At 27.7% G+C, this 45,934-nt stretch carries 49 protein-coding genes; 34 read left to right on the top strand and 15 right to left on the bottom strand.

Annotated elements, in window-relative coordinates:
- Nucleotides 1-114: 114 nt before the first annotated feature.
- Nucleotides 115-951 carry a patatin family protein gene (locus tag HCG70_RS12650; RefSeq protein ID WP_042395099.1) on the bottom strand — a complete coding sequence of 279 codons (837 nt, stop codon included), beginning with the start codon at nucleotides 949-951 and terminating at the stop codon, nucleotides 115-117.
- A gap of 192 nt (nucleotides 952-1,143) precedes the next feature.
- Here HCG70_RS12650 and HCG70_RS12655 point away from each other — a divergent pair, with 192 nt between their 5' ends.
- From HCG70_RS12655 to HCG70_RS12690, 8 genes are all read left to right on the top strand, one after another.
- Nucleotides 1,144-1,524 carry a zinc-ribbon domain-containing protein gene (locus HCG70_RS12655; RefSeq protein ID WP_221697843.1) on the top strand — a complete coding sequence of 127 codons (381 nt, stop codon included), beginning with the start codon at nucleotides 1,144-1,146 and terminating at the stop codon, nucleotides 1,522-1,524.
- Nucleotides 1,525-1,691: 167 nt separating this feature from the next.
- Nucleotides 1,692-2,822 carry an iron-containing alcohol dehydrogenase gene (locus HCG70_RS12660; protein WP_195951099.1) on the top strand — a complete coding sequence of 377 codons (1,131 nt, stop codon included), beginning with the start codon at nucleotides 1,692-1,694 and terminating at the stop codon, nucleotides 2,820-2,822.
- A gap of 51 nt (nucleotides 2,823-2,873) precedes the next feature.
- The gene (locus tag HCG70_RS12665) at nucleotides 2,874-3,146 is read left to right on the top strand and encodes a TIGR04076 family protein (protein WP_221697844.1); all 273 of its coding nucleotides are present in this window, start codon (nucleotides 2,874-2,876) and stop codon (nucleotides 3,144-3,146) included.
- A gap of 69 nt (nucleotides 3,147-3,215) precedes the next feature.
- Entirely contained in the window at nucleotides 3,216-4,448 is a 1,233-nt protein-coding gene (locus HCG70_RS12670) for a PucR family transcriptional regulator ligand-binding domain-containing protein (RefSeq protein WP_221697845.1), read from the top strand.
- A 278-nt stretch (nucleotides 4,449-4,726) separates the two neighbouring features.
- On the top strand, nucleotides 4,727-6,157 hold the full coding sequence (locus tag HCG70_RS12675; RefSeq protein WP_221697846.1) for an APC family permease: 1,431 nt from the start codon (nucleotides 4,727-4,729) through the stop codon (nucleotides 6,155-6,157).
- A 68-nt stretch (nucleotides 6,158-6,225) separates the two neighbouring features.
- Nucleotides 6,226-7,569 (top strand): 4-aminobutyrate--2-oxoglutarate transaminase, encoded by a 1,344-nt coding sequence (gene gabT / locus HCG70_RS12680; protein WP_221697847.1) that lies wholly within the window; start codon nucleotides 6,226-6,228, stop codon nucleotides 7,567-7,569.
- A 135-nt stretch (nucleotides 7,570-7,704) separates the two neighbouring features.
- Nucleotides 7,705-8,721, top strand: coding sequence for a D-alanyl-D-alanine carboxypeptidase family protein (locus tag HCG70_RS12685; protein WP_052330588.1), 1,017 nt, complete (start codon nucleotides 7,705-7,707; stop codon nucleotides 8,719-8,721).
- Between the two features lie 142 nt (nucleotides 8,722-8,863).
- Nucleotides 8,864-9,283, top strand: a complete 420-nt coding sequence (locus HCG70_RS12690) for a TM2 domain-containing protein (protein WP_042395077.1) — start codon at nucleotides 8,864-8,866, stop codon at nucleotides 9,281-9,283.
- A 110-nt stretch (nucleotides 9,284-9,393) separates the two neighbouring features.
- Here HCG70_RS12690 and HCG70_RS12695 read toward each other — a convergent pair whose 3' ends face one another.
- Entirely contained in the window at nucleotides 9,394-11,274 is a 1,881-nt protein-coding gene (locus tag HCG70_RS12695) for a carbohydrate-binding domain-containing protein (protein WP_154820565.1), read from the bottom strand.
- 365 nt (nucleotides 11,275-11,639) lie between these two features.
- Here HCG70_RS12695 and HCG70_RS12700 point away from each other — a divergent pair, with 365 nt between their 5' ends.
- Both HCG70_RS12700 and HCG70_RS12705 read left to right on the top strand, forming a co-directional pair.
- Entirely contained in the window at nucleotides 11,640-12,392 is a 753-nt protein-coding gene (locus tag HCG70_RS12700; RefSeq protein ID WP_042395071.1) for a polyphosphate polymerase domain-containing protein, read from the top strand.
- On the top strand, nucleotides 12,386-13,075 hold the full coding sequence (locus tag HCG70_RS12705; protein ID WP_042395069.1) for a DUF4956 domain-containing protein: 690 nt from the start codon (nucleotides 12,386-12,388) through the stop codon (nucleotides 13,073-13,075). Before HCG70_RS12700 ends, HCG70_RS12705 begins: the two co-directional genes overlap by 7 nt.
- A gap of 39 nt (nucleotides 13,076-13,114) precedes the next feature.
- On the opposite strand, the gene HCG70_RS12710 is transcribed toward HCG70_RS12705, so the two are convergent.
- The 3 genes from HCG70_RS12710 to HCG70_RS12720 form a co-directional block, all read right to left on the bottom strand.
- Nucleotides 13,115-13,324 (bottom strand): cold-shock protein, encoded by a 210-nt coding sequence (locus HCG70_RS12710; RefSeq protein WP_042395066.1) that lies wholly within the window; start codon nucleotides 13,322-13,324, stop codon nucleotides 13,115-13,117.
- Between the two features lie 56 nt (nucleotides 13,325-13,380).
- Entirely contained in the window at nucleotides 13,381-14,118 is a 738-nt protein-coding gene (locus tag HCG70_RS12715; protein ID WP_042395217.1) for an ATP-binding protein, read from the bottom strand.
- A 150-nt stretch (nucleotides 14,119-14,268) separates the two neighbouring features.
- On the bottom strand, nucleotides 14,269-14,961 hold the full coding sequence (locus HCG70_RS12720; protein WP_042395063.1) for a Crp/Fnr family transcriptional regulator: 693 nt from the start codon (nucleotides 14,959-14,961) through the stop codon (nucleotides 14,269-14,271).
- Between the two features lie 154 nt (nucleotides 14,962-15,115).
- Between HCG70_RS12720 and HCG70_RS12725 the strand changes: the two genes are divergently transcribed.
- Together HCG70_RS12725 and HCG70_RS12730 are read left to right on the top strand one after the other, a co-directional pair.
- The gene (locus HCG70_RS12725; RefSeq protein WP_042395061.1) at nucleotides 15,116-15,538 is read left to right on the top strand and encodes a DMT family transporter; all 423 of its coding nucleotides are present in this window, start codon (nucleotides 15,116-15,118) and stop codon (nucleotides 15,536-15,538) included.
- Nucleotides 15,539-15,553: 15 nt separating this feature from the next.
- Nucleotides 15,554-16,030, top strand: a complete 477-nt coding sequence (locus HCG70_RS12730; protein ID WP_042395055.1) for a DMT family transporter — start codon at nucleotides 15,554-15,556, stop codon at nucleotides 16,028-16,030.
- A gap of 202 nt (nucleotides 16,031-16,232) precedes the next feature.
- Here HCG70_RS12730 and HCG70_RS12735 read toward each other — a convergent pair whose 3' ends face one another.
- The 3 genes from HCG70_RS12735 to HCG70_RS12745 are packed head-to-tail and all read right to left on the bottom strand — an operon-like array spanning nucleotide 16,233 to nucleotide 19,058.
- On the bottom strand, nucleotides 16,233-17,378 hold the full coding sequence (locus tag HCG70_RS12735; protein ID WP_042395054.1) for a VanZ family protein: 1,146 nt from the start codon (nucleotides 17,376-17,378) through the stop codon (nucleotides 16,233-16,235).
- A 43-nt stretch (nucleotides 17,379-17,421) separates the two neighbouring features.
- Nucleotides 17,422-18,726 carry an FtsW/RodA/SpoVE family cell cycle protein gene (locus HCG70_RS12740; RefSeq protein ID WP_221697848.1) on the bottom strand — a complete coding sequence of 435 codons (1,305 nt, stop codon included), beginning with the start codon at nucleotides 18,724-18,726 and terminating at the stop codon, nucleotides 17,422-17,424.
- A complete protein-coding gene (locus HCG70_RS12745) occupies nucleotides 18,714-19,058 on the bottom strand; it encodes a PadR family transcriptional regulator (RefSeq protein ID WP_042395048.1) in 345 nt (114 codons plus the stop codon). Before HCG70_RS12745 ends, HCG70_RS12740 begins: the two co-directional genes overlap by 13 nt.
- A gap of 199 nt (nucleotides 19,059-19,257) precedes the next feature.
- Between HCG70_RS12745 and HCG70_RS12750 the strand changes: the two genes are divergently transcribed.
- Nucleotides 19,258-20,022 carry a DeoR/GlpR family DNA-binding transcription regulator gene (locus HCG70_RS12750; RefSeq protein WP_221697849.1) on the top strand — a complete coding sequence of 255 codons (765 nt, stop codon included), beginning with the start codon at nucleotides 19,258-19,260 and terminating at the stop codon, nucleotides 20,020-20,022.
- Between the two features lie 24 nt (nucleotides 20,023-20,046).
- Nucleotides 20,047-20,829 carry an HAD family hydrolase gene (locus tag HCG70_RS12755; protein WP_042395044.1) on the top strand — a complete coding sequence of 261 codons (783 nt, stop codon included), beginning with the start codon at nucleotides 20,047-20,049 and terminating at the stop codon, nucleotides 20,827-20,829.
- A 63-nt stretch (nucleotides 20,830-20,892) separates the two neighbouring features.
- Here HCG70_RS12755 and HCG70_RS12760 read toward each other — a convergent pair whose 3' ends face one another.
- The 4 genes from HCG70_RS12760 to HCG70_RS12775 form a co-directional block, all read right to left on the bottom strand.
- The gene (locus HCG70_RS12760; RefSeq protein WP_042395041.1) at nucleotides 20,893-21,471 is read right to left on the bottom strand and encodes a manganese catalase family protein; all 579 of its coding nucleotides are present in this window, start codon (nucleotides 21,469-21,471) and stop codon (nucleotides 20,893-20,895) included.
- Nucleotides 21,472-21,475: 4 nt separating this feature from the next.
- The gene (locus HCG70_RS12765; protein ID WP_042395039.1) at nucleotides 21,476-21,739 is read right to left on the bottom strand and encodes a spore coat protein CotJB; all 264 of its coding nucleotides are present in this window, start codon (nucleotides 21,737-21,739) and stop codon (nucleotides 21,476-21,478) included.
- Nucleotides 21,732-22,010, bottom strand: a complete 279-nt coding sequence (locus HCG70_RS12770) for a spore coat associated protein CotJA (protein WP_042395037.1) — start codon at nucleotides 22,008-22,010, stop codon at nucleotides 21,732-21,734. The genes HCG70_RS12765 and HCG70_RS12770 overlap by 8 nt, the downstream gene beginning before the upstream one ends.
- 79 nt (nucleotides 22,011-22,089) lie before the next feature.
- Nucleotides 22,090-22,245, bottom strand: a complete 156-nt coding sequence (locus HCG70_RS12775) for a hypothetical protein (protein ID WP_172676182.1) — start codon at nucleotides 22,243-22,245, stop codon at nucleotides 22,090-22,092.
- Nucleotides 22,246-22,491: 246 nt separating this feature from the next.
- On the opposite strand from HCG70_RS12775, the gene gltS reads away from it, so the two are divergent.
- The 8 genes from gltS (at nucleotide 22,492) to HCG70_RS12815 (ending at nucleotide 30,350) form a co-directional block, all read left to right on the top strand.
- Nucleotides 22,492-23,688, top strand: a complete 1,197-nt coding sequence (gene gltS, locus HCG70_RS12780; RefSeq protein ID WP_042395033.1) for a sodium/glutamate symporter — start codon at nucleotides 22,492-22,494, stop codon at nucleotides 23,686-23,688.
- A 78-nt stretch (nucleotides 23,689-23,766) separates the two neighbouring features.
- Nucleotides 23,767-25,170 carry a dipeptidase PepV gene (gene pepV / locus HCG70_RS12785; RefSeq protein WP_082423915.1) on the top strand — a complete coding sequence of 468 codons (1,404 nt, stop codon included), beginning with the start codon at nucleotides 23,767-23,769 and terminating at the stop codon, nucleotides 25,168-25,170.
- A gap of 31 nt (nucleotides 25,171-25,201) precedes the next feature.
- Nucleotides 25,202-26,416 (top strand): peptidase T, encoded by a 1,215-nt coding sequence (pepT, locus tag HCG70_RS12790; RefSeq protein ID WP_154820564.1) that lies wholly within the window; start codon nucleotides 25,202-25,204, stop codon nucleotides 26,414-26,416.
- A gap of 166 nt (nucleotides 26,417-26,582) precedes the next feature.
- Nucleotides 26,583-27,080, top strand: a complete 498-nt coding sequence (locus HCG70_RS12795; protein WP_055291834.1) for a DNA topology modulation protein — start codon at nucleotides 26,583-26,585, stop codon at nucleotides 27,078-27,080.
- Nucleotides 27,081-27,349: 269 nt separating this feature from the next.
- Nucleotides 27,350-27,733, top strand: coding sequence for a helix-turn-helix transcriptional regulator (locus tag HCG70_RS12800; RefSeq protein WP_042395022.1), 384 nt, complete (start codon nucleotides 27,350-27,352; stop codon nucleotides 27,731-27,733).
- Between the two features lie 2 nt (nucleotides 27,734-27,735).
- Entirely contained in the window at nucleotides 27,736-28,116 is a 381-nt protein-coding gene (locus HCG70_RS12805; RefSeq protein ID WP_042395020.1) for a NifB/NifX family molybdenum-iron cluster-binding protein, read from the top strand.
- 159 nt (nucleotides 28,117-28,275) lie between these two features.
- A complete protein-coding gene (locus HCG70_RS12810; protein WP_042395017.1) occupies nucleotides 28,276-28,830 on the top strand; it encodes a metal-dependent hydrolase in 555 nt (184 codons plus the stop codon).
- 122 nt (nucleotides 28,831-28,952) lie between these two features.
- Nucleotides 28,953-30,350: an FAD-binding oxidoreductase gene (locus HCG70_RS12815; protein WP_042395014.1), complete on the top strand. Its 1,398-nt coding sequence runs from the start codon at nucleotides 28,953-28,955 to the stop codon at nucleotides 30,348-30,350.
- Between the two features lie 118 nt (nucleotides 30,351-30,468).
- Here the strand turns inward: HCG70_RS12815 and HCG70_RS12820 are convergent, their stop codons facing one another.
- Together HCG70_RS12820 and HCG70_RS12825 are read right to left on the bottom strand one after the other, a co-directional pair.
- Entirely contained in the window at nucleotides 30,469-30,861 is a 393-nt protein-coding gene (locus HCG70_RS12820; RefSeq protein ID WP_042395012.1) for a YmaF family protein, read from the bottom strand.
- Between the two features lie 83 nt (nucleotides 30,862-30,944).
- A complete protein-coding gene (locus HCG70_RS12825) occupies nucleotides 30,945-32,072 on the bottom strand; it encodes a hypothetical protein (protein ID WP_052330587.1) in 1,128 nt (375 codons plus the stop codon).
- Nucleotides 32,073-32,275: 203 nt separating this feature from the next.
- Here HCG70_RS12825 and HCG70_RS12830 point away from each other — a divergent pair, with 203 nt between their 5' ends.
- From HCG70_RS12830 to HCG70_RS12860, 7 genes are all read left to right on the top strand, one after another.
- Nucleotides 32,276-32,860, top strand: coding sequence for a BRCT domain-containing protein (locus tag HCG70_RS12830; RefSeq protein WP_221697850.1), 585 nt, complete (start codon nucleotides 32,276-32,278; stop codon nucleotides 32,858-32,860).
- Nucleotides 32,861-32,887: 27 nt separating this feature from the next.
- Nucleotides 32,888-33,682 carry a histidinol-phosphatase HisJ gene (hisJ, locus tag HCG70_RS12835; protein ID WP_042395006.1) on the top strand — a complete coding sequence of 265 codons (795 nt, stop codon included), beginning with the start codon at nucleotides 32,888-32,890 and terminating at the stop codon, nucleotides 33,680-33,682.
- Nucleotides 33,683-33,701: 19 nt separating this feature from the next.
- Nucleotides 33,702-34,379: a hypothetical protein gene (locus tag HCG70_RS12840; RefSeq protein ID WP_221697851.1), complete on the top strand. Its 678-nt coding sequence runs from the start codon at nucleotides 33,702-33,704 to the stop codon at nucleotides 34,377-34,379.
- A gap of 155 nt (nucleotides 34,380-34,534) precedes the next feature.
- Nucleotides 34,535-35,404, top strand: a complete 870-nt coding sequence (locus HCG70_RS12845) for an ATP-binding protein (protein WP_042395003.1) — start codon at nucleotides 34,535-34,537, stop codon at nucleotides 35,402-35,404.
- Nucleotides 35,405-35,737: 333 nt separating this feature from the next.
- Nucleotides 35,738-35,926, top strand: coding sequence for a DUF4250 domain-containing protein (locus tag HCG70_RS12850; RefSeq protein WP_042395001.1), 189 nt, complete (start codon nucleotides 35,738-35,740; stop codon nucleotides 35,924-35,926).
- Between the two features lie 205 nt (nucleotides 35,927-36,131).
- On the top strand, nucleotides 36,132-37,820 hold the full coding sequence (locus HCG70_RS12855; RefSeq protein ID WP_221697852.1) for a bifunctional diguanylate cyclase/phosphodiesterase: 1,689 nt from the start codon (nucleotides 36,132-36,134) through the stop codon (nucleotides 37,818-37,820).
- 88 nt (nucleotides 37,821-37,908) lie between these two features.
- Entirely contained in the window at nucleotides 37,909-39,273 is a 1,365-nt protein-coding gene (locus HCG70_RS12860) for an MATE family efflux transporter (protein ID WP_055277876.1), read from the top strand.
- A 55-nt stretch (nucleotides 39,274-39,328) separates the two neighbouring features.
- On the opposite strand, the gene HCG70_RS12865 is transcribed toward HCG70_RS12860, so the two are convergent.
- Nucleotides 39,329-40,048 (bottom strand): polysaccharide deacetylase family protein, encoded by a 720-nt coding sequence (locus HCG70_RS12865; protein WP_055291838.1) that lies wholly within the window; start codon nucleotides 40,046-40,048, stop codon nucleotides 39,329-39,331.
- Nucleotides 40,049-40,359: 311 nt separating this feature from the next.
- On the opposite strand from HCG70_RS12865, the gene HCG70_RS12870 reads away from it, so the two are divergent.
- The 5 genes from HCG70_RS12870 to HCG70_RS12890 all read left to right on the top strand — a co-directional run bounded on the left by HCG70_RS12870 (nucleotide 40,360) and on the right by HCG70_RS12890 (nucleotide 45,829).
- On the top strand, nucleotides 40,360-41,646 hold the full coding sequence (locus tag HCG70_RS12870) for a uracil-xanthine permease family protein (protein WP_055277874.1): 1,287 nt from the start codon (nucleotides 40,360-40,362) through the stop codon (nucleotides 41,644-41,646).
- A 158-nt stretch (nucleotides 41,647-41,804) separates the two neighbouring features.
- Nucleotides 41,805-43,664 (top strand): EAL domain-containing protein, encoded by a 1,860-nt coding sequence (locus HCG70_RS12875; RefSeq protein WP_078061279.1) that lies wholly within the window; start codon nucleotides 41,805-41,807, stop codon nucleotides 43,662-43,664.
- A 72-nt stretch (nucleotides 43,665-43,736) separates the two neighbouring features.
- Nucleotides 43,737-44,498 carry a prealbumin-like fold domain-containing protein gene (locus tag HCG70_RS12880; RefSeq protein WP_078061278.1) on the top strand — a complete coding sequence of 254 codons (762 nt, stop codon included), beginning with the start codon at nucleotides 43,737-43,739 and terminating at the stop codon, nucleotides 44,496-44,498.
- A 116-nt stretch (nucleotides 44,499-44,614) separates the two neighbouring features.
- On the top strand, nucleotides 44,615-45,055 hold the full coding sequence (locus HCG70_RS12885; protein WP_042394990.1) for a dUTP diphosphatase: 441 nt from the start codon (nucleotides 44,615-44,617) through the stop codon (nucleotides 45,053-45,055).
- Nucleotides 45,056-45,205: 150 nt separating this feature from the next.
- Nucleotides 45,206-45,829, top strand: coding sequence for a cyclase family protein (locus HCG70_RS12890; RefSeq protein ID WP_055277873.1), 624 nt, complete (start codon nucleotides 45,206-45,208; stop codon nucleotides 45,827-45,829).
- The last annotated feature ends 105 nt before the right edge of the window (nucleotides 45,830-45,934 follow it).

The following is a 45,934-nucleotide window of genomic DNA, read 5'->3' on the forward strand; positions in this document are numbered from 1 at the left end:
AAAATATAACTGGAAATAAAATTTCCAGTTATACATTTTATTATATTTATATTTTACACAAATTTTTAGATATCCTCGGCTATACTTTATTTTTTATAAAGCATAGCCTTATTTTTAAGTAAATAATTTTTTTATGTCATTAATTCTTTTAGTAGCTAAGTCATAACCATGATTATAGTTAGCCTTAAGTTTATCAACATCTTTTTCAAAGCTTTCTAATGAGAATTCAGGTCTTAAAATAAGTGCCTTTCCTTGTTTTTCAAGCTCTTCACAAAATCTTACTGTTTCATTATAACTATCATGACGGTTTAATAAAGCATCTTTTAAGTTTGGATATTTATTATTAAGCAATTTTGCTACAAGAACATTCTTTTTGCTTAATTCTTTTTTATAACCTTTAGGTTGAGTTAAAATTATTAAATGTTTATCATTACCATCTTCGATTGCCTTTTTTATCGGAATTGGATCACAAATTCCTCCATCATAATATTCATTACCATTAAGCTTAATTACTGGGAAAAATATAGGTAAAGCGCATGTTGCTCTTAACATAGTAGCTTTATCATCTAAATTTTTACCATCTAAGTATTCAGTTTTACCTGTTTTAGCATTAGTAACTCCCACTAAAACCTTACCTGGATATTTCTTATATGTATCCATATCAAAAGGAATTAATTTATTTGGTATTTCATCAAAAACAAAATCAAGTCCAAATAAACTTTTACATTTCAAGAAATTCCTATAACCTAAATAACGTTTATCATTTCTATATTTAGTAACTACTTCAAGGTTACGTCCTCTTTGTTGAGAGATATAAGAGATTCCGTTAGTTATTCCAGCAGATACACCTATGCAATAAGGAAATGTAATATTATTGTCAAGTAATGCATCCATAACTCCAGCACTAAAAATTGGTCTAAGAGTTCCACCTTCTAAAATTAAACTAGGCATAAAGTAGCTCCTTTCAATAAGTTCTTATTTAGTAATTATAAAACAAAATAAATTGCAATACAAATATTAGTATATAATAATTAATATTTGTATTTAATATAAATTAAAATTAGGTTATAATGTAAAGAAAAGTATAGTAATAAAATTCAATTAATAATTGTTAGGAGTAGAAAATTAAAGAAGGGGTATTTTATGTTTTTTATAGGCATATTTGGCATAGATAATAAGTTTAAGGAGATTAAAGTATTAAATAGTTTCAGCTGTAAAAATTGCAATATTTCTAATGGAGCAAGTCTAGTAAAATATTATACTTTCTTTCATTTTTTCTTTATACCAATATTTAAATGGAATGAAGAGTATTATGTGATTTGTAATGGATGTAACTCTTCTTTTAGTATTCCAAAAGAAAAAGGAAAGGCTATTGAAAGAGGGGAAGATATAGAAATTTCATATTGGGATTTAAAAGATAATAATATAAATAATAATTATTTAAAAAAACGATGTCAAAAATGTAATAGGGAATTAGAAAAAGATTTTGAATATTGTCCATATTGTGGAGAAAAAATCAAATAATTTTTTTGTCAGCGTGGACAAAAAGATTGTTCTAGATAGTTATATAATAAAATATTATATATTGATATAATTTAAGTTAGACAAAGATGTCTTTATTTCATAATAAAGGCATCTTTTTTTGTTTTATAGAAGTTTAATATTTTTAATAAATATAAGGGGATGGGAAGATGAATTTTAATTATAATTTGCCTGTAAATTTAATGTTTGGAAGAGGAAGAAGCAGTGAAATAGGAAAAGAAGTAAAAAAGTATGGTAATAAAGTACTTATAGTGACAGGTAGAAATAGTACTAAAAAAAGTGGATTACTTTATAAGGTTATAGACGTTTTAAATGGTGAAAATATTGAATATGAAATTTTTGATAAAGTTACTCAAAATCCTTTAAGTACAACCATATATGAAGGAGTATCAGCAATACATGAAACTAATTGTAATGTTGTTTTAGGCTTAGGAGGGGGTAGCATAATGGATGCTGCTAAAAGTATAGCATTTTGTGCTAAAAATCCAGGAAATATTGAAGATTATATTTATGGTATTAAAAAAGGTGAGAATTCCCTTCCGATATTGTTAGTACCTACTACTTGTGGAACAGGTAGTGAAGGAAATGCTTTTTCAGTAATAACTAATGTTGATACAAAAGATAAAAAATCTTTAAGAGATAATTTAATAATTGCAAAGGCTTCTATTATAGATCCTGAGCTTATGACAACAATGCCAAAGTCAGTACTTGCAAGTGTTGGATTTGATGCTTTAGCTCATAATATGGAGGCGTATCTTTCTAAAATTACGAATCCTTTAGTTGAGATACAAGCTTTATATGCAATGAAGTTAATAGCAGAAAATTTACCAAAAGTTTATGTGGATTATAACGATTTTGATGCTTGGGAAGCTGTTACTTTGGGAAGTACTTTGGGTGGAATGGTTATTGGAGTTGCAGGTGTAACTGCAGCACATGGAATGGAACATCCCGCTAGTGGACTTAGAGATATTGTACATGGAAAGGGGTTAGCAGCATTAACTCCTATAATAACAGAAAAATCATGGAGAAGTGATGTATATAAGTATGGGGAGATTTCTAAGATATTAGGTGGAAGTTCAGCAGAAGACTGTAGACAAGCTATTGAAAACTTTTTAGATAAAATAGATTTAAAAGTTAAATTAGGTGATTTAGGAATTAGAAAAGAAGATATAAGTTGGATGACTGAAAATTGCTTTAAAGTATCTAAACCTAGTATGGAAAATCACTCAAAAATATTTACTAAAGAAGAAGTAAGTGAAATATATAATGAATCAATATAGATTGGAAAATTAATATAAATAGATTGTCAATAGTAAAGAGGAGATATAAAAATGAGTGATTTTAAAGAATATAAAATTAAACTAGTAGTGAAAAGTTCTAAATGTGATTTATATAAGACAGGAGATGAAATCTATATTGATGGAGCATTACTAGATAAAGAGAAATCCACTAATGTATGTTTAACAGCAATTAATGCATTTTATCCCTTTATTTATGCAGCAAGAAAGAGAGTAACAGCTGAGCAAATGGGATTTGATGAATTAACATTTCAATGCCCCGATTGCCCAGAAAAGCTAGAATTCACTATAATACAGGTTGAATAGTTAAGAGTTTGGAGTTATTTCTTAACTAAAAAAGAGTGCTGTGCACTTTTTAGAAAGGGGAATGGAGTTATGGCTATTACAATAAAAGATATTTTTAAATTAGATTCTCTTACTAGTATGAAAATAGTAGCAGGAGATGAGGGAATAGAAAAACAAGTTGAATGGGTATATGTTGCAGAATGCTTTGAAGATCTTTTAGAGGGAATACAATGGCTTCAAGGCGGTGAATTAGTTTTTATAACTGGTTCTAAAATGAAAGGAAATTTATCATATATAGCAAGAATTGTAGAAGGTATTTCCGAAAAAAATGCATCAGGATTATTAGTTAATATAGGGCCATATATAGATAACATCCCAAAAGAAGCTATTGATGTGGCAAATGATTTAAAAATACCTGTAATGACTATACCATGGAATGTAAAGCTTATAGATATATCAAAAGAAATTACAAATAAGATTATTTTATCAACTGTAGAAGAAGGATCATTAACCAATTTTCTAAGTAATATGTTATTTAGTGATGGAGACGTCACAGGTGATGCTAGAAAGAAGATGACGTATTTTGGATATGATTTAGATGGGAAATGTGCAATATGTGTAATTGATATAGATAAATTTCAATTGTATTTAGAGGAAAGAAATATATTTGATGAAGCTGGAGTAATTAAAGTTAAAGTAATATTTAAGAGAATAGTAGATTATGTTTTAAAGAAACATGGATTTAAAGTACCTATTATAGACAAAGATGATGCGCTTATACTATTTTTAAAAGATGATAAAAATTATATGAATAGGATAGAAAAGATATTAATAGAAATACAAGAAACATTAAGAAAAGAGATGGATAATATTTCAGTAAGTATAGGAATTGGAAGTAGTTATGAAAATTTAAACATGATGAAAAGTTCTTTAAAGGAAGCTGAGTTATCAATTAAGTATTTAAAATGTAATGGATATGATAGTAAAATTAAAAAGTATGATGAAATTGGAGTTTATAAGTTATTATTTAATATAGAAGACAAGGCAGTTTTAGAAAATTTTTATTATGGAACTTTAGGACCAATATTAGAAAATGATAAGAAAATTAAAGAGGTTAATAACATTAAAATATTAGAAACATATTTTAATGAGGATTGTAATGTAACTAGTACAGCAGAAAAGTTATTTCTTCATAGAAATACGTTAAAGTACAGAATAAAAAAAGTTGAAGAATTATTAGAGTGTGATTTAAGAAATTTTAATGATTGCAATAAATTGAAAATGGCAATAGAAATTGGCAAAATTATAAAGCTATATTCATAAGTGATTAATAAATAAGTTTGGTGTTTATGGACAAAAATATTAGATAGTTTAGACATAGCAATAATACACTATATTAACTATAATAAAAGTATAAATTAATTAGCAAATAAACAAAGGCGTTTATAGATTAATGAAATCTATAGGCGCTTTTTGCTTAGTAAATAATAAATTTAAGAAATATAAAAAGACAAGGGTGTCTTTCACAATGCAATTCTAAAGATATTTAGGATAATGTTTGAGTGAAAGGCACTATTTTTATTAAGGGGGAGATTTAATATATGCCAAAAGAAGATAAGTTTGAAAGAGTATTAAATAAGAAGGATGTTTTTGTATTAGCATTTGGTGCAATGATTGGATGGGGGTGGGTTGTTTTATCTGGAGAGTGGATATTAAAAGCTGGAACGGTTGGAGCAATGATAGCTTTTACACTTGGTGGATTGATGGTTTTATTTGTTGGATTAACCTATGCTGAATTAACAGCAGCAATGCCAAAGTGTGGTGGTGAGCATGTATTTAGTTATAGAGCACTTGGAAGAAATGCATCATTTATTTGTACTTGGGCGATAGTACTTGGATATATATCAGTTGTAGCATTTGAAGCTGTTGCTTTCCCAACAGTAATGCAGTATTTATTTCCAAGTTATATGAAGGTTCATTTGTATTCAGTAGCAGGATTTGATATATATTTGACTTGGCTTCTTGTTGGAGTAATAAGTTCAATTTTAATTGCTGCAGTAAATTATTTTGGAGTTAAAACAGCAGCTAGGTTTCAAGGAATATTAACAATAGTTATAGCAATTATAGGATTATCACTTATAACAGGATCACTATTTAATGGAGAGGTATCAAATGTACAACCATTATTTAAAGATGGAGTTAATGGAATTATAGCTGTAGCTGTAATGACACCATTTATGTATGTTGGATTTGATGTTATACCACAAGCTGCTGAAGAAATGAATATTCCTTTTAAAAAGATTGGACAAATACTTATATTATCAGTAGTTATGGCTGTTGTTTGGTATGTGGCAATAATAGGTGGGGTTTCTTTAGCAATGTCCTCAACTCAAATAGAAACTTCAGAGTTAGTAACAGCAGATGCAATGGCAAATGTATTTTTCAATAGCCCAATAGCATCAAAAGTCTTAATTATAGGTGGAATTGCAGGTATTTTGACTAGTTGGAATTCATTTTATGTTGGAGGAAGTAGAGCAATTTATTCTATGGCTGAATCTGGAATGCTTCCAAGTTTTTTAGCAAGGCTTCATCCCAAATATAAAACACCATGTAATGCAGTTATTTTAGTTGGCGTAATTTCATCATTGGCACCATTTTTAGGAAGAAAAATGCTTGTATGGTTATCAGATGCGGGTGGATTAACAATAGTAGTTGCTTACTTAATTGTTTCAATTTCATTTTTAGTATTAAGGAAAAAAGAGCCAGAAATGAGTAGGCCATATAAAGTTAAACATGGAAAGCTTGTAGGAACTATTGCAGTAATAATGTGTGTTGTTTTAGCAATAATGTATTTACCAGGGTCTCCTGCAGCATTAGTATGGCCATATGAATGGGGAATTTTAATAGCTTGGACAGTTCTTGGATCAGTATTCTTTGTTTGGGCAAAGGTTGCAAATAAATATGAAAAGCAGCTAGAAGAGAAATTCTTTAAGGAAGAAGTAATGGAAGAAGAGATTATTGATAGAATATAAGTTAAAAATTAAAGGTAAATAAGTAAAAAATAATTAATATAAAAAAATAAAAGTTTTGAGGTGTAATTATGATTAATGAGAAAAATGTAAAATTAGTAACAGCTATACCAGGGCCGAAATCATTAGAAATAATTGAAGGTAGAAAAAAATATGTAGCAAATGGTGTGTCAATGGCAACAACCATTGCAATAGAAGAAGCTAAGGGAGCTTTAGTAAAAGATGTTGATGGTAATGTTTTATTAGACTTTGCAGCAGGTATAGGTGTGCAAAATGTAGGTCATTGTGATGATGAAATTATAGCAGCTGTAAAAGCGCAAGTAGAAAAATATATACATCCTTGCTTTCATGTGGCAACTTATTCACCTTATGTAGAATTATCTAAGAAGTTAACTGAAATAGTAACAGGTGATTATGAGAAAAAAGTAATGCTTGCTAATAGTGGAGCTGAGGCGTTAGAAAATGCAATAAAGGTTGCAAAAGCTTATACAAAGAGACATGGAATATTATCAGCAAATGGTTCATTTCATGGAAGAACTCTTATGACAATGTCTATAACAAGTAAATATAAACCATATAAAAATGGATTTGGTCCATATGCACCGGATACGTATAAGTTTGATTACCCATATACCTATAGAGCACCTAAAGGTGTATCAGAAGATGATTATGCAGAAGAGTGTTTAGAAAAGCTAAGAACAATGCTTAAAACTACTATTGCAGCTGAGCAAATTGCATGTTTGATAGTTGAGCCTCTTCAAGGTGAAGGTGGATTTGTAGTACCATCTGAAAAGTATATGCAAGGATTACAAAAAATATGTAATGATAATGGAATAGTATTTATTGTTGATGAAGTACAAGCTGGATTTGCAAGGACTGGTAAAATGTTTGCCTATGAGCATTATGGAATTACACCGGATATAGTTACTATGTCTAAATCAATAGCAGCAGGGGTTCCATTAAGTGCAGTTGTTGGTAGAAAAGAAATAATGGATTCAGCTTGTGTTGGTGGTATTGGAGGCACATATGGAGGTAGTCCGCTTGCTTGTGTGGCAGCATTAAAGGTTATAGAAAAAATAGAGAAAGAAAATTTATGTGAAAAATCATTTAAGCTTGGGGAATATATAATGGGAAGATTAAATGAAATGAAAGAAAAATATCAAGTGATTGGCGAAGTCAGAGGACTTGGTTCAATGATAGGATTAGAGTTTGTGAAAGATAGAGAGACAAAGGAACCAGCACCAGAAATGGTTAAGGAAATAATAAATAGTTGTTTTGAAGAGGGAATTATATTAATAAATGCAGGGTTATTAGGAAATGTTATTAGATTTTTACCACCATTAGTTATGACAATAGAACAAGCTGAATATGGAATGGATGTTTTAGATAAGGAAATAAGCAAGATAGCAAAATAGTATTATTTAGGGAAATGGGGCTATATTATATAGAATATGGCTCTATTTTTTTGCAATATATTATAAAAACTCGAAAAATATATTATAATCAAGAAGAAGGTTAATAAAAATATACGTTACTTAGTGGAGATGAAAATGAAGAAAAAAATAATAAGTAGTATTATAATAGTTGTTTTGGTAAGTGCTGGAACAGGTTTGTTGATAGGAAGCAGACCTAAGAAAATAATTATACAAGTAGATGGTAAGGTCATAGAAAGCAAAACAAAGGAAGATAATGTTGGACAAGCAATAGAAGAAGCTAATATTGAATTAGATGTTAATGATAAATTAAATTATGATATTGATGATAAAATTAAAAATAATCAAGTAATAGTAATTAATAGAGTTGAAACAAAAGAGAATGAGGTAATTGAGAAAATAGCTTTTAATGAAATAGTTGTTGATGACTATAAAACTAAAGTTGGGGAAACTAGGATTATTTCAGAGGGGGTAGAAGGAGAGAAAAAAATCATCTATACAATAACATATGAAGATGGTAATGAGATTAGCAGAGTGATAACAAGTGAGGAGATAATAGTCGAGCCTACAGATAAAGTTGTAGCACAGGGAATTTTTGATCCAAGCAGTTTAACTGTTTGTGTAAATAGAAAAAGTACATTGTCATCTGATTATAAACCTACAGATTTAGTGCTACCAGATGTAAGAGCGGTTAACAGTAGCAATAGATTATATATGAGAAAAGAAGCAGCAAGTGCATTAGAGGAATTATTTAAAGCCGCTGAAGATGAAAACTATTATTTATATGCTGTATCGGGATATAGATCTTATAGTTATCAAAAGAGTATATATAATCCTTATAGTGGATATTCAGCTCCAGCAGGTGCTAGTGAGCATCAGTTAGGATTAGCTATGGATATAACATTAGCTAAATATAACGGTACATTATCAGTTGATTTTGGTAATACGAAAGAAGGAAAATGGGTTAAGGAAAATGCTCATAAGTATGGATTTATAATTAGATATTTACAAGGGAAAGAGGATATAACAGGATATAATTATGAACCATGGCATCTTAGATATTTAGGGGTTGATTTAGCTACAGAGTTATATGAGAAAAATATTACTTTAGAAGAGTATTATGGTGATTATTAGAAGTTTTATTAATAAAATTATATGTGTGGTATTGAGTAAAAGGTAGAACAGTATTTAAATGAAAATTTTAATATATTAATAAGAATATTTATCCTATGAATTATTATATATTTTAATAACAATAATTTATAGGAGGAAACTTGTGTATTGTAGAGAATGTGGACAACTCATAAGTAATGAAAGTTCTAAGTGTACAAATTGTGGTACCGAAAAAGGATTAGGGGATAATTATTGTTACAAGTGCGGTTCGATAATAAAGAAGCATGATTTGGAGCGTTGTGAATTTTGTGGAGCTAACTTAAATGATAATAGATATGTGGCAAGAGAAAATGCAAAAAGTAAATTAATAGCAGTATTTTTAGCACTATTCTTAGGTGGAATGGGAATTCATAGATTTTATTTAGGATATGTAAAAATAGGAATAGTACAATTGTCATTATGGATTCTAGGATACTTTACAGGTGGAATTACTTGGATTATTACAGAAATATGGGGATTTATAGAATGTATTTTAATCTATATTAATAAGATTAAGGACTCAAATGGTAATGATTTAGAGTGAAAATAGAATTTATCCTAAGTAATAAAATTAATTTTAGGAGATAGAAATTTTAAAAGGTGAAGCAAATTTAAATGCTTCACCTTTTTATCTTATATAGGAAAAAGATTAGATTAACGTCTTCCACTATTAGGTTTAGTCATATTTCCTCCTGCACCAGGCATAGCAGAATTACTGCCACCAGTTGTTACACCACTTTGAGATACATTACTTACAGTACTAGAAAGAGTAAATGAAGTAATTTCAGTACCGCCGCTAGTAGTACCATCAGTGTATAACCCATCAGTAGATGTACCAGTAGATGTACCTCCATAGTAAGCACTATAAGTTTTACCTGTTTCTAATTCAGGTGATGAAATAATAACTGATTGATATGACTTTGATGGTGCAAATGAAATTATCTCTTCTCCAGATTCAGCTTTAATAGTTAATAAGCTATTTGCTGTTCCATTAACATATACATTAATTGAATTTTGTGTGGAAGAAGTACTTGGATTTTGTGCCATTCCAGAACTTCCGGCTGCAATTAGAAGTCCACCATTTATATTAAATGTTGAATCATAATCTAAGGCACCATTTCCATTATCTTGTGGCCCATTTACTATGACTGTACCATCATTTAATTCGATTGAACCATTAGCATCAATACCATCACCAGACGCATCTATATAAACATATCCACCATTAAAGTTTATTTGACCATTTCCAGAAGAAAAGTTATTTTGGCCAGGTCTTCCGCTTGTTGAAGATGAATCATTTCCACCAGATGCATTTATGCCATCATCACTAGCAACTAAATGAATGTTACCACCATTAATATTTATAGTTGTACTTTCTATTCCTTCATAAGATTTACTTATATTTATATCTCCACCATTAATATCTAAAGTTGTGTCAGAGTGAATTCCATCATCACCAGAAGAAATATCAATAGTACCACCATTAATTACAATGCTATTGTTAGAGTGAATTGAATCATCAGAAGAATCAATTGTAAAAGTACCTCCATCTATAGTTATTGTATTAACAGCTTTAATTGCTTTTGCGCTACTAGTATCAGTACTAGTACTTGAACTACTACTAGAGCTATTTCCCCATTGTCCCCATGGATTTTGATCATTATTATTTTTAGAACTACTATTTGCACTACCACCACCAGTAGTTATATTTATAGTTCCATCAGATATATTTACATTGCTCTCAGCTTGTATTCCATCATTAGTTGAAGTGATATTTAGTGTACCACCTTGAATATCAATATAACCTTTCTCAGTTTCTTCACTATTGGTAGATTTTAAACCATCACCAGAAGCATTAATAGTAATATTTCCACCTTTTATAGTAATAGAATCTTTACCCATAAGCCCATCATCAGCAGAAGTAATAGTGATATTTCCGCCAGTGATTTTTAAATCATCTTTACTTGTAATACCATTATTATAATTAGCATTAACTGTTAAAGTACCATTTCCCCTAATAGTTAAATCATCTTTACTAAATATTGTTGCATTTGGTTCATCAGTAGTAGAATCTTCAAATGTATATGAATCACCATCAGTTATAGTATTAGTTGTACCATCAGGCAAAACTAATATTGCATTTTTAGCTGCTTGAACATATATAGGTGCACTATTTTCATAAGTTAAGTTTACATTGTTAAGAACTAAATAAACATTTTCTTCAGATTCACTATTAACAATTATTTGGCAATTAGAAGATGTACCACTTATTTCATAAACTCCGCTGGATGTAATAGTTACTTTATTATCAGATACTGTAGCACCAGTCCCGCTTACAGTAATTGAGCTATCTAAATTAATATTACAAGTAACTTCGCCAATATCATCATCCAATTTTAAATCAGAATTTATAACTGTATTTGTAGTTTCTTGAGCAGTAGTATTAGTGTTATTTGTATTTGATGTTTTTGAGCAAGCTATTGTACTAGCACATAAGGTAACAACAGTTAATAATATAATAAACTTTTTCTTCATAATTTCCTCCAAAATTTCTTAAGTAACAATTTTCTATTCACAAGAAATTTACTTAACTTTTAATTTAATATCATACTTACAAAATTATATTAACAATAAAACCTTAAATTAATCTTAAGTGAGGAGGAGTTGCCTTTAAAAATTTAAATTTTCCTTATTAAACTTTCACAAAAAAATTATTTATAGAAATTATTTATTTTTACTTAAAAAATTTATTTCCTATATATAAATAAAGGAAAATGTAAAATTCAAGAGTAGAATTGTAAAAAATAGTTTAAACATAAAAATATTTTAAGATTTTTTTAAGGTTAGGATTTTATAATTACATTAAGGATTTTAAATAATACGTTTTGGGAGGTACTTTTATGGCAATAAAATCATTTAAGAGATACGAAAAAAAATATCTGTTAAATCAAAGTCAATATGATGAACTTATAAAAAGAATAAGTGAATATATGGATGCAGATGAGCATTGTAAAAATGGTAATAACTATAGTATTTATAATATTTATTATGATACTTTTGATAATCAAGTCATTAGACATTCAATAAATAAACCCTATTATAAAGAAAAGCTTAGATTAAGAAGTTATAAAACGCCAGTTAGTAAAGAGGATAAAGTATTTTTAGAAATAAAGAAAAAAATAAATGGTGTAGTAAATAAAAGAAGGGTAGTTTTAACACTAGGAGAAGTTCAGGATTTCTTAAATAAAGGAATTAGACCTGAAAAAGATGATTATATGAGTAATCAAGTATTAAATGAAATAGAAAATTATTTAGAAAATAATAAGGTTAAACCTAAAGTTTATATAAGTTATAGTAGAAAAGCGTTCTTTTGTAAGACTGATAAAGACTTTAGATTAACATTTGATTCTAAAATAATTACAAGAAGAGATAACTTGTTATTAGAAGCAGGAAATTTTGGTGATGAACTTTTAGAACCAAATCAATATTTAATGGAAGTAAAAATATTAGGAGCAATTCCTTTATGGTTAGTAGAAATCTTTTCTGATTTATCTATATATAGTACAAAGTTTTCAAAGTATGGAAATGAGTATATGAGGTATTGTTTAAATAAAAATAAAGAAAATGAAATGAGGAGAGTAAAAATATGTTAGAAACGATAATATCATCAACGACGGGAGAATCATTTACATTAGCAAATGCATTATTAGTTATAGGATCATCAATAATATTAGGGTTATTAATAAGTTTAGCTTATATGTACACTCATAAGAAAGAGGGGTATACCCCAGGATTTACAATAACATTAATAATGTTACCAGTTATAATTTCAATAATAATTCTTTTAGTAGGTAATAACGTAGCAAGAGCATTTAGTTTAGCAGGTGCATTTTCAATAATTCGTTTTAGAAGTGCCCCTGGAGATCCTAAGGATATATCTTATATATTCTTTACTTTAGCTGTAGGTCTTGCATGTGGTATGGGTTATATAGGATATGGTGTTATAGTAACAGTTATCTTATGCATAATTATGATTGTTTTAGATAAAATAAAATTTGCAGTTCCAAAGACTAAAAATATGAGATTAAAAATATTAGTACCAGAAGATTTAAACTATGAAGGTGTTTTTGATAAAATTTTAGATAGTTATTCAACTAACTGGGCTACTGAAAGTGTAAAAACAAAAGATTTTGGTGCATTATTCGAAATATCTTATAAAATTCATTTAAAAGAAGGTGTAAGCCAAAAGAATTTAATAGATGAATTACGTTGTAAGAATGGAAATTTAACAATTGCATTAACATCAGCAGGATTAGAAGAAAAAGTTTATTTATAATTAAAAATGGTAGAGATTTATAAAATCTCTACCATTTTTTTATAATTTATGAACATTTATAGCCATAGGTCCTTTTTCACCATCTGCAATTGAAAATGACACGTTTTCTCCTTCGTGTAATCCACTATCAGGGCCATTTTCTTTTAATTGAGAATGATGAACAAATATATCATTTCCATTATTAGCAGATATAAATCCATAACCTTTTTCAGAATTAAACCATTTTACGACACCAGTATAACTTGACATATAATCGCTCCTTAATCTATAAGTAATCGAAGATAGTTTATGTAAAAGTAAAAACTTTATTCTTTAGAATTGATTTTAGCTATTTCATTTTTATCCCATATAAAAAGTTGTTCTGAATTGTTAAGTGCAGAAAATAATTTTTCTTTAAAATTAGGAAATGTATTATTTAAATCTTTAATTAATTCTTTCATATCCTGTCTTTTTGTATGTCCATCAGCAGGACATGGATTTTTTATAATAGGATAATTATAAGTTTTAACAGCACGTTTAATCATATATTCATCTATATATACCATTGGTCTAATAATAGTAACATCAAATTTTTCCATATATGATTTTGGAGAAAAACAGTTAATTCGCCCTTCATAGAACATTGTCATTGCAAATGTTTCAACAGCATCATCTTTGTGATGGCCTAAGGCAACTTTAGTACAACCAAGATCTTGTGCAGTACCATTTAATGCACCACGTCTTAGTTTTGCACATAAAGAGCAAGGGTTCTTTTCATTTCTTATATCGAATACTATTTTTGCAATATCTGTTTGAACTTCGTAAAATGGAACTTCTAAATTCTTACATAATTCATGAAGAGGTCCATTATCAACTCCACCAGGATTTAATGTTATTGCAATAAGCTCAAATTTTACTGGAGAAAATTTTTGATAATTTTTTAAGATATGAAGAAGTGTTACACTATCTTTCCCTCCAGATAATCCTACTGCAATTTTATCATTTTCTTCTATCATATTAAAATCATTTATAGCTTGACGAGTTTTACTTAATAATTTTTGCATCATGTTTTTTGCCTCCGAAATTTAATACTTAGATATTTTAACAAAGCATTACTTTTTATACAAATAAATTTAAAGGTGTAATAGGAAAACTGGATTTCCTTAGGTTTAGGATTAACTAGCCTTATCAAATTAATATTTAAAACTTTTTAGTTAATATTTATAAATATCTTGAGCTAACATTGTTAACTTTTCTAAATTTAAAATTTTAATTATATTTTTATTTTTTTCTATGATTTTTAAGTCAGAAAAATTTCTAATAACTCTATTTAAATGGCGATAACTGGAGCCTAAAAGTTCAGCTAAATTATTAATACCATCTATATCAACTAATATTTCACCAGAATTATTCGAGTATATAGATGAAACTAAATAGCTTGCAAAGCGATTTTCAATTTTAGAAAGCATGTTAATGCTCATATAACTTGAATTTTGCCTAAGTTTTTTTTGTAGGGAAGAGATTATAAATCTTAAAAATATTGGATCATTATAACCGTATTCTTTTATCATATTTATAGGTAACGCTAAGCAAATACACGGTTCTAAAGCTTGAACATTACAGTCAGCATAAGGATTTTCAATAAGTTCAATATCACCTATAACAGAAAGAGGAGTGTTAAAGCATATGAGTAACGATTTGCCACTTGAAAGCAAAGTAGTTACTTTATACTTTCCTTTTACTAAAAAATACATATAAGATAATTTGTCATTTAGTAAACAAAGAAATTCATTTTTATTAAATGTATGTATTTCTAAAGAGTTTAGTAAATTTTTATTTAAGTAGGAGTATAAAGAGTATTTATTAACATAATAAATAAGTAGCTCATTGTTAGTTATTTTTTTCATAGATTCTCCTTTAAGCATAGACAAAATAATACATATTATTTATTAAATTTATATAAAAGAGTATACTATTAAAAACAAAATAGGACAAATGTCCTATTTTGTTTTTATATCTATTTGATAAGATGTTTCTAGAAATTTAACTGGAGGATTTTAAATGTATAATATTTTAGCGTTAGTCATTGGAGCACTTATTTCTGTCATGATTTCTTTTAATAGTGGATTAGAAGGTTATGTTGGAAGTACATATTCTGTAGTAATTATTCATGCAGTTGGTTTAATTGCAATACTTATAGTTGCTGCAATTAAGAAAGAAAAAATAGTAATAAAGGAAGCTATACCATTTTATTTATTTTTAGGTGGAATTTTTGGAGTTATGCTTACATTAGTTAACATAATTACAATAGGAGGTATAGGTGTTGCTTTAACTACAGCACTTGCGGTATTTGGACAATTAGTATTTTCATCCTTAGTAGACCATTTTGGATTATTTGGTTTAACTAAATATGAATTTAATCCTAAAAAACTTGTAGGTTTTTTTATAGTTTTAGTTGGACTAGTTATTATGACAGTGGCATAAGGGAGGAAAAGTAGTATGTTGATGATTTTATTAGCTGTATTTGGTGGGGTATTAACTACACTATCAATGATAGTGAGTTCTACACTTGGAAAGAAGATTGGATTAATTCAAAGTACAATAATTCATTATATAGGTGGACTTATTGGAGGAGTTTTTATTTTAATAGGTATGGGTAGTACCTCAGCACCATCTATTCTAGATATGAGTAAAATGCCATTATATATTTTCTTTGGCGGAATTATGGGGGTAATAGTTGTTTATACTTCTAATATAGTAATACCAAAAATTCCTGTTGTGTATAGTACATTATTAATGTTTTCTGGACAAATGTTATGTGCAATTGTTATTGATGCAATTGTCATGGGAGACTTTTCATGGCAAAAACTTTTAGGTGCAATAATAGTTGTGTTAGGAATTTTTTATAATTCAAAAGTTGATGAAAAAGAGGCAAACAAGCTTAAGGAAAAAACAGATAAGCTTAAAGAAGCTTAGTATTAAAAAAAGAGGAGGAGATAATTTTTTGATTTGTATAAAAATTATTTCTTCCTCTTTTTTACTTAATGATATTATCAGATAAAGTACAAATGTATTTAAAGATATTCAAACGGCCAATATAATCATTTTAAATTTATAATAAATGGTCTACTATATTCAATAGATAAAAATCAACTGTTGGAAATATATCATCTTTATCTTAAGCAAATTTCATGTTTGAGCATTCATTTCCATCTTTATTATAAAACTTAATTTCTAAGTCGGTACATTCTTCACCACTAAAAAAGTTATAGAAATCAGTAAGATTATCTGCTTTTTCAAAGTTAGGAAATGGTACTATAAAATAAGAGTTTTCTATTAAATTTTCTAGATATTTTACACCCTTAAAATTGATCTCAATAATATGAGCATCTTTATTTTTTCCAAATACAACTCCTGAAATAAGTTTATCTTCATTTAATGTCATAATAGAATAATCACCATTTTTAATTTCAAAGCTAGTATTAAATTTTCCATAATACCATCTATTATTTAAAATGCGTTTAATATTTCTTAACTCTATAAATTCATTATCATCAGATAGGAAAAATTTATAGTTTTCAAAATCTCTTGATATTCTATAATCTTCAACTCTAGTATTTCCAAGGACTTCAATTGCTAATTTATCATCTGAAGAATTATCAGCAATAGTTTCATTATATAATAATCCAAAAGATAAAAGTGCAAAGAGTAAAATCATTGTTGCTATGGGGTTAATAGTTTTTAGGATTAAATTACCATCAAAGTGGCTATTTAGACTTTTAATAAAATCTCCAATTTTAGTATTTTTAAATAATATATAAACCATATTAAATATTATAAATCCTAAAATAGTTCCCAATGTATTAAAAATAATATCATCTATATCAGTGAAATTATAAGGCGTAAAAAGTTGAAGAACTTCTATAGTTAAAGAAGCTGTAAATCCATATAATATAATTTTACTTAATTTATTCTTTTTATTGAAAAGTAGTGGTATTCCAAATCCTAGTGGTATAAATAATAATATATTACCTATGACATTGTAAAGTGCTATGTGTATATCTGCAAAGTCATTATTAAACATTCTTATTGTTTCTATAAATGGAATGTAATTGATATAAAACCTAGTATCAAAATCTAGCATTAGTTCTCCATATTTAAACATTGTTAAATTAACTAATATTAAAAAATAAATGAAAAATAAGTTTATAAATACTTCTCTAATTTTATTTATAGGCTTGTTTTTTATATAAAATTTAATTCTAAATATTACCCAAATTAGAGTAAATAAAATAACTGAAAAGATAAATGAAATACCTATCATAGTGTTGTCCCCTTTTTATCATAAAGTTTTAGTTTATCTAAAGTTAATTTGTAAATGTTGAAGAAACATTTCTAAATTTGTAAACATTATTAATTATAGAAATAGCAAGTACATTTATAATTAATTGACTTCCACCATAGCTTATAAATGGCATGTTTATTCCTAATATAGGAGAAAGAGAAAAATTAGCTAAAATATTTAATATAAATTGAACTGCAAATAATGAGCAAAGTCCACTTACTAATAATTTTCCATAGGTATTTTTAGTATTACTAGAAATAAGCCCAATTCTTATAATAAAAGATAAAACTAATGCTATAACAAGTATTCCAACAATCCATCCAAAAGAAAATATTATTGATGTAAGTGCAAACTCCATATTAGCATCAGGAAGGATAGAAATATTAATATTAGAATTATTACCTAATAATTCAGCAGAATTTCTTAATGTGTTTAATTGATTATAAATCCAACCTTGGCCATCTATATCTTTTGCAGGATTTAAAAATATAAAAAATCTTTCAATTCTATAGGCTGTTTTAAAGATACATAACAAGAATATAGAAACCAATGAAGCAGAAATAATAATTAAATATTTTAATTTAAAACCTGATAAATGCATAATTGTAAAAACTGCAATTAAGTATATTATTATTGTAGATAATGATTGTAAATATATAAATAGTATTGCTGGAATGAATGATAAAGTAAGACCTTCAAATAATGATTTTTTATTATTCCAATTGTAATTATCAAATATTCCAGCAAGAGAAATTATTAATAAAATAGGGGTAACTGCTAAAGTGTCAAGAGAAAAAGCACCTATAATTAAGTAACGTTTCATACCATATACAGGCATAGAAAAAGCTAATGTAATCAAAAGTAAAACAATACTACATATATAAAAGGTAAGAGAGTATTTTTTGAGTTTTCTATAGTCTACTTTTAAAATACATAATGATAATACAATTGACATCCCTAAAAAGACCAATAGTTTACTAAAATAATTTATATAATAAGCATCATTAGAAGTATTTGATTGAATAAAAGCTGTAGTTAAAAATCCAAAGAATATTAATCCTGTTGTAATTATTAAAAGAAGCCAATCAGAATTTGATTTATGAGCTTTATTTAAGTCATGGCCAATAATTTCAGCATTACCCATTTGTATTAAAGCCTTATCTATTGCTTTATCTTCAGGAATACCTATTTCTAAATAATCTTCAATAGTATCATTTATATGACATAATAATTCTGCTCTAATTTCAGCATGAACTTTTTTGTTTTTTACTAAACTACATACTTCATTGATATAATTAATAATTTTACTATTTTCTATTTTAGACATAAACTTCCCTCCCATAAAACACTATTTACAGTTTCACTAAATAATTTCCACTCAGATTCTTTTTCTAGAAGAAGTTTTTTGCCGTTATCAGTTATTTTATAATACTTTCTTTTTCTTCCACTATTAGAATCATCCCAATAAGATTCAATATAATTTGCATTTTCTAAATTATGAAGTATTGGATAAAGAGTTCCTTCTTTAAATGAAAAAATACCTTTAGAACGTAAATCTATTTCTTTAATCATTTCATAACCGTACATATCTTTACGATTAAGGATACTTAAGATCAATACTGTTGTACTTCCTTTTAATAGTTCTTTGTTAATTTTCATACTCTCACCACCATACATTGGAATTCGATACATCGTATATCTATGTATTATTTTATTGGAATATTGAGGAAAAGTAAAGAGAGAAATAAATTCTTGAAATTTTAAATTAAAAGGTATATCATATAAATGAGAATAAATGATAATAAACAAAAATAAATGATATTTAAAATTATATATAAAGAAATGAGGGTATTTATATATGTTTATGGAAGAAAGGTTAGAGAAAATATTAGAAATAATTCAAGATAAAAAAAAGGTATTAGTAAAAGATTTAAGTGAAAAATTTAATGTATCAGAAAGTATGATACGTAAGGATTTACAAAGGCTTGAAAAGGAAGGGAAAATAAAGAGAACTTATGGTGGAGCAATACTAGAAAGAGGTAGGGCTTACAATGAAAATACTACATCAAGGGTATTTGTTAATATTGAAGGGAAAGAACATATAGCTAAAGTAGTTTGTGATATTTTAGAGGAAGAGGATGTAATATTCTTAGATATATCAAGTACTAATTTAACAATTGCATCAATGATAAGAAATACAACTAAAAATATAACAGTAATAACAAATATGAATAGAATCTTAATGGAGTTTAATTATTCACCTAATATTGAAGTTATTTCAGTTGGAGGAACGTTTAATAAAAGGTTAGGGGGAACAGTAGGAGCTTATACTGTGGAGCAAATAAAACATTTTAATATAGATAAAGCTTTTGTAGGTGCTGGTGGAGTTAATATTGAAGAGAACTTTTTAAGTAACTTTAATTTTGATGAATCAATTGTTAAAAAGGAAATATTAAAAAATAGTAAGAAAAATTATATTGTTATGGATGATGAAAAATTTTATAAAGATGGAGCTCACAAATTTGGAACATTAGAAGATGTAGATTATATAATTACAGATAAAGCTCCAGATGATACAGTAAAAGTAGAATTAGACAAATATGATGTAAAAGTAATATATTAAATAAGTAATATGGGGAGAGTAGTTATGATTAAATTAATAGCAACAGATATGGATGGAACATTGTTAAATTCTAAAAATGAAATACAAGATGGATTTTATGAAGTTTTTAATAAATTAGAAGAAAAGGGAATAATATTTGCAGCTGCAAGTGGAAGACAATACTATAATCTTTTAAAAAGATTTGAAGGTATTGAAGATAAAATGATGTTTATAGCTGAAAATGGTACATTTGTGGTTTATAAAGGAAAAGAACTTGTAGTTAATGCATTAGATTTAAATCTTGCAAGAGAACTAATCAAAGTAGGGAGAAATATAAAAGATTCATATGTAATACTTTGTGGTAAAAAATCAGCTTATATTGAAAGTGATGATAAAAGATTAATTGAGCAAACAGAAAAATATTATGAAAGATATGAAATAGTATCAGATTTAACTAAAATTGAAGATGATATATTAAAGGTTACTATTTGTGATTTTGCAGGTTCAGAAAATAATAGTAATAAGTATTATGATGATTTTAGGGATAAAGCTCAAATTGCAGTATCAGGGGAAATATGGCTTGATATAACTGCAAAAGGTATTAATAAGGGGGTTGCAATAGAAGAAGTTCAAGACTTATTAAATATAAAGCATGAAGAAACAATGGTATTTGGTGATTACTTAAATGATTTAGAAATGATGAGTAGTGCTTATCATAGTTATGCAATGGAAAATGCTCATGATGATTTAAAAAAGGTAGCAAGATTTAGAGCAAAAAGTAATGATGAAAGTGGAGTTGTACATGCTATAAAAGAAATATTAAATTAATATATAATAAAAGCAGAGTTATTTTGATTAATGATAATTCAAAAAAAACTCTGCTTTATTTTATTATTTACAATTCAAATTACTAGGTTTAACGTTATCTTGTACGTTTCTTAATGCTTCACCAAATCTTTGATAATGGACTACTTCTCTTTCTCTTAAGAATCCTAAAATCTTTTTAATTTCAGCATCATCTGTTAAGTTTAATAGCCATTCATAAGTTGCTCTAGCTTTTTGTTCAGCAGCCATATCTTCATGTAAATCAGCAATTACATCACCTTTGGCTTGAATATAAGTTGCAGTCCAAGGGTTACCGGTAGCATCAGTATAAAAAAGAGCTTTACCGTGGTCAGCATAGTGACCTGCTAAACCAGCAGCTTTAATTTCATCTATTGATGCATTGCTCATTAGTTGATATACCATGGTTCCAAGTATTTCTACATGGGCCATTTCTTCTGTTCCTATGTCAGTTAATAGACCTTTTGATTTGTTTGTTGGCATTGTATATCTTTGGTTCAAATATCTAAGTGCAGCTCCTAATTCTCCATCAGGACCACCATATTGAGTTATTAAAAGTTTTGCCATATTTAAATCAGAACATTTTAAATTAACAGGATATTCTAATGTTTTTACATAGTACCACATAAACTTACTCCTCCTTATTACTTTCTTTTTCCCAAGGCCAAGGACTGTCAATCCATGCATCAGGGTTTTGAATATAAGAGGAGCCAAAGTTAGTTAAAGGACCATAATCTTGTTCATAATCCCAAATTAATTTTCTTAGCTTAGAGGAAATTACTTTATAATCATCAGTTGCATTTTTACAATTAGGAAAGTTATCTAAATATAGATTTAAATCTAATGCAAAAAATTGTAGCTTTCTAATTGCGTTTAAACATTCATGTTTATTCATGTCCTTCCTCCTTAGAATACTTAATTGCACAATAAGGACTATAAAGATCCTTAAATATTGTTCCAGCATCAAAAGCTGAGTTTAAATCAAATAAGTTTTGATAGGGTTGTAGAACAATGCATGCTTTAGCATAAGTCATAGGAGAAAAAACTTTAAATGATTCATAGCAGTTTTTTTTGGTATCAGCACAAGCAATGTTACAAGCAACATCAGATGTATTGTTTATGCAATCATTGCAGTTTATACATTTATCTATTCTTTGATAGTACATAATAGTGTATCCCTTCGTAAAAATTATCTACAATACACTTTATGTATAAACAAAAAAAATGTGAGGACAAATTGTCGAATTAAATTATTTTACTTTCTTTATGGCCACAATAATCACACTTAAAATAAATCTTTCCATGAACCTTATTATCATAAGCGTATTCATATTCATGCATGGATTCACCACAAACAGGGCAAATAAGTGTTAATTTTTTATTTGAAATATTTTTTTTCATAAATCTTACTCCTTATACAAAGTAGTGTACTCATCTGATTTCATATGAAGATGAGTTTCCTTTAATTATCATACAACTATTTATAATATTCAAGAATAAAGAATAAAATATAAAAAGTAGATAAAAAAGTATATAATTTAACAAAACATTACTTTATTTGCAAAAAAATAAAAAAGGTGTAAAATAGAAAAATACAATGGGAAGTAATTAACAAACGATAAAATTTAATAAGAAATGAGGGATAAAATGGAGCTTAAATTTAATATCTTTGAAACTATGGCACTAGTAACAGTAGTATATTATTTAGGAAAATTTCTAAGAACTAAAATAAAGTTTCTATCAAAGTATTGTATACCAGCTCCTGTTGTTGGAGGACTTGTTTTTGCAATAGTAATGCTAATATTAAAGCTAACTAATATTGCAACTATAATGTTAGATACAACATTACAAAATTTATTTATGACGGCTTTTTTTGCTAGCGTTGGTTTTACAGCAAGCTTTAAAGTTTTAAAAAGTGGTGGAATTAAGGTAGCTATGTTTTTAGGATTAGCAATACTTTTAGTAATTTCTCAAGATATAGTAGGGGCAAGTCTTGCAAAATTATTTGATTTGAATCCACTTTTAGGATTATGTACAGGTTCAATATCTATGATTGGTGGGCATGGGACTGCAGGATCATTTGGACCTTTGTTAGAGGAAATGGGAGTAAGTGGTGCTACTACAGTTTCATTTGCTTCAGCAACATTTGGATTAGTTATGGGGAGTTTTATTGGAGGATTTGTAGCTAAAGGGTTAATTGATAACTACAAATTAAAGACACCAAAAGAATCACATGATAAATCTATTCCATTAAGTGATTTTCATGAAGATAATCAGGCAGTTCTTTGTCAAAAAAGACTTATGAAGGGATCTGCATTTCTTTTTCTATCAATGGGAATTGGTTCTGTGATTTCAGGATTTATTCAAGATACAGGGTTAACATTTCCTTCTTATATAGGAGCTATGATTGCAGCTGCCGTAATAAGAAACTTCTGTGATATAAGAAAAATAGAAATAGAAGAAAAAGAAATAGAAGTAATAGGAAATATAAGTTTAGGATATTTTTTATGTATAGCTTTAATGGGATTAAAGTTATGGGAATTATTTGATTTAGCATTACCATTGGTAGTAATGTTAATAGCTCAATCTGTACTTATGGCTGTATTTGCATATTTCATTACATTTAAGATAATGGGTAGGGATTATGATGCTGCAGTATTTGCATCAGCAAGCTGTGGATTTGGAATGGGAGCAACTCCTAATGCAGTGGCTAATATGGATGCATTAAGTACAAAGTTTGGATTTGCACCAACACCATATTTCGTTGTACCTATAGTAGGTGCATTGTTTGTAGACTTTGTTAATTCAGCAGTAATAACGTTGTTTGTAAATATACTTAGCTAGTAATAAATTAGTCTTTGTCAGTTGTAGCATGTATTGTTATAATATAGTAATAACATAATTGAAAAGTAGGTGACTATGATGTATAAAAAACAAATAGAAGAATATTTTAACTTGCATAAAGACGAAATGCTAGAAGATATATGCAAGGTAATAAGAATAAAAAGTGATAGACAAGAGCCGAAAGAAGGAATGCCTTTTGGTGAAGGTGTAGTAAAGGTTTTAAAGGAAGCATTAGATATTGCAAGTAACATGGGATTTGCAACTAATAATTATGATAATTATGTTGGAACAGTAGATTTTAATGATAAAGAAAAGGCATTAGATATTTTAGCACATCTTGATGTAGTTCCAGCTGGAGATGAGTGGACAGTTACAGAGCCTTATGAACCTATTATAAAAGATGGAAAATTGTATGGAAGAGGTTCTGCAGATGATAAGGGGCCAGCAATAGTAGCATTATATGCATTAAAGGCAGTTAAAGATTTAAATATACCATTAAATAAAAATGTTAGACTTATATTAGGAACTGATGAAGAATGCGGAAGTTCTGATATCGAGTATTATTATAAAATAGAAAAAGAAGCACCTATGACTTTTTCACCAGATGCTGACTTTCCAGTTATTAATGTTGAAAAAGGTGGATTAAAAGCTAACTTTATCGCTGATTTTAAGGAAGATAGAACACTTCCTAGAATTATATCAGTAAATTCAGGGGTTAAGGTAAATGTTATTCCAGATAAGGCAGCAGCAGTAATTGAAGGAATAGAGAAGAATGAAGTAGAGAAATATTGTGATACAGTAACAAATAAAATTGGAGTAAAATTTACTGTTAATGAAGAAAATAATAAATGTATCATTGAAGCAAAAGGAAAAGGGGCCCATGCAGCTTATCCAGAAGGTGGTAACAATGCGTTAACTGGAATTTTAACATTATTATCTTCAATGCCATTTGCTGATAGTGAAGGATTTGAAAAATTATGTGGAATTAATAAATTATTACCACATGGTGACTATAAAGGTGAAGCTATTGGAGTAAAGATGGCTGATGAAGTTTCAGGAGAATTAACTTTATCATTTACTATTTTTGAGTATACTACTACAGGATTAAAAGGAACTTTTGATTGTAGAGCACCTCTATGTGCAAATGATGAAAATCTAAGAGATGTAGTTGCTAAAAATTTAAATAATATTGGAGTAATTTTGGAACCATGCAATGTATTTGAAGGACATTATGTAGATGAAAACTCTGATTTTGTTCAAACATTATTAAGATGTTACGAAATGTATAGTGGGAAAAAAGGTGAATGTATAGCAATTGGTGGGGGGACTTATGTCCATCACATAAAAAATGGTGTTGCATTTGGATGCACAATGCCTGGAACTGATAATAATATGCATGGAAATGATGAATTTGCAGTTATAGATGAGCTTATACTTAGCGCTAAAATATTTACACAAGCAATAATAGAATTATGTAAATAATATAATAATTTATATAGAGGGAGATAAAAATATGCAAGCCTATGAAAGATTAATAAAATACGCAAAAATATATACAACGTCTGATCCTAAATCAGAAACTACACCATCAACTAAAAGACAATTTGATTTAGCTAATATTTTAGTTGAAGAAATGAAGGAAATAGGAATTCAAGAAGTTAGAGTAGATGAAAATTGTTATGTTTATGGAATTATTCCTGCAACTAAAGGCTATGAAGATAAATATAGTATAGGATTAATAGCTCATATGGATACTGCACCAGCAGCACCAGGAGAAAATGTAAATCCACAATTAGTTGAAAATTATAATGGAGAAGATTTAACTCTTTTAAATGGAACTGTTTTATCAGTAGAAAAATTTCCACATTTGAAGAATTTAAAAGGAAGAACTTTAATTACAACAGATGGTAACACTCTTCTAGGGGCTGATGATAAGGCGGGTATAGCAGAAATATTAACAGCTTGTGAAAGAATAATAAAAGAAAATATTCCACATGGAAAGATATGTATTGGCTTTACACCAGATGAAGAAATAGGAAGAGGAGCTAATAAATTTGATGTAAAGAATTTTGGAGCGCAATTTGCTTATACAATGGATGGTGGAGTTGAAGGTGAAATTTCTTATGAAAACTTTAATGCATCAGCAGCTACAGTAGAAATATATGGGGTTTCAGTTCATCCAGGATCAGCAAAGAATACAATGATTAACGCAACAAATGTAGGTATTGAGTTTGATAGAATGTTACCTCAAGGTGAAAAGCCAGAACATACTGAAGGGTATGAAGGATTCTATTATTTAGAAAGCTTTAGAGGAAATACAGATCATGCTGTATTAGGATATATATTAAGAGATCATGATGCTTGTAAGCTTGAATCTAAGAAAGCTACATTAAAGTTAGTTGAAAAGCTATTAAATGAAAAATATGGAGAAGGCACTGTTAAATTGACAATTACTGATCAATATAAGAATATGGCTGAACATGTTAAGCCTTGTATGCATTTAATTGATAATGCAATAGCTGCAATGAAGAGTTTAAATGTTACTCCTGTAATTGAACCTATAAGAGGAGGAACTGATGGAGCAACTCTTAGCTATATGGGATTACCTTGTCCTAATCTAGGAACTGGTGGATATGCATTCCATGGTGAATATGAGCATATTACTGTAGAGGGTATGGAAATTGCAACTAATATAATAATTGAAATATTAAAGAAGTATGCACAATAATTTTATATAAAACTTACATTAGATAAGCAGAGTGAATATCATGACTCTGCTTATTTTTTAATATTATGCATATATATTTCAAAAAATATGAATTAAAACTTTAAAATATAAAAAGTATTTATTTTATTAGAAGGAAATTTATTTTTGAGAAATAGGGGTGGAGAGTGTGGATAAAATTATTGTGATAGGATGTGGTGGAGCAGGGAAATCAACATTTTCCAGGAAATTATCTAATTTACTAGATATACCAGTATATCATTTAGATAAGTTGTTTTGGAATAAAGGCTGGATTGAAACTCCGCAGAAAGAATTTAATAAAAAAATTAAAGAAGTAATAAGCAAAGATAAATGGATAATAGATGGTAATTATATTAAAACAATTGACATAAGGGCAAAAGATGCAGATACTATAATATTTATTAATATGCCAACGTATATTTGTCTTTATAGAATTTTCAAGAGACGATTTATGTATAGAGGAAAAAGCAGACCAGATATGGCTGATGGTTGTCCAGAGGGAATTGATATAGAATTTTTTAAATGGGTATTGAGTTATAACAAAAAAATTAGACCAGAAATACTTAAAAAATTAAGTTTATATAAAGAAAAAAATATTGTAGTTTTAAATGGGAGAAAAGAAGTAAAAAAATTTTTAGAAGGATAAGTACTTTGTTTATAATATATTTTTTTAAAACTTAATACCAGAGAGATTAAATTAGTTTATGAATAGAAGGGAATAAATAATGTTCTATAATTATTTGGATAAAAAAGGATTTAAAGGCAGAAGGAAAAGATAGAATTTGAGAGGCAATTAAACTAAATAATAAAATTTAATAAGTTTTAAGGAAAAACAAGTAAATTTAGCGTTTGAGAAAACTAATTAAGAGTATTAATATTTAATTAAGTAATTACTTAATTAAATTAGAGGTGCTTATGAACGAGAAGATTAAGATATTTAAAGCTATAGGCGATGAAACAAGAGTAAAAATTCTGATTTTATTATCAAATAGAAATATTTGTGCAAAGGGAATTGCTAAGCATTTAGAAATTTCTGAAGCTGCAGTATCTCAGCATATTAAGATTTTAAAAGAAGCTAATATAATAATTGCATATAAACAAGGATACTATGTTATGTATGAATTAAATGAGAAAGTATTAGAAGAAGCTATAGGTTTTATAAATCTTCTTATTCATAAAAATACTGATTTAATTTCAAATGAGTACAATTTTAATATTGAAGAGGCAAATACTGCTAGGTGTAAGCGTGGGTGCAAATCCATGAAGGGTTGTTGTAAAAACAAAATTAAGGAGGAGTAAAAATGAAAGTATGTTTTCCAGTTAACTCTAACGAAGGATTAAATAGTATGCCATATAATCACTTTGGAAGTGCTCCAGAATTTGTTGTATGGGACGGGGAAAGTAATGTAGTTAAATCAATTAGTAATGGTGATTTAGGGCATGAACATGGAAAGTGTAATCCTATTAAAGCATTATCAGGAGAGGTAGTCGATGCTGTAGTTGTAGGAGGAATAGGAAAAGGGGCAATTATTAAGTTAAATTCGATGGGAATAAAAGTATATAAAGCTATTGAAGGAACAATATCAGATAATATTAATTCACTTAAGAATGGTGTATTAAAAGAATTTGATAGCACTCATACATGTAATCATGATGGATGTTCTCATCATGGTAACAATTAAATATATAATGAAAGGGCATCATTAATTTGATGCTTTTTTTATACATAAATATTTAGATTGGTAAATAGAGGAATGGCAAGAACATACTTTCACTTTGAGTAAATTTGTAGTAAAATTAAATGATGCGATAGTATATTTTGTACAAAGGATGGAAAATTAATGAGTGGAAAAGAACATATGATTGTAGGGACTACTGCAACAGCAACAATGGGAGTTGGTTTCTTAATAACAAAAACATTTGATAGTGTAATTTATTTAATACCATTAATAATAGGAGGGTTTATAGGTTCATATATGCCAGATATAGATTCTCATAATTCAAAAGTAAGACAGGTATTTAATAAAATATTAACCTTTTTAATAATAGCAATATTTATAGGATATATGTTAGGAATTATGCTAAATGTAAATGATATTATTCTATTTTTACAAAGTAATTTTAGTAATTATTTTGGAGCTATTATGTTTTGTATAGTAACAATACTAGGGAAATTATCACCGCATAGAATGTTTACTCATAAATGGTTGGGAACATTTCTATTCTGTGGTTGCGTTTACTTTATAGGAAATATTTATTTAACATTGGGCTTTACAATGGGATATATATTACATATAGTTTGTGATAGGTTTTCACCAAGAGGAAAAAATCTAAAGTTTTTTGAATTCAAGCTACCTTGTAGGAATTCAAAAAATAAAACTACAATTGTGTGGTAAAAATAAAGTTTGATTACCAACAATTATATATGCCTATTTAATAATAAGAAAATTATTGATACAATTATAAGTAAAAAGAGAGATAAAAAACATTATTTAATAAACAATATTGAGGTGAAATAATGATTAACTACGATTATGGAAGATTAACTGGTGAAATTATTACTAGGGAAGATTTTGAATATGAAGAAGAAAGAAAAGCATGGAACAGGGCGATAGAGAAGTATCCACTAATAATTGTATATTGTAAAACAGAAGATGATATCAAAAATGCAATTATATTTGCAAAGGCTAATTCACTTTCAATAAGAATAAGAAATGGACGCCACCATTATGAAGGATATTCTAACGGAAATGATGTAGTAGTAATTGATGTAAGTAAAATGAATAAAATATACATGGATGAAGAAAATGAAAGAGTAAAGGTACAAGCTGGAGTAAGAAATAGAGAGTTGTATGAAGCTACTGGTAGAAAAGGATATCCATTTCCAGGTGGGGGATGCCCTACAGTAAGTGCAGTTGGATTTACTTTAGGTGGAGGCTGGGGATACTCGGCAAGGCTTTTAGGACTTGGATGTGATAGATTAGTTGAAGTTGAATTAATAGATTGCAATGGCCAAACTATAGTTTGTAATAAGGAAGTAAATGAAGATTTGTTTTGGGCATTAAGAGGTTGTGGTGGAGGTAATTTTGGTGTAGTTACTTCTATGACTTATAATTTACCACCTAAAATTGATATGGTTACATTAGTTAATATAGATTTTACACATATAGATTTTGAAGAAAATGTTAATTTGCTTGAAAAATGGCAAGAGATTTATAAGGTAATGGATAAAAGGGCTAATTTTAAGTTAGCTTGTTATAATTCAAGTGATAGAGGCAAAGGTGTTAAAATAGTTGGATTAGTATATGGAGATAAAAAGCTGACAAATGAAATACTAAAGCCGATTAAAGATATTGTATCTCAAGGAAGTTATAAACTTGATTATATAGATATTTTTGAAGCAAATAAAATAATTCAAGATAGTCATCCAGAATTTGAAAGATATAAAAGTGCTGGTAGATTTGTTTATAAGGATTATACTAGAGAAGAAATTACTAAACTTTTAGAATTAATTGATGAAAGAGCGGAAGGAGCTACTTATACAGCAATAACTTTTTATGGATTAGGTGGAGTAATAAAAGAAGTTAAAAGTGATAGTACAGCTTTCTATCATAGAGATGCACAATTTATCTTAGGATTCCAATCAGTGTGGGAAGAACCGAGGTTTGCACCAGTAAATAGAAAATGGTTTGTAGAAAAGTTAGAGTACATAAAATCCATAACAGATGGTGGATTTATTAATTTCCCATGTGAGGAGATAAATAGTCAATCAAAAAGTTATGAAGAGGAATATTACGGGGAAAATTCAGAGTTATTAAAATTAATAAAAGAAAAATATGATAAAGACGATTTCTTTAATTTTGAACAAGATATTCGAATAGAGAGAAAATTGTTTTATGATTTCCTTGTTAGATAATATTAAAAAAGGTATTATTAGATAATAAAAAGAACAGTAGAGGTATTTATTCCTCTACTATTTATTTGTTATTTTCTTTATAAAGATAAAGATTAGATTATTAAGATAAAAATACTACTTAGCAATCAGAATTGCTTTCATCTACAGTAGGTGCTTCTATTAAAGTAGCAAAGATATATTCATGACGATGTCCATCAACAGTTGTAGTATAGCCTTTTACTAGATGAACATGTTTGCCATTACCTACATATATTGCAGGACCTGTAGTGTCACAAATTTTATGATGGTGATCTACAAAGTCTGTATTAGTAGATAGCTTATGAACATGTGATTTACCATATTTTATAGCTTCACCAGTAACTCCAGCAAAACGATGGTTGTGTTTATCATCGCATTCTTCAGCAAACATTGTTGAACCTTCAAATTCATGAACATGATCATCTACAGTATTTTCTGAATTGTCATCACTTTGGTAATTAGAATATCTACATCTATTATATCTAGTACTCATAAAAATATTCCTCCTCATTTGTTGTTATAATATATAATATGATTAGGCCAAAAAAGTTGACATAATTTTTTGTTGAAAATATATTAATTTAATGAGTTTTCCCAGTAATTTAAAAAAGTGATAATATCTTTTAAGGTTGGACTCTTAGCATTTCTTACATAATAACCAGATGTTGCAGTTCCTAAAACTAGTGAAAGTTGAGTAGAAAGTCCTAAGACTTGTCCAAAGCAGAAGCCGGCATTAAAATTATCTCCAGCACCTGTAGTTAATTTTGGATTTGGTTCGTAAGGCCCAGGAGTATAATAGTATTTCCCATTACATACTGCACATGCTTCCTTTACAGGATGAATTACTAGTGTATTGATACTTAATCTTTTATAAAGCTCTATTATAAGATTTTTTAAAGGAATTTTATTTTCTTGTGAAGTTACTCCAAAGATTTCTCCAATTTCATAGGCTTCTTTTTCATTCAATCCTAAAATAACATTAAATTTAGATGAAAATTCTTTTAATAATGATAAGGCTTCTAAAACATCAGATTTTAATCTATTTTCAGGATCTGCTAAATCAAAGAAGATATATTTATTATCTTTTTTATTTAGATTAGGAAGTACTTCATTAATTAAACCTTTCCAAATTTGAGCCATATAAGGAAGCATAGTCCAGTTTTCTAATCCTACTAAGGTTGAACTATCAATAATGGAGGTTAACTTTTCTACTCCAACTTTTTCTTTGATCTTATTCCAATTAACATCTTTTAAGCATTCACGTTTGCCAATCATAAGTTTTCCGTCTAAAAATTCAACTGCATCTGTAAGGCCAGGATTTGAAATAGAAATTATATTACATTTCTTAGACATTTCAATAAAAACGGGATTAATAGAATCTTCACCAAGGGCACCTATATAATTTATATTTAAGCCATAGGTAGACAAAGCATTGCTCATAATAGGCCCATTACCACCAAGTTTGCTTTGAAGAGGAATAAATTCAACATTTGAGCTTAATCCAGCAGCTTTACTGATAAAATCGCCGAATTCACTTAATGTTTCCATTCTAATATAGTTATTTGCATCAGTTCTTGTTTTAACAACATGAAGGATTTGATCAACAAATCCATCTAACCCCATTACTGCATTAATATTTACATTATTATGTTGCTCTAGAAAAGTAATTAAGGAGTTAATGTCAGTTTTTAATTTTTCATTCAATTAAAATTCCTCCAATCAATAAAAATAATAGGTTTAAAAATTGATAATAAATAATATAAAATTTGATTTCATAATATATATATAGTGATTTTTAATAAATATGTTAGTATTCTTTAGTTTAATAAAATGATATAATATAAGTTAAATGAAAATTAGTGCTAAAGAAAAATGAAGTTAGGATTTAGATTAAGGGATGATAAAAGATGCAGGATAGAATAGACTACAAAAAAATAGATTTTAATCCAGCAAGAGAGATATTAGGTGGTAAAAATGTTGTTTTTACAGGTAGAGGTTTTTTAGTAAGAGGAGAACTGATGAGGCTTGCAAGACAGGCAGGGGCTAATGTTGATACTGTAGTAACGAAAAAATGTGATCTTTTAATTGTTGGTGAGAAACCAGGTAGAAAGCTTAGAAAAGCAAAAGTTTTGGGGTGTGAAATAATTACTACAAATGATTTTAAAGATATTTTAGAAGGTAAAATAAGTAATGTAGAAAATGATATTGATGAAGACATATTAAATATAAATACTAATGAAAATATAAATGAAGTGATATATATTTTGAGAAAAAATATATTATTGCTTATAAATAATGAAGCTATTAAAATGAAAACTATTAGAAATATAAAATTAAATGGTGGAAATATTATAGAGAATTTTGAAGAGGAAAAGGTTGATTTAATAGTTTATCAGCCAAGCTCTAAAATAACTAATATTTTAGATAAAGCTAAAAAGGATAATATAAATACAATTAGTTTAGGGGTTTTTAATAAAATGCTTATGAATTGATTAATAAAATAATTGGGAGGAAATAAGTTGAATAGTAAGAGAGATGGACATGTACACAGTCATTATTGTCCACATGGAAGTAATGATAGTTTTGAGGAGTATTTAACAAAGGCAATAGAATTAGGAATAGAAGAAATTACATTTACAGAGCACATGACTATGCCAGAAGGTTTAGTTTTATATGGAATAGATAAGGAGTTTTTAAGCTCGGCTGCTCCCAATATAGAGGAAATGAAAAAATATTTAAAAGAAGCAAGTTATTATAAAGAAAAATATAAAGATAAAATTAAAATAAATGTTGGATTAGAAGTAGATTATTTAGAAGGTTATGAAGAGTTTACAACAAATATGCTTAATGAATATGGAAAGTATTTAGATGATGCGATTATCTCTGTTCATATAGGAATGTATGATGAAAAATATTATGCATTTGATTGTATTGAGTCATTTGAAGAGTTATTAAATAAGTTGGGAAGTGTAGAAAAAATATATAATTTATATTATAATACATTATTGAAGGGAATAAAAAGTAATTTAGGAAATTACAAGCCTAAAAGGATTGGGCATCCTACATTAATCAGGATATTTAATAAGCTATATCCTATTAACTATAAAAATGATAAATTATTTGAAGAAATAATTAATGAAGTTAAATTAAGAAATTATGAATTGGACTGTAATACAGCCGGATTAAGAAAGCAGTATTGTGGAGAAAAATATCCAAGTGGAGATTTGTATGATTTAGCAATAAAAAATAATATACAAATGGTTTATGGATCTGACTCTCATGAAGCTAAGGATGTTGGGTTCAACTTCAAATAATATAATTGGAGGAAGAGATATGAGAAGCATAAGGTTAAAAAAAATAATTGCAGTAGCAATGATATTTGTTATGGGAGCATCAGTTTATGGATGTACAGGTACAAATGCTTCTGGAAGCAAAAATGATGATGTTGTAGTTGAAGACTCAAATTCAAATAACGATGGTGCAAATGATGAAACAGTAGTTGAAGATGAGGAAGAAAATAATGAACAAATAAGCAATACAGAAGAAAATTCTGAGGATAAATCTAAAGTAGAAGTATTTAAATTATACTCTAAAGATGCAGAACAAGGAGCAGAAGTTAATTTAGGTGAAGTTGAAATTAATAAAAATGAATCGTTAGAGAATAAACTATCAAAAATTGCAAGTGTATTAAGTGAAAAAGCTTTTGATACTTTACCAATATCTCTTACTGAAATTAAAGACATAGATGGAAAGAAGATTGCTGTATTTAATTTAGAGGAAATGGGTAATAATGCTGGAGATGTACAATTTTCAGATTATGAAGGAATAAGTTGGTATAACAATTTCTTTGCAGGATCAACGGGTGGAGAGATAACTGAATACACTTTAATAAGAAACTTATTACAAACTGAATATACTGGAGAATGGATTGATGGTGTAGAATTTACATACAAAGGTTCTAAAATTGAGTTTGATCATGTACCAGAGCTAGGAGAAATTAATTACAGATAAATGTAATTTTAAATTAAATTTTGTTAATTTAATAAAGGTTGTATCATAATTGATGCAACCTTTATTTTACATGACATAAACTATTGTAAATAGTTGCTTTTATTATATAATTTAAGTAAAATAAATTTTGTTATTAAAAATACGAGGTGATAAAGATGAGTGGTATAGCAGGTAATGGGTGCGCAAGAATAGTACCAGAAGAAGCTAAAAAGACTCTTGAGGAAATAGAAAGAAGTATTGTTAAAAGGTATAGAAAACCAATATGGTCTAAATTTATAAAAGCAGTTAAGGATTATCAATTAATAGAAGAAGGTGACAAAATAGCAGTTGCTATTTCAGGTGGGAAAGACTCGCTATTAATGGCAAAGTTATTTCAAGAATTAAAAAAACATGGTCAAGTAAATTTTGATGTAGAGTTTATAGCAATGGATCCAGGATATCATCCACAAATAAAAGATTTATTAATAGAAAACTGCGAGCATTTAAATATTCCAGTACATATTTATGAATCAAAAATCTTCGAAATAATTGATGAAAAAGCAAAAGATTATCCATGTTATCTTTGTGCAAGAATGAGAAGAGGATCATTATATAATAAGGCTAGAGAATTAGGATGCAATAAGCTTGCATTAGGGCATCACTATAATGACGTAATTGAAACAACTATGTTAAATGTTCTTTATGCAGGAAACTTTAAAACAATGTTACCTAAATTAAAGGCTGATAACTTTGAAGGTATTGAACTTATAAGACCACTTTATTATGTAGAGGAAGAAGCAATAATAAGATTTATTAAGTATACTGGATTATGGCCACTTAATTGTGCTTGTATGGTTGCTGCAGAAAAGATTGGTAATAAGAGACATGAAATTAAGGATATGATAGCTGAGTTGAAGAAAAACTTTAATGATGTTGATAAATCTATATTTAAGGCTGCGGCAAACGTTAATATGAATTCTATTTTAGGATGGGAAAAGGATGGAGAAAAGTATTCGTTTTTAGACCCAGAAAATCCAAAGAAATAAATCAATAAAGCGGAATAAAACAGGATAGGTTGCTAATACTAAATATATAATATTTAGTGGAGGTGTTGTTATGGCTAAGAAAGGTCAAGAGGCCACTTGGGAAAATGATCACTTTAAAGGGCCCAAAAAACCAAGAGCAGCAAAAGTACCAGAAGTAAATCCTGTTGGAAATGGAAAATAAAATATATTTTATATAAAGTAAATATAAATAAAAAAATAAGCTAAAGTACTAAAAAGGTATGTACTTTAGCTTATTTTTATATAAAATATAAGTATGAGGAAAATTTGGATAATGTGTAATTAAAATAACATATATAGATTATGGAGGTAAAAATGGATAAAGAAACATTAATAAAAATGGATCCTAATATACTAGTAAGTATGGTTAATATGAAGTTAAGAGATTATTATTCAAGTTTAGATCAGTATTGTGAAGATATTGGGATTGAAAAAGAATGTATCGAAAAGAGACTTGAAACTATCGGATATAAATATCATACAGATATAAATCAATTCAAATAGTTTTTTCAGTAATGATATTAATAAATAGTTAGATAATTAAAAAGAGGTAATGTATATGAAATTGAAAAAAATAGGGAAAATTGCAGTAGTTATCGCTGCATCAACAGCATTAGTTACTACATTGATTAATGATAAGAAGAATAAAGAGAGTACAAGTAACGAATAGTAGTATATTTACTACAAAATTCGAAATAGGGGTAGTAATATGAATATAGGCAAGGGGAAGAAAAACGCAAATGAAAATGTCTGCTCAGAGTTTGAGGGACTGTATGGGGCTATTATTTTTATAGATATAAAAAATAAAAAAGTTAGTTTGCGCGGCAATTTAAAAAGTATATTTGATATTAAATGTAACAATCTTAATATTTCAATAGATGAATTTTGTGATTATATTCATGAAAATCATGTTGAAAAATTTCTTTGTTTATTTAATGAGTGTAATTTAGCTAAAAAAGATTTTAAGTTACAGCTAAAAAGTCCTTGTCTTGAAATGGATAACTGGATTAAAATTCATTTAAATAAAGTAATAGTTGAAGAAGAAGTTATAGGATATGAGGGATACGTTAGTAAAGTAATTGATTCGAATGAAGATGAAGTAGCACCATTAGAAAATACACCTTATTTAGATGAAGTTACAGGATTGCATAAAAGAATTTATTTAAAAGATAAAATAGATTTTTATTTAGGGATAAATAAAAATTCTAATAACAAAAGTGCATTAATTATATTAGGATTAGATAATTTTAAATATATAAATGATACTTTTGGAGTTACATATGGAGATAAATATTTAAAATCAGTTGCTAGAGAGCTTAAAAATAAAATTATTAGTGATGATTATATTTGTAGACTTGAAGGCGATGAATTTTTAATATTTTTACATAATGCTATAACATTAACAGAGATAGAAACTAAGGCACAATCTATTATAGATGTTTTTAATAAATCGTATAACATAGAAGGAAAACAAGTACATGTTACAACAAGCATAGGGATAGCAATTTATCCAGATGATGGATATAGATTTGATGAGTTAATAAAAAATGCAGATGCAGCAATGTATGAGGCAAAAACAAAGGGAAAGAATCAGTATCAATTTTTTAATGATAGTATTGCACAAGCAATGGATAGAGCATATAAAATACAAAATAATCTGATGAGTGCAATTGAAAATGAAGAAATGTATGTTGTATTTCAACCAAAGGTAATTTTAGCTCATGAGAGAGTAAATGGATTTGAAGCATTAATTAGATGGAATAATAAGGAGATTGGTAACGTTCCTCCAAATGAATTTATTCCTGTTGCCGAAAATAATGGAATGATAGTACACTTAGGAAATTTTGTTTTGAGGGAAGTTTTTAAGAAAGTTGATTTGTTGTTAAAGTCAGGATATTCAAATTTTAAAATTGCAGTGAATTTATCTGATGTACAATTACGAAATCAAAAGTTAATAACTTATGTAAAATATTTATGTGATATTTATAAGATTGATGGTAGATATATTGAATTTGAAATAACTGAAGGAATATTAATTAAATCCTATGAAGATACATTAAGATCATTATATGAGCTTAAAAAACTTGGTTCCACAATAGCATTAGATGATTTTGGAACAGGGTATTCATCATTAAATTATTTAACTAAACTTCCAATTGATGCATTAAAAATTGATAGAAGTTTTGTTATTGATATGATAGAAAATCATAAAAGTAGGTGGATTGTAGAAAATATAATACAGTTATCTCATAAGTTAGGCATAGAAGTTGTAGCTGAAGGCGTAGAACTTGAGGAGCAAGTTGATTATTTAAAATCAATTTTATGTGATATTGTTCAAGGGTATTTTTACAGTAAACCTGAATCTTTTGAAAAAGTGGTAAATTTATTAGAAAAATAATTAGATAATTACTAGTTAAAAAAATAGGAGTGGTAAAATTTTTATTGCTTCTATTTTATTGTGAAAAAATATAGAAGGAGAAAGATACATGAAGAGAAAAGTTGATCTAGTTTCAGGGAATATAATAAAAACATTAATAGCTTTATCTTTACCAATATTGGGGACATCGTTTATTCAAATGGCATATAGTTTAGTAGATATGATATGGATTGGTAAAGCAGGAAGTGCAGCAGTTGCAGCAGTTGGAACTGCTGGCTTTTTTGCTTGGTTTGGAAATTCATTAGTTTTAATAAGTAAGACTGGTGCAGAAGTTGGTGTGTCACAAGCCATTGGTAAAAATAATGAAAAAGAGAGGAATTCATATGTATATAGTAGCATAACATTATGTGTTTTAATGTCAATTATATATGGAGTTATTTTAATTTTATTTAGGAATGAACTTATAGGTTTTTTTAATTTAGGAGACGCAAATATAATAAAGATGTCTTTAGAATATTTAATTATTATTGCATTAGGAATGATATGTGCTTTTTTAAATCCACAATTTACAGGAATATTTACTGCTTCGGGAAATAGTAAAACACCATTTATAGTAAACACTATAGGATTAGTTATGAATATAATTTTAGATCCAGTTTTAATATTTGGGTTTGCTGGAATTAAACCATTAGGGGTAGTAGGTGCAGCTTTAGCAACAGTACTATCACAACTTCTAGTTACTCTTATATTTATATATACATTTATTAAAAATGGATATAATTTTAGTTTTAGTAATAAAAAATTTATTACTTTAAAGTATATAAAAAATATATGTATGTTTGGAGGGCCAACAGCAATCCAAAATTGTTTATTTACATTTTTCTCAATGTTGCTTGGCAGAATCGTAGCTAGTGCAGGACCAGTTTCAATAGCAGTTCAAAAAGTTGGATCACAAATAGAATCTATTTCATGGATGACTGCTGGTGGATTTGCAAGTGCATTAACTGCATTTATTGGACAAAACTATGGAGCTAAGAAATGGAATAGGGTATTAAAAGGATATAAGGTTACACTATTTATTTCTTGTTTATTGGGAATATTTACTACAATATTATTGGTGTTCTTTGGTAGAAGTATTTTTTCAATATTTATAAATGAAAGTGAAGCAATAGCACAAGGAATTGATTATTTGAAGATTTTAGGGTATTCACAATTATTTATGTGCTTGGAAATAACAACATCAGGAGCATTTTATGGAGTAGGAAGAACTGTTATTCCATCAATAATAGGTATTATTTTTACTGGGTTAAGAGTACCTTTGGCTATAATTTTATTTAGACCAGAGATTTTAGGGATAAATGGAGTATGGTGGAGTATTAGTGGAACAAGTATAGTAAAAGGAATAGTACTTGTATTACTATTTTCATTAATAGTAATAAGAGGCTTGAAAAAACAAATAAGCATAGAAGCTTAACATAATTTAAAAAGCTCATGTTAAAATATAATAATTAACATGAGCTTTTTATATATTATTTTTTTAGTACATGATAAATTTCAGGAGTATCCACAGTTATTTTTTCAAAGGTATAACCTTGGCTTTTATAATATTTAATTATACCTTTAATTGCTATAGCGGTATTTTTATTTGCATAAGCATTGTGCATTAAGACTACAACACTGTCTTTTGTAGATATAGATCTATTTAAGATAGTATCTGGAGAGGAGTTTGGATTTGCTCCGTCTAAAGTGTCCTGAGTCCAATCATATATTTTAAATCCATTAGAATGAACTGCATTTACCATTTCATTAGATATTCTATAGGTACTATTATTTGTTCCATAAGGGAATCTTAAAATGCAGTAATTTTCGCCAGTAACATCATAAAGGGCATTTTGAACTCGTTTCATTTCAGAAATGAAACCATCACAACTACTATAAAGTTTATTTCTTTCATGAGTAAAGCTATGTAGACCAATACTATGACCTTCCTCTTTCATTCTAAGTATTATATCTTCTTGACCTTTTATTTGATTACCTATTATGAAGAAGGTTGCTGGAACATTTTCTTCCTTTAATACGTCTAAAGTTTTTATAGTTACTTCTCCGCCAGGAGCATCATCAAATGTTAAATAAACAACCTTTTTCTTATTACATTCTTTATTGTCATCATCACAATATGTGGTTATTTGGGGAAAGAGAAGTAATGCTATAAGAATAAATAAAGTTAAATTCGATAATTTTTTCATCATATAAAAATCACTCTTTTCACTATAAGATTAATAAGTACCTTTAGATTTAACTCATTTTTAGTATGTACAATTTTTAAAAATATATTTCTTGATATTTTATTTAAAAGAGTATATAATAACAAAAAAAGCTTTAAGTCGAATCAGAGAGTTCGGTAAGTTTCAAAAGTTTGTAGTATTAATTATTTTAATAGGGTTACTATAGCTTCTTACTGAATGTAAGAAGCATTTTTTTTTGCCTTTAATAACAGTCCAGTGAGGCTGAAAAGGGGGAATTTAAAATTCTCCTTAAAAGAAAATAGGGAGGGTGTTTTATGGCACAATATACAGGTGAATTATTAAAAGAAAAGAGAAGTGTTAAGGATGGAGTAATGAAGGTTATTCTTGCAATGCAGCATCTAATAGCAATGTTTGGGGCAACAGTATTAGTACCTATATTAACAGGATTAGATCCATCAGTAGCATTATTTTCAGCTGGGATTGGAACATTAATATTCCATTTATGTACAAAGGGAAAGGTTCCGGTATTTTTAGGGTCATCATTTGCTTTCATTCCAGTAATAGTAGCAGTTTCAGAAAAATATAATGGCGATTTAAGATATGCTCAAGGTGGTATTATTGTAGTTGGATTGATTTATGTAGCAGTATCTTTTTTAATAAAAAAGATAGGATTAAAGAATATTAAAAAAGTATTACCAGCTCAAGTAGTAGGACCAATGATAATAGTAATTGGTTTAAATTTAATTCCAACAGCTCTAGATATGACTGGAATAATGTCTATAGCTTCAGGAGGAAATGATGCTGTAGTAAGTGTAATAATAGCATGCATAACATTAGGAATAGCATTATTAATTAAAAAGTTTAGTAAAGGATTCTTATCTCAAGTATCTATTTTAATAGCTGTAGTAGTAGGATATGTAATTAGTTTAATGTTAGGATTAGTATCTACAGCAGAAATTCAAAGTGCAAGTTTAGTGGCTGTACCAAGTTTTACATTACCTAAATTTGATATTGGTGCGATTGCAATAATAGCACCAGTAGTTTTAGCTGTAGTAATGGAACATGTAGGTGATATTACTACAAATGGAGAAGTTGTAGGTAAAAACTTTATAGAAGATCCAGGCTTAAATAGAACATTACTAGGAGATGGGCTTGCGACTTTAGCAGCAGGATTTTTAGGAGGGCCAGCAAATACAACATATGGTGAAAATACAGGAGTACTTGCAATAACAAAAAATTATAACCCAGCAATATTAAGATTAACAGCTATTTTTGCAATATTATTAAGTTTTGTTGCAAAGTTTGGTGCAGCAATAAGAACAATACCACAGCCAGTAATGGGTGGAATAAGTTTAATGTTATTTTCAATGATAGCAATTGTTGGAGTTAAAACAATTAAAAGAGAAAAAGTTGAATTTAATATTTGTAATATCATTGTAATGGTAGCAATATTAATTATAGGTCTTTCAGGAAATTTTTTAGAAAAAGCAATAGGAATACAAATAACTGAAACAGTAAGTATATCAGGATTAAGTTTTGCAGCAATTATAGGTGTTTTACTTAATGTAATATTTACAAAATTAAAAAAAGAAAACAATTAAAAATATTAATTATAGCACTAAGTAATAGAAATATTATTTAGTGCTAATTTATTTTAATAAGAAAAATATACAATATATTAATAAATTTAGTAGAAATATATATATTTTTGTAAGTATATGATAAAATTAGTTTATAAATATATATTTTGGAGGTCATTATGAACCTAAATATTAAAAGTAATAAAAAAGTATATAAATATAATAAATTTTTTATATTATTTATGGGAATAACTATATTTCTTTTAGTACAGTATAATTTGATAAATTCAATAGAAGTTATAATGATAATGGTAATGGCTGTTTTAATACTTATTATTGAAGAGTGTTTAATAAGAATAAAAGTAAAAAATACTGAGTGTATTAAGTGTAGAGAAGGTTATGCTTTATCTATTGAAGCAATGAATGGAGCTATTTGGAAGTGGGATGATGATAAAAATAGTTTGTTTATTTCAGGAAAGATAAAGAATGAACTTGGAATAAAGAAAGAAAATATTACATTAGAAGAGTGGTATAGATATGTAGATGATTCGGAATGTGATAGAGTAAGAAATTATTTTAATAATATATGTTTAAATAGAATGTGCTTAGAATCAAATATTAAGTATAGGATAAAGGCAAAAGATGGACAGTTAATTCATATTGATTATACAGGAAAGGGTACTATAAAAGATAAGGTTTATAGTTTATCTGGAGTAATAACGGATGTTAGCAATGAAAAAAAGGCTGAACAAAAGATTCATTTTATGAATTATTATGATGATATAACAGGAATTCCTAACAGAAAGATGTTTACAGAAATATTTAAAGAGTTAATAAACGATAATCTTAGTTGTGGTACAAAGTTAGGATTAATTTTTTATGATATAGATAACTTTAAAAGTATTAATGATACTTATGGTCATGAAGTTGGTGATGAGATACTTTTAAAGCTTTCTGAAAGGGTAAATAAAGAATTAGATGGAAGACATACATTTGCTAGATTTGGAGGAGATGAATTTGTAATTGCTTTTTCTAGAGTACATGATGAAAATGAAATTAGAGAGTTATTAAATAAATTGTTGGTTAGTGTAAGAAAGCCAATTGAAGTTAATAATAAAAGTATATATTGCTCTATAAGTTTAGGGGTTAGTATGTATCCAAGAGATGCAGATAATTTAGATATACTATTAAAAACAGCAGATATGGCAATGCATAAAGCTAAAGAAGAAGGAAAAAATAGATTTAGATTTTTTGATGTTGATATTTTAACTTTATTAAGGAGACAATACGATATTGAAAAAGCATTGAGAACTTCCATAGAAAAGAAAGAAATATTTATGGTTTTTCAACCTAAAATATCTATTAAAGGTGAAAAAGTAAATGGATTTGAAGCATTAGTAAGATGGGTAAGCCAAGAGTTAGGGTTTGTGTCTCCTGCTGAATTTATTCCAATTGCTGAGAATACGGGATTTATTGTTGAGCTAGGAAAATATATTATTGAAGAAAGCTTTAAAAAATGTAGAGAATTATATGAGTCAAGTGATAATAAATTTCATATAGCTATTAATATATCTGATATTCAATTGAGAGAAGAGGGATTTATAGACTTTGTTTCAGCTTTACTTAATAAATATAACATACCTCCCGAATATATAGAGTTCGAAATTACTGAAGGGGTTATTATGCAATCAGTATCAAGAAATATAGAACTTTTATTAAATTTAAAGAAATTAGGTGTATCCATTGCTCTTGATGATTTTGGAACTGGATATTCATCATTAAGTTATTTAAAAAGATTACCAATAGATGTATTGAAAATTGATAAAAGCTTTGTAGACGGTATTGGTGTTGACGAAAAAAGTGAGTATATAGCAGAAAGTATAATAAAGCTTTCACACAGCTTAGATTTAAAAGTAGTTGCTGAAGGTGTAGAAACTAAGGAACAATTGGGATACTTAGATAAAATGAAGTGTGATATTGCACAAGGATATTATTTTAGCAAACCAGAAAAATTTGAAATTATAAAAGAAATGATATAAAAAATTTAATTTTTAAGCACAAAATGGCCTCTTAATGCGTATTATGTAAATATATGGTTTTAGGAGGTTTTTATGCGTATAAGAATAGAAGATGATTTTGATAGCGAATTAGAAAATGAATATAAGTCAATAGATAATGACTCAAACGTAGGAAATGGTAAATTATCAAATTCTAGTGGAACAATAATAGATGTTGACCCAACTGATGTTAAAGCAACTGATGTTGAAGTTGATCAAGCTACTAATGATAATAGTTGTAAAGAAAATGTAGATAAACCAATAATTTCAGAAAAGGATAAAAAGAAAGTAAAAACTTATAATCTTGATAATGGATTTAGTTTAGAACTTCAAGGTGCAACTTTTATAGATGATAACGAAGAAGTAAATGATAATAAGGAAGTAAATGATAATAGTAATTATGCTAATCAAAAAGTACTAGAAGATGATAATATAAAAGAAAGGCTAGTAGAAAATGAAGACAAGATTATAAATAATAGCAATTATACAAAAGCAAGAAAGAAAGAAAAGAGAATAGTTGGAAAGATTACTGTTATATCAAAATTGGGAGATAGAAAGGGAAGTAATATTTCAGATGCTAAGATAAATTTATATGCTTTAAACGGATTATCTCCAAAGATGATAAGTTCAAAGTATACTGATAAGAATGGAGTTGTTATCTTTGATAATTTAGCAGAAGGAAGTTATAGGGTAATTGAAATTGTAAATAGGAAGTATTTTGAAAAGCCAACATATATTCAATGGAATGAAGTGACTATTAATGATGAATTAAGAGAAGAAAGTATTATAGTCATAAATAAAATAAAACATCATTAAAGAAAATACAGAAGGATTGTAGATTAGTATGATATTAGTTTAAAGATATTATACTTTTCTTGCAATCCTTTTTTATGTTAGAATTACATATAAGAAATGAAAGGAAGATACGAGAGATGAAAATAAGAATAAAATATTTTGAAGGTGCAACAAAATTAAAGAAAATTAGTAAGGGTAATTGGATAGATGTTTATGCAAGTAAGGATATATTTGTGCCGCTAAATGAAAGAGCAATGGTACCACTAGGATTTGCTTTAGAATTACCACAAGGATGGGAAGGACATTTAGCACCGAGAAGCTCAACATTTAAAACTTGGGGTATAATACAAACTAATTCTGTTGGTGTTGTTGATGACACATATATTGGAGATAATGATCAATGGCATATGCCGGTATACTGTTTACAAGCAAAACACGATAATGGAACATGGATAAGAACTGGAGATAAAATAGGGCAGTTTAGAATAATGGAAGTAATGCCAGAAATTCAATTTGATGAGGTTGAATCTTTTGGTAATTGTGATCGTGGAGGATTTGGAACTACGGGAACAAATTAAAGTGTTTATTTAAAGTTAGTATAAAAACTGACTTTTTGTTTAAAATATAAACATAAGGAAATAATGAAAGTTTATTGTAATTAAATGTAAAATATGTTAATATAAACAAAAGAAGGGGTTATTACAATCAAAGGGAGAAGTGGGGAAGAAATGAAGTACATTGATTTATCACATGAAATAAAAAATGAAATGCCTGTTTATCCGGGAGATAAAGAGGTTAATTTAATAAAGGAAAAGGATTATATAGAAAATGGATATAATAGCATTTCTATAGCTACAGAAATGCATGCAGGAACACATATTGATGCACCGCTACATATGCAAGAAAATAAAAGTTATATATCAGATTATCCAATTGAAAGGTTTATAGGTAATGTAGCATTACTGGATGTTCGTGGTGAGAAAATTATAGATGTTAAGGATGAGTATTATATAAATATTAAAGAAAATGATATAGTTCTATTATTTACTGGTTGGGATAATTTTTATGGAAAAGAAGAGTATTATACTGAGCATCCAGTAGTAAGTAGGGAGTTAGCCGAACTTTTAATAAAAAAGAAAATTAAGATGTTAGGAATGGATATGCCTTCGCCAGATAGGGATAATTATGAAATTCATAATGTATTGTTTGAAAATGATATATTCCTTTTAGAAAATCTAACTAATTTAAATAAGCTTTTATATAATGAAGAAATTCAATTGTTTGCACAACCTTTAAAGGTTCAAAGTGAAGCTAGTTTAGTTAGAGCTGTAGCAATTTATCAGGGATATTAATAATATAAATAAAAAATAACAGAGTACCTGAACTGCTCCCTGTCAAGTAGACAGGGTAAATAATAAAAAATTATGATGCTAAGGTATGACTCCTATATTCAAGCG

Origin of the sequence: Clostridium sp. K04, assembly GCF_019734375.1 — a bacterium.
GTDB lineage: Bacteria > Bacillota > Clostridia > Clostridiales > Clostridiaceae > Clostridium > Clostridium saudiense.

Coding starts and splice junctions, on each gene's coding strand:
- HCG70_RS12650 (WP_042395099.1), bottom strand. CDS start 951: ATGCCTAGTTTAATTTTAGAAGGTGGAACTCTTAGACCAATTTTTAGT.
- HCG70_RS12655 (WP_221697843.1), top strand. CDS start 1,144: ATGTTTTTTATAGGCATATTTGGCATAGATAATAAGTTTAAGGAGATT.
- HCG70_RS12660 (WP_195951099.1), top strand. CDS start 1,692: ATGAATTTTAATTATAATTTGCCTGTAAATTTAATGTTTGGAAGAGGA.
- HCG70_RS12665 (WP_221697844.1), top strand. CDS start 2,874: ATGAGTGATTTTAAAGAATATAAAATTAAACTAGTAGTGAAAAGTTCT.
- HCG70_RS12670 (WP_221697845.1), top strand. CDS start 3,216: ATGGCTATTACAATAAAAGATATTTTTAAATTAGATTCTCTTACTAGT.
- HCG70_RS12675 (WP_221697846.1), top strand. CDS start 4,727: ATGCCAAAAGAAGATAAGTTTGAAAGAGTATTAAATAAGAAGGATGTT.
- gabT (WP_221697847.1), top strand. CDS start 6,226: ATGATTAATGAGAAAAATGTAAAATTAGTAACAGCTATACCAGGGCCG.
- HCG70_RS12685 (WP_052330588.1), top strand. CDS start 7,705: ATGAAGAAAAAAATAATAAGTAGTATTATAATAGTTGTTTTGGTAAGT.
- HCG70_RS12695 (WP_154820565.1), bottom strand. CDS start 11,274: ATGAAGAAAAAGTTTATTATATTATTAACTGTTGTTACCTTATGTGCT.
- HCG70_RS12700 (WP_042395071.1), top strand. CDS start 11,640: ATGGCAATAAAATCATTTAAGAGATACGAAAAAAAATATCTGTTAAAT.
- HCG70_RS12705 (WP_042395069.1), top strand. CDS start 12,386: ATGTTAGAAACGATAATATCATCAACGACGGGAGAATCATTTACATTA.
- HCG70_RS12710 (WP_042395066.1), bottom strand. CDS start 13,324: ATGTCAAGTTATACTGGTGTCGTAAAATGGTTTAATTCTGAAAAAGGT.
- HCG70_RS12715 (WP_042395217.1), bottom strand. CDS start 14,118: ATGCAAAAATTATTAAGTAAAACTCGTCAAGCTATAAATGATTTTAAT.
- HCG70_RS12720 (WP_042395063.1), bottom strand. CDS start 14,961: ATGAAAAAAATAACTAACAATGAGCTACTTATTTATTATGTTAATAAA.
- HCG70_RS12725 (WP_042395061.1), top strand. CDS start 15,116: ATGTATAATATTTTAGCGTTAGTCATTGGAGCACTTATTTCTGTCATG.
- HCG70_RS12730 (WP_042395055.1), top strand. CDS start 15,554: ATGTTGATGATTTTATTAGCTGTATTTGGTGGGGTATTAACTACACTA.
- HCG70_RS12735 (WP_042395054.1), bottom strand. CDS start 17,378: ATGATAGGTATTTCATTTATCTTTTCAGTTATTTTATTTACTCTAATT.
- HCG70_RS12740 (WP_221697848.1), bottom strand. CDS start 18,726: ATGTCTAAAATAGAAAATAGTAAAATTATTAATTATATCAATGAAGTA.
- HCG70_RS12745 (WP_042395048.1), bottom strand. CDS start 19,058: ATGAAAATTAACAAAGAACTATTAAAAGGAAGTACAACAGTATTGATC.
- HCG70_RS12750 (WP_221697849.1), top strand. CDS start 19,258: ATGTTTATGGAAGAAAGGTTAGAGAAAATATTAGAAATAATTCAAGAT.
- HCG70_RS12755 (WP_042395044.1), top strand. CDS start 20,047: ATGATTAAATTAATAGCAACAGATATGGATGGAACATTGTTAAATTCT.
- HCG70_RS12760 (WP_042395041.1), bottom strand. CDS start 21,471: ATGTGGTACTATGTAAAAACATTAGAATATCCTGTTAATTTAAAATGT.
- HCG70_RS12765 (WP_042395039.1), bottom strand. CDS start 21,739: ATGAATAAACATGAATGTTTAAACGCAATTAGAAAGCTACAATTTTTT.
- HCG70_RS12770 (WP_042395037.1), bottom strand. CDS start 22,010: ATGTACTATCAAAGAATAGATAAATGTATAAACTGCAATGATTGCATA.
- HCG70_RS12775 (WP_172676182.1), bottom strand. CDS start 22,245: ATGAAAAAAAATATTTCAAATAAAAAATTAACACTTATTTGCCCTGTT.
- gltS (WP_042395033.1), top strand. CDS start 22,492: ATGGAGCTTAAATTTAATATCTTTGAAACTATGGCACTAGTAACAGTA.
- pepV (WP_082423915.1), top strand. CDS start 23,767: ATGTATAAAAAACAAATAGAAGAATATTTTAACTTGCATAAAGACGAA.
- pepT (WP_154820564.1), top strand. CDS start 25,202: ATGCAAGCCTATGAAAGATTAATAAAATACGCAAAAATATATACAACG.
- HCG70_RS12800 (WP_042395022.1), top strand. CDS start 27,350: ATGAACGAGAAGATTAAGATATTTAAAGCTATAGGCGATGAAACAAGA.
- HCG70_RS12805 (WP_042395020.1), top strand. CDS start 27,736: ATGAAAGTATGTTTTCCAGTTAACTCTAACGAAGGATTAAATAGTATG.
- HCG70_RS12810 (WP_042395017.1), top strand. CDS start 28,276: ATGAGTGGAAAAGAACATATGATTGTAGGGACTACTGCAACAGCAACA.
- HCG70_RS12815 (WP_042395014.1), top strand. CDS start 28,953: ATGATTAACTACGATTATGGAAGATTAACTGGTGAAATTATTACTAGG.
- HCG70_RS12820 (WP_042395012.1), bottom strand. CDS start 30,861: ATGAGTACTAGATATAATAGATGTAGATATTCTAATTACCAAAGTGAT.
- HCG70_RS12830 (WP_221697850.1), top strand. CDS start 32,276: ATGCAGGATAGAATAGACTACAAAAAAATAGATTTTAATCCAGCAAGA.
- HCG70_RS12840 (WP_221697851.1), top strand. CDS start 33,702: ATGAGAAGCATAAGGTTAAAAAAAATAATTGCAGTAGCAATGATATTT.
- HCG70_RS12845 (WP_042395003.1), top strand. CDS start 34,535: ATGAGTGGTATAGCAGGTAATGGGTGCGCAAGAATAGTACCAGAAGAA.
- HCG70_RS12850 (WP_042395001.1), top strand. CDS start 35,738: ATGGATAAAGAAACATTAATAAAAATGGATCCTAATATACTAGTAAGT.
- HCG70_RS12855 (WP_221697852.1), top strand. CDS start 36,132: ATGAATATAGGCAAGGGGAAGAAAAACGCAAATGAAAATGTCTGCTCA.
- HCG70_RS12860 (WP_055277876.1), top strand. CDS start 37,909: ATGAAGAGAAAAGTTGATCTAGTTTCAGGGAATATAATAAAAACATTA.
- HCG70_RS12865 (WP_055291838.1), bottom strand. CDS start 40,048: ATGATGAAAAAATTATCGAATTTAACTTTATTTATTCTTATAGCATTA.
- HCG70_RS12870 (WP_055277874.1), top strand. CDS start 40,360: ATGGCACAATATACAGGTGAATTATTAAAAGAAAAGAGAAGTGTTAAG.
- HCG70_RS12875 (WP_078061279.1), top strand. CDS start 41,805: ATGAACCTAAATATTAAAAGTAATAAAAAAGTATATAAATATAATAAA.
- HCG70_RS12880 (WP_078061278.1), top strand. CDS start 43,737: ATGCGTATAAGAATAGAAGATGATTTTGATAGCGAATTAGAAAATGAA.
- HCG70_RS12885 (WP_042394990.1), top strand. CDS start 44,615: ATGAAAATAAGAATAAAATATTTTGAAGGTGCAACAAAATTAAAGAAA.
- HCG70_RS12890 (WP_055277873.1), top strand. CDS start 45,206: ATGAAGTACATTGATTTATCACATGAAATAAAAAATGAAATGCCTGTT.